Origin of the sequence: Pantoea sp. Morm (genome assembly GCF_016643525.1) — a bacterium.
GTDB lineage: Bacteria > Pseudomonadota > Gammaproteobacteria > Enterobacterales > Enterobacteriaceae > Pantoea > Pantoea dispersa.
Genome location: NZ_VOQX01000027.1, coordinates 1 through 57,377, shown reverse-complemented (window position 1 = coordinate 57,377; position 57,377 = coordinate 1). Strand labels below are relative to the sequence as shown.

Genomic DNA, 57,377 nt, shown 5'->3' with positions numbered 1-57,377 from the left:
CCGGTGCGTGCCGGAATGTTGTAGAGAAACAGCGGGACGTCGAGGGCGTCGGCCACGGCGCGGTAGTGATCAATTAGCTCTTCCTGTTTAAGCGGGACAAAGTAAGGGGTGATCACCGAGACGGCATCCACGCCCAGCTTTGCCACCTGCCTGCCCAGCCGGATAGTCTCACGCGTCGAGATCTCGCCAATGTGCGCCACCACCGGTGCAGTGCCGTTTACTTCGTCGACGCAGGTCTCGGTCACCGCCAGCTTTTCCTGCTCGTTCAGCACGAAAAACTCCCCGTTGGTGCCGCCGCAGAAAATACCGTTGCCAGCGCTCAGCTGACGCTGAATCTGTTCACGCTGCGCGGCAGGATTGTAGGCTCCGTCGCGATCAAAAGTGGTGACGATGGCGGTCAGTACGCCCTGAATGGTGTTGCTCATGATTTCCCCGCTCATGCTGAGTGATTTAACGCCGGAAACAGCGTCAGGTAGACGTTGCGCACATCGTCGGCGCTGACTTTCATCGGTACATTCTTCATCAGGCGCTGCACGTCCAGCGCGGCTTCGACCAGATACGGCAGATGATCCGGCCCGATACCCAGCGCTTCCAGGCTGGCCGGCAGTTTAAGGCGCTGCACCAGCGCGGCGAAATAGGCCACCAGTGCGTGCGATTTGGCCTCTTCATCCAGTGCGCTATCGGCATCCGGCAGCAGATCGTAGGCCTGCGCGAACTTGCTCACCGCCGCCGGACGCACAAACTGCATGCACGGCGCCAGCAGAATGGCGTTGGCCACGCCGTGCGGCAGATGATACTTGCCGCCCAGCGGATAGGACATGGCGTGCACCAGGTGCGTCCCGGCATGGGCGATCGCCGCTCCGCCGTAGTAGGACGCCCACAACATATTCAGCCGTGCTTCCAGGTTGTCCGGTGCGGCAAGGGTCTTTTCGAAGCTGGCGAACAGCTTTTTCATGCCGATCAGCGCATAGTTATCACTCACCGGATTGGCCACGGTGGCGGTGAAGCACTCAATCAGGTGGCACAGCGCATCAATTCCGGTCGACGAGGCGATGTGCGCCGGCATGCTGGTGGTCAGTTCCGGAATCAGCGCCACGTAGTCCGGCAGCATCACCGGCGAAATAATACCGACCTTGGTCTCTTTCTCCGGAATGGCAAGGATGGCGTTGGGCGTGGCTTCCGAGCCGGTGCCGGCCGTGGTCGGGATCAGTAAAGAAGCAGTACGCGTGTGCGGCTTCTCACCGGCCAGCAGCGCCGTCAGGGTTGGCGCATCGGCCACGCACAGCACTGAAAGCAGCTTCGCCACATCCAGCACGCTGCCGCCGCCAATGCCGATCACCAGATCGACGTCGCCGTGCGGCAGCGCCGCAACAATCGCCGCCACATCATGCTGGCTCGGCTCGGGCGGCACCGTATCAACCAGGCTCAGGCTGGCGATCTGCTGCTGCAGCCGGGCGATAAGCGCCTGCACCGCCGGAATACCCAGAATGTTTTTATCCGTGACCAGCAACGCCTTCTGCTTATCCTGCAGTAAATAGCTGAGATCGTTCAGAGCCTGATAGCCACTGATCACGGTGCTGTTGATATTCATGTCATGCCCTTATAACGGTTTTGCACATTATGATTAGGTTTGCTCAATGCTGTGCGGGGTGTATCCCTTTCTGAGGCTAAATTTATAGGCGATATCGATTTCAATTAATTTGATCTTGCTCACATATAATCAATCATGATTGAATATAATCAAATGCAGCACGGCAAGGGGCCGTGACAGGAGAGAGAATGACTTCATCGCCATGGAAAACGCCCGTTCTGGTGATTGCCGACGATTTTACCGGCGCCAATGACGCAGGCAGCGGCTTCGCGCTGGCTGGCGCGCGCGTCCACGTGCTGTTCAATAACCTGACACCCCCGGATGCCGGCGCAGCGGATGTGCTGGTGATCAGCACCGATAGCCGTGCGGTCAGCGCAGCGGAAGCCGCCAGCCGCACGCATGCCGCCATGCAGCCGCATCAGCAGATAGCGCAACACGGCTGGCTGTTTAAGAAGATTGACTCAACGCTGCGCGGCAATCCAGGCGCTGAGGTGGCGGCCGCGCTGCAGGTTAGCGCGAAACGGCTGGCGCTGGTGGTGCCGGCGGTGCCTAAGCTGGGCCGCATCACGCGCGGCGGGGAAGTGTGGATCCATCAACAGCGCCTGACTGACACCGAATTTGCCAGCGATCCTAAAACCCCGGTGACCAGCAGTAACGTGCTGACGCGCCTGCAGATGCAATGCGATCTGCCGGGCGAGCAGATCGATCTTGCCACGGTACGCAGCGGCATGCTGGCCGCACGGCTGGCGACCAGTCAGGGCCTGCTGGTACTGGACGCGGAACTGCAGGCGGATATCGACACTATTATCGCGGCGGCCGCGACGCTGCCGGAACGTCCGCTGCTGGTCGGCGCGTCCGGGTTAAGCGATGCGCTGGGTGCGCATCTTGCTGCGCGGCCCTCTCGCCCGGTGCTGGCGATAGTCGGTTCGATGAGCGCCATGGCGCAGCAGCAAATCGCCCGGCTCGCCAGCCAGCGTGACATTCGCTTGATTGATATTGATATTTGCCAGCTGTTTGCCACACCGGCATGGCCGCAGGCGGCGGCCTGGCAGCAGGCGATGGTCCAGGCGCTGCGCGAGGGCGTGCACTGTGTGGTGCGCACTACGCAACAGGCTGACCAGCGCCACGCGATTGCGCAGCTGTGTCAGCAGCAGCAGATTACGCGCCAGCAACTCGGTGAGCGCATCTGCCAGTTTCTGGCACAGCTGACGCGCGCCGTCTGCGCGCACATTCAGCCTGCCGGCCTGTTTCTTTCCGGCGGTGACGTGGCCATCGCGGTGGCGCAGGCGCTCGGGGCCAGCGGCTTTCAGATTCAGGGCCAGGTGGCGGGCTGTGTGCCGCACGGGGTTCTGCTTAACAGTGAATTACACCTGCCGGTGATGACCAAAGCGGGTGGCTTTGGTGATGAAAACACCCTGGCGGAAGCCATTCGTTTTATTGAGGAGAAGTCGAGTGAATAACACTATTGCTGTGACCATGGGCGATCCGGCGGGCATCAGCCCGGAAATCATCATTAAAGCGCTGGCTGAAGGGGAGCTGGCGGGCATTCCGGCGGTGGTGGTCGGCTGTGCCGCGACACTGCGGCGGGTGCTGGCATTGAATATTACGCCGCACGCCGAGCTGCGCGTGCTGGACAGCGTGCAGGATGCGCATTTCGCACCGGGCATCATTAACGTCATCGATGAGCCGCTGGCCGATCCTGACGCGCTGCAGCCGGGCAAGGTACAGAAGCAGGCCGGCGATCTGGCCTGGCGCTGCGTGAAGCGCGCCACCGAACTGGCGCTGGCGGGCGACGTGCAGGCGATTGCTACCGCCCCGCTGAACAAAGAGGCGCTGCACGCGGCGGGCCACCTTTATCCCGGTCACACTGAACTGCTGGCACAGCTGACCCAGACCAAAAATTACGCCATGGTGCTGTATACCGACCATCTGAAAGTGATCCACGTGACCACGCACATCGCGCTGCGTAAGTTCCTCGACACGCTGAACGGCGCACGTATTCAGACGGTGATCGGCATGGCTGACAGCTTCCTGCGCCGCGTGGGCTATGACCAACCGCGCATCGCGGTCGCCGGGGTCAATCCGCACGCGGGCGAGAATGGCCTGTTTGGTGATGAAGAGATCACCACGGTGACGCCAGCCATCCAGGCAATGAAGCAGCAGGGCATTGATGTCCATGGCCCGTGCCCGCCGGATACGGTGTTTTTACAGTGCCAGCAGGGGCAGTACGATATGGTAGTGGCGATGTACCACGATCAGGGACATATCCCGTTGAAACTTCTTGGCTTTTACGATGGCGTCAACATTACGGCGGGACTGCCGTTTATCCGCACTTCCGCCGACCACGGCACGGCATTTGATATCGCCTGGACAGGTAAAGCGAACTCTGCGAGCATGGCGATCTCGATAAAACTCGCGATGCAGCTTGCATAGGGAAATATGAAGGGACAAAGCCGTCTCGACCAGATTATGGACTATCTCAAAAGTCATAATCTGGTCACTGTTGAACAGCTGGTGAGCGCCATTTCTGCTTCGCCAGCCACCATTCGCCGCGATCTGATTAAGCTGGACAAGGAAGGGGTGATTAGCCGCAGCCACGGCGGCGTCACGCTGAACCGCTTTATCCCGACGCAGCCGACCACGCTGGAGAAGATGCAGCGTAACCTGGCGGAGAAGCAGGCCATCGCGCAGTTCGCCGCCAGCTATGTGCAGTCCGGCGATGCGGTGGTGCTGGATGCCGGCACCACCATGCTGGAACTGGCACGACAGCTGACTCATTTGCAGCTGCGGGTGATCACCGCCGATCTGCACATTGCGCTGTTTTTGTCGGAGTTTAAACAGATTGAGACCACCATCATCGGCGGCCGCATCGACGACTCCAGCCAGTCATGCATTGGTGAGCACGGCCGGCGCCTGCTGCGCAGTATCAATCCGGACATCGCGTTTGTCAGCTGTAACTCATGGAGTATTGAGCGCGGTATTACCACGCCGACGGAAGACAAAGCCGGGCTGAAGATGGATCTGCTGGCCAACGCGCGCCGGCGCATTCTGCTGGCCGACAGCAGTAAATATGGCTCATGGTCGCTGTACTGCGCGGCACCGATTGATAGCCTGACCGATGTGGTGACCGATTCCCGCCTTGATGAAGCGGTATGCCGTGATTTGCGCGAGCGCGGCATTGGCCTGCAGCTGACCACGTAAATGTGCCGCCCGCATCAGCGGGTGAATGACGTGCGCTGCGCTACCGCGGCGCAGCCTTCACCCACTGCTGGCGCTGAGTTATAACAACTTCAATCCCGTCGCCGGGATATTGCGTCCGTAGTAAATCTCACGCATCTCCTTCCACAGCAGATTGGTAATGCGCTTGTGTTCCTGCGGGCTCAGCTCTTCAGGTTTGGTGTTGAACAGGTAATACTTCAGATCAAATTCTTTCAGCAACATCTTGGTATGAAAGATGTTTTCCTGATAAACGTTGACGTCCACCATGTCGTACATCGCTTTCATATCCTCGGACATGAAGTTCTGAATGGAATTGATCTCATGGTCGATGAAATGCTTCACGCCATTGACGTCGCGGGTGAAGCCGCGCACGCGGTAATCCACGGTCACGATATCCGACTCCAGCTGGTGGATGAGATAATTCAGCGCCTTCAGGGGCGAAATCACGCCGCAGGTCGAGACTTCAATGTCGGCGCGGAAGGTACATAAACCGCCTTCCGGGTGACTCTCCGGATAGGTGTGCACGCAGATGTGACTTTTGTCGAGGTGCGCCACCACCGAATTGGGCAGCGGACCGGGATGCTCGGAGTTATCGATATCCTGCGGATTGATCGGCTCTTCGCTGACCAGAATCGTCACGCTGGCACCCTGCGGCTCATAATCCTGGCGCGCGATATTCAGCACGTTAGCACCGATAATCGAGCAGGTCTCGGTGAGGATTTCCGTCAGGCGGTTGGCGTTATATTGCTCATCAATATAGGCGATATAGCCATCACGTTCGGCTTCGCTATTGGCATAGCAAATGTCGTAGATACAAAAACTCAGGCTTTTGGTCAGATTATTGAAGCCATGTAGTTTTAGCTTTTGCAATTGGGTTCACCTCCTGAGGTCAGCTGAGCGCGTTTAAAAGATATTGCGGCAGGGCAAAGCTGCCGATGTGCAGCTGTGGCGTGTAGTAACGGCAGGGCAGTCCGGCCGCGGCAAAACGTGACTGCAGCGTCGCAAGGTCCGGCTGGCGCAGCGCCGGATTGTCGCTCGCCCAGGCGAAGGTCATGATGCCGCCGTAGTAGGTCGGAATCGCCGCCTGATAAAAGCTGACGTCAGCGAAATAGTGGCTGAGTTTGCGGTGGCTGTTGACCGCTTCATCCTGCTGCAGGAAGCAGACGCCGTTCTGCGCGACAAACACGCCACCGGGATTGAGCGCCTGTTTGCAGCCGGCATAAAACGCCGAGGTGAACAGACTCTCGCCGGGACCGATTGGATCGGTACAGTCGGAGATGATCACATCAAACCGTTCCTGCGTCTGGCTGACGAAGTTAACGCCATTGTCGATCACCAGATGCAGACGCGGATCGTCGTAAGCGCCGGCGCTGTGGTTAGGCAGATAGGTTTGACAGAAATTCACCACGCCGGCATCAATTTCCACCATGGTGATGTGCTCAACGCGCTGATGCCGGGCGACCTCGCGCAGCATCGCGCCGTCACCGCCGCCGATAATCAATACGCGCCGGGCATTGCCGTGCGCCAGAATCGGCACGTGCGTCATCATTTCGTGATAAATAAACTCATCGCGCTCGGTGGTTTGCACCACGCCGTCCAGCGCCATCACGCGGCCAAACGCGGCGTTCTCAAAGATCACCAGATCCTGATGCGCGGTTTTATCGCGGTATAGCAGATTGTCTACGCTGAAATATTGGCCAAAGCCGCTATGCAGCGTCTCATGCCAGGTCTCTTTGTCGGCCATGCCGGAGCGCTCCTTATGCTGTTAACGCGCAATAATGCCAGAAAAAAGCATAACGAATTATGACCGTGCTTGCACGGTCAGGGCGTTAACAGCAGCGCAGGGCGGAGGATTATTTCACGTAGGCAAGCAGGCTGAGGGAATCGCGCGCCAGCGACTTACACTTTTTGTCGTTGGTGATGGCGATACCGCTCAAATCTTTGTAGCTCTCTTCACCGAGGGATTTCATGTTGTAAGCGCTGTAATTGCTCAGATCCCAGCGGTTTTGCTGGGCAAAAAACACCAGTGCTTTACGAATCTGCGCGTCGGGCAGATCCTGATAGCCGCAATCATTTTTCAGATAGACAAACACGGCGGTGAGGTCAGCCAGATCTTCTGCTTCGGATTCGCTCAGGGCAAAACTGGTGGAGGAGAAGCCAAGGAGTCCCGCCAGCAGCAGGATCTTGATGCTTTTCGTCATAATCGTTCTCAACAAGGGACAATTTAATGACGTTAGCACAGTTATTGCCGGGATTCCGCTAAATTTGGCTAAATGGGCCACTGGCGCGTTTTTTATCCCGGCGGGCGCTTTCATCGCTTGACCCTCCCGCAGGGGAAAGGTTTACGCTGTGCCCCTATTCACGATAAGGATATGAATATGCAACGTCGTCATTTTCTCAAGCTGACTGCCGCCCTCAGTGCAGCCGGCGCGCTGCCCTTCTGGAGCCGCTCGCTGATGGCCGCTACGCGCCCGCTGTTGCACATCCCGTCGCTGCTGGAGCCCGATGCACACGGCCAGTACACGCTGACCGCCATGACCGGCAGCAGCCAGTGGAACGGCAAATCCGTCCCAACCTGGGGTTACAACGGTAGCCTGCTCGGCCCGGCGCTGCGGCTGCAGCGTGAGAAAAGCGTCACCGTCAATATTCATAATCGCCTGCCGGAAGCCACCACGCTGCACTGGCACGGGCTGGAAATTCCCGGCGTGGTGGATGGCGGTCCGCAGGCGCTGATTGCGCCCGGCGCCACGCGTCAGGTGAGTTTTACCCCCGATCAACCGGCGGCGACCTGCTGGTTCCATCCGCATCAGCACGGCAAAACCGGCTATCAGGTGGCGCAGGGGCTGGCGGGGCTGGTACTGCTGGAAGATGAGGCGTCCGGCAAGCTGCGGCTGCCGATGCAGTGGGGCGAAGATGATGTGCCGCTGATTTTCCAGGATAAGCAGCTCACTCAGGACGGTACGCGTATCGATTATCAGCTGGATATCATGCGCGCCGCCGTGGGCTGGTTTGGCGATTTGATGCTGACCAACGGCGTGCCGTATCCGCAGCACGCGGTGCCGCGCGGCTGGCTGCGGCTGCGCCTGCTCAACGGCTGCAACGCGCGCTCGCTGCACATCGCCGCCAGCGATAAACGTCCGCTGTACGTGGTGGCGAGCGACGGTGGCCTGCTGGCTGAACCGGTGAAGGTGGAGAGCCTGCCGCTGCTGCCGGGCGAGCGCTTTGAAGTGCTGGTGGATACTTCAGACGGCAAAACCTTCGATATCGTAACGCTGCCGGTCACGCAGATGGGCATGACGCTGGCGCCGTTCGATCAGCCGCTGCCGCTGGTGCAGATTCTGCCGCTGCGCGTGATGGCCAGCGGTACGCTGCCGGACCAGCTGGTGGATGTGCCGCCGCTGCCGGCAACGGAAGGGCTGCAGAGCCGCTGGCTACAGCTGATGATGGATCCGCAGCTGGATCAGCAGGGCATGCAGGCGCTGCAGCAGCGCTACGGTGCCAAAGCGATGGGCAGCCAGCACGGCGCGGGCAAAGCGATGGATCATGGCAGCATGAACATGGACCATGGCGCGATGGATCATGGCAACATGGATCACGGCGATATGGCGATGGATCAGGGCAACCCTGCCAGCAGCGCCGCATATGATTTCCACAACGGCAACAAAATCAACGGCCAGGCCTTTAACATGGAAAAGCCCATGTTTGCCGTGCCGCTGGGCAAATATGAAAAATGGACCATCTCCGGCGAAGGCGACGCCATGCTGCATCCGTTCCACATTCACGGCACGCAGTTCCGCATTCTGACCGAGAACGGCAAGCCGCCTGCGGCGCATCGTGCCGGCTGGAAAGACATGGTCAGCGTCAACGGCTGGCGCAGTGAAGTGCTGGTGCGCTTCAACTACGTCGCCGATAGCGAAAATGCCTATATGGCGCACTGCCATCTGCTGGAGCATGAGGATACCGGCATGATGCTGGGCTTTACGGTGAGCTGACGGCTGCTTCCAGCGCCAGGCGGATATCCTCAATCAAATCATCGGCATGTTCGATGCCGATCGACAGGCGCACCGTCGCGTCGGTGATGCCAATGCGCTCCCGCACCTCCTGCGGTACGCCGGAATGGGTGGTGCTGGCGGGATGGCTGGCGAGCGACTCGGTGCCGCCGAGGCTCACCGCCAGTTTGAACAGCGCCAGCGCGTTGAGAAAGCGGAATGCCGCAGCCTGGCCGCCCTCGATATCAAAGGAGAAGGTGGAACCGGCGCCACTGCACTGGCGCTGCCAGGTTTCTCCTGCCGGACTGCTGGCGTCGAGATAGGGCAACCAGTGCAGTTTCGCCACCTGCGCGTGATCGCGTAAAAATGCCGCGACCTGTTCCGCATTGCTGGCGGCTTTCTCCATGCGCAGCGATAGCGTTTCCAGTGAGCGGCCAATCATCCAGCTGGAGTGCGGATCGAGCTGGGTGCCAATCGCGCTGCGCAGCGAACGCACTTTGTTTATTAACGCCCGGCTGCCCAGCGCGGCGCCGGCAATCAAATCGGAATGACCGCCGACATATTTGGTCAGCGAATAGAGCGAGATATCCGCGCCGTGCTGCAGCGGACGCTGAAACAGCGGGCCGAGTAGGGTGTTGTCGCAGGCGAGAATCGGCCGGGAGCCCTGCTGCTGGGTGATCACCTCTGCCACCTGACGCATCAGTTGGATATCTACCAGACTGTTGGTGGGGTTGGCCGGCGTTTCAATCAGAATCATCGCGACGCGCCCGCGCTGCCACGCCAGCTTCGCGGCCTCATACACTTTATCTTCGTCGTTGCCGTCGCTGAACCCCACCGCTTTGATCTCCAGATCGTGCAGCGTTTTGCTCAGCAGCGTTTCGGTGCCGCCGTACAGCGGCTGCGAGTGCAGGATCACTTCGCCGGGACGGGCAAAGGTCAGCAGCGTGGTGGCAATCGCCGACATGCCGGAAGAGAACAGCGCGGCGCTTTCGGCACCTTCATAAATGGCCAGCCGATCTTCGACGATCTCGCTGTTAGGATGGTTGAAGCGGGAATAGACCAGCCCGCCGCTTTTGCCCGCCGGCGGTTGCTGGCGGCCGGCAACGAAATCGAAAAATTCTTTGCCCTCTTCGGCGCTGTTAAACACAAAGGTTGACGTCAGAAACACCGGCGGCTTCACCGCACCTTCTGACAGGCGCGGATCGTAACCGTAGTTGAGCATCTGCGTTTCCGGATGCAGTTCACGCGTGCCGATCTGCGTTTTTTTACCTGATGAAGCGGCCATAGGGATCTCCAGAGAGAGCGGGCAGGATGCTTACAGTTAACGCCAGCGCAATAAATTTCGCCACGATAACGTTTGCGTTCTGTGCGCGGCGTTAGCCTGTGCGTCGACTATGATAGAATGCGCGGCTTTCTGAAAACCTTCTTAGGCGAATGCAATGAAACACACCGTCGACGTGATGATCTCTGAGCAGGAGATCGCAACCCGTATTGCCGAACTGGGCAAGCAGATCAGCGAGCACTACCGCAACAGCGGCAGCGAAATGGTGCTGGTCGGCCTGCTGCGCGGCTCCTTCATGTTTATGGCTGACCTGTGCCGCGCCATTGATGTCGCGCACGAAGTCGACTTCATGACCGCCTCCAGCTACGGCAGCGGCATGTCCTCTACGCGCGACGTGAAAATCCTCAAAGATCTCGATGAAGACATTCGCGGCAAAGATGTGTTAATCGTCGAGGACATCATCGACTCCGGTAACACCCTGAGCAAAGTGCGTGAAATTCTGCAGCTGCGTGAGCCAAAATCGCTGGCGATCTGCACGCTGCTGGATAAGCCGGAGCGTCGTGAAGTTGAGGTGCCGGTCGAGTTTGTCGGCTTTACCATTCCGGATGAGTTCGTGGTCGGCTTCGGTATTGATTACGCACAGCGCTACCGCCATTTGCCGTATATTGGCAAAGTTACGCTGCTGGACGAATAACCGCACAATCTTCCAAGGCTGATTCCCTCCGCCTGCGATAAGATGCGCAGCCCGTAACTCAATGACTTACGGGCTCGGCACGCGTTTTCCTGCGGCACGCAGAGTGGTAGAGTGTGGTGGGTTATCACTCTGCGCAATTCCTTTGATTTCACAACCGTTATCGCTGAATAACCCCGCACGCTCGACGCGAGCGCACTATCATTTCATATGGCTATGATGTCACTACAACAGGGTACGGACTCGCAATGACTTATGCACTGGAACTTTCCGGGCTGACCAAGACCTATCCCGGCGGCGTACAGGCGCTGAAAGGCCTCGATCTCAACGTGGAAGCAGGCGATTTTTATGCCTTACTGGGCCCTAACGGTGCCGGTAAGTCCACCACCATTGGCATTATCAGCTCGCTGGTGAACAAATCCAGCGGCAGCGTGCGCGTGTTTGGCTACGACCTGCAGAAAGATGTGGTCAACGCCAAGCGGCAGCTTGGGCTGGTGCCACAGGAATTCAACTTTAACCCGTTTGAAACCGTGATGCAGATTGTGGTTAATCAGGCCGGTTATTACGGCGTGGAACGTGCCGAAGCGAACAAGCGCGCGGAAAAATACCTTAATCAGCTCGACCTGTGGGGCAAGCGTAACGAACGGGCGCGCATGTTGTCCGGCGGGATGAAGCGCCGGCTGATGATTGCCCGGGCGCTGATGCATGAACCGAAACTGCTGATTCTTGATGAGCCGACGGCTGGTGTAGATATCGAACTGCGCCGCTCAATGTGGGTGTTCCTGAAAGAGCTGAACGCCAAAGGCACCACCATCATCCTGACCACCCACTATCTGGAAGAGGCGGAAATGCTGTGCCGTAACATCGGCATCATCCAGAGCGGCGAGCTGGTGGAGAACACCTCAATGAAAGGGCTGCTGTCCAAGCTGCAGTCGGAAACCTTTATCCTCGACCTGGCGCCGCGCAGCCCGCTGCCGCAACTGGAGGGCTTCCAGTATCGTCTGGTTGATACCTCAACGCTGGAAGTGGAAGTGATGCGTGAACAGGGGCTGAATAGCGTATTCAGCCAGCTGAGCGCGCAGGGCGTGCAGGTGCTCAGCATGCGCAATAAAGCGAATCGTCTGGAAGAGCTGTTCGTCAGCCTGACGCAGGGAAAAACAGGAGTAACCGCATGACGCATCTGTACTGGGTGGCGCTCAAGAGTATCTGGAGCAAAGAGATCAACCGTTTTGCCCGCATCTGGATTCAGACGCTGGTGCCGCCGGTGATCACCATGACGCTGTACTTCATTATCTTTGGCAATCTGATCGGCTCACGCATCGGCGATATGCACGGCTTCAGCTATATGCAGTTTATCGTGCCGGGCCTGATTATGATGGCGGTGATCACCAACGCTTACGCCAACGTCGCCTCGTCATTCTTCAGCGCCAAGTTCCAGCGCAACATTGAAGAGCTGCTGGTGGCGCCGGTGCCGACGCACATCATTATCGCCGGTTATGTCGGCGGCGGCGTAGCGCGCGGCGTGTGCGTGGGCGTGCTGGTGACGGCGGTGTCGCTGTTTTTCGTGCCGTTCCACGTATTCTCGTGGCCGATGGTGGCGATCACGCTGCTGCTGACAGCGATTCTGTTCTCGCTGGCGGGCCTGCTGAATGCGGTGTTTGCGCGCACCTTTGACGATATCAGCCTGATCCCGACCTTCGTGCTGACGCCGTTAACTTACCTCGGCGGCGTATTCTACTCGCTGGCGCTGCTGCCGCCGTTCTGGCAGGCGGTGTCGAAGCTCAATCCGGTGGTGTACATGATCAGCGGGTTCCGCTATGGCTTCCTTGGCATCAACGATGTTCCGCTGGTGTTGACGCTGTCAGTGCTGGTGGCGTTTATCGTGGTGTTTTACGTGCTGGTGTATGCGCTGATTCAGCGCGGACGCGGCTTGCGCACCTGAGGCGCAGCTCCGAATAAGAAGCCGCTGCCGGCGTCGTCCGGCGGCGGCTTTTTTTTACCCACTCTTCGCAATTCCAGACGCGTCTTGTGCTTTCAGTCTGTGGCTTTCCCCATAGTGGCCGCTGACCAAAAAAGCAGCGGGGAAGCGAAGAGTGAATCGGGTATCATGGATTGATAATTTACGCGGCATGAGCATTCTGGCGGTGATTTTTTTGCACTGCATGATTGCAGTGAACCAGCAGGCCGGGCACTTCACTGCCTTTAACGAGCTGGTGAATCAGCTGCTGGCGCCGGTGCGTATGGGGCTGATGTGCTTCGTCTCCGGTCTGTTCGTCGCCAGCGGTTTACGCCACGGGCAGGCGCGCTATCTGCGAAACAAAGTCAGCAGCATTCTCTATCCGTTTGCCGTCTGGGCGCTGATCTACGGCGGGCTGAAGTGGACCTTCAGCGCGATGGCCAATCACCCACAGTCGCCGCTGGCCATCGCGCTCGGCCATCTGAGCGGCGGCGATATCACCTGGTTTCTGCACTCGCTGTTTCTGTTCTTTGTGCTGATTATCCCGGCGCGCCGCCTGCCTGCGGCGCTGGTGCTGACACTGTGCATTGCCGGTGCGGTGCTGCTGCCGCCGGTGCCGCCTCACTCGCTGTTTGCCAGTTTCGATAACCTGCATCTGAACAAGTCGCTGGTGCTGTTTGCCTTCTTCTACAGCGCCGACTGGCTGGTGCGAAAGGATGTTGATATTGCCGCGTTCGCACAGCGTCGTACGCCGCTGCTGCTGTCGCTGATCGCCTTTATGCTGCTCGCGGCGTTCAGCCTGTGGGGCGGGCTGCGTCAGCATTCGCCGTGGCTGCTGCCGCTGGCGCTGCCCTCAATCCCGCTGTTCGTTGCGCTGGCCTGCCGTATCAATCTGCGGGCGATTAACTACGTTGGCCGCCATTCGATTGTGTTTTATCTGTCGCACTATCTGGCGATTCAGGTGTGCAGTAAATTGCTGCGCCACGACGGCCACTCTGCGTGGCTGGCTGACCTGCATTTTGTGCTGGCGTTCAGCGTCGCGCTGGCGTTGCCAACGGCGCTGTGCGTACTGCGGGCAAAAGGATGGTTTGACTGGTTGTTTACGCTGAAGCGCAAAGGGCAGCCGCAGCTGGCGGGCGTATAAGGGAAAGGCGCGCTGTCAGTACAGCGCGCGGGATGATCAGGCGACCTGTACCGGCAGCGCTTTAGCGATACGTTTCATCTCGTTATCGCCGTCGAAGTAGGCCACTTTGGGCTGCCAGCTGCGCGCCACTTCATCTTCCACCTGCACATAAGAACAGATGATCAGCAGATCGCCCTGACAGGCGCAGCGCGCGGCCGCACCGTTGACCGAAATGATTTTCGAGCCACGCTCGGCGGCAATGGCATAGGTAGAGAAGCGCTGGCCGTTGGTGACGTTATAGATGTCGATGGCTTCGTATTGCAGAATGCCGGAGGCATCAAGAAAATCCTGATCGATGGCGCAGGAGCCTTCATAATGCAAATCCGCCTGCGTCACTTTTACGCGGTGCAGTTTGCCTTGTAATACGGTACGAATCATAGCGTGATACCTTTGTTATACCCGTGCGCGGCCGGTTTCTACCGCGCAGTGTGTAGCGGGTACATGCTGCCCATAAACGACGGCGTTAAACCGTCAGATCCACTTGCTGATTATCAATCAAACGCGCATTACCGAGCCAGGCGGCCATCAGAATCACTGCGCGCTGGCTGTCGACCGTCAGCGGCTGCAGCGTATCGGCATCGCAGATGGCCAGGCCGTCGGGGCGCAGGCCCTGATCGCGCAGCGTCTGTTCGGCGTGCTCAATAATCTCATCCACGTGCCGCTCGCCGTTGCTGAGGCGCTGCGCCATGCTGTTCATCACCTGGCTGAGCACCGGCGCCAGCTTGCGTTCATCGGCAGTAAGATAGCCGTTACGTGAGCTGAGCGCGAGACCGTCTTTGGCGCGCACCGTCGGCACGCCAACGATGTCAATGTCAAAGCCCATGTCCGCCACCATCTTGCGGATGATCGCCAACTGCTGAAAATCCTTCTCGCCAAAACAGGCGATATCCGGCTGCACCAGATTAAACAGCTTGCTGACGATGGTGGCCACGCCGCGGAAATGACCGGGACGGCTGGCGCCCTCCAGCAGCGAGGAGAGGCCCGGGACTTCAACGAACGTCTGGCTGTCGAGACCCTGCGGATAGACATCGGCCGGCGCCGGGGCAAAGACCAGGTCGACGCTGTGGCGATTGAGTTTTTCACAATCGTCCTGCAGCGTGCGCGGATAGCGCGCCAGGTCGTCGGCGCGATCAAACTGCATCGGGTTAACGAAGATCGATACCACCACGATATCTGCGCGCTGGCGTGCTTCATCCACCAGCGTCAGATGCCCCTCATGCAGGTTGCCCATAGTGGGCACCAGCGCGATGCGTTTACCTGCCTGGCGCCAGCGTCGAATCTCACGGCGCAGCAGCGGCAGCGTTTCAATGATCAGCACTGCAAATCTCCTGATTTACTGGAAACTGTGTTCGGCAGCAGGGTAGGTGCCTGCCTCAACGTCGGCCATATACTGGCGAATTGCCGCACGAATGTCGCCGGTTTCCGCAAGGAAATTTTTAGCAAATTTTGGAATGTGGCCGCCGGTAATACCAAACGCGTCGTGCATCACCAGAATCTGGCCGTCGGTGACGTTACCGGCACCAATGCCGATCACCGGTACCGACAACGCTTTTGTGACGCGCTCAGCCAGCGCGACCGGCACGCACTCCAGCACCAGCAGCTGCATACCGGCCGCTTCCAGCGCCAGCGCATCCGCCAGCAGGCGCTCGGCTGCCGCTTCATCGCGCCCCTGCACCTTGTAGCCACCGAAGATATTAACTGACTGCGGCGTCAATCCCAGATGACCACACACCGGCACGGCGCGCTCGGTCAGCATGCGCACGGTCTCTGCCAGCCAGGCGCCGCCTTCCAGTTTTACCAGGTTGGCGCCGGCGCGCATCAGCTGCGCGGCACTGTCAAAGGTTTGCTGCGGCGTGGCGTAACTCATAAACGGCAGGTCGGCCATCACCAGCGCGTCAGGCGCACCGCGCCGCACAGCGGCGGTGTGATAAGCAATATCGTCGACCGTCACCGGCAGCGTGGAATCATGGCCCTGCACGGTCATGCCGAGCGAATCGCCAATCAGCAGCAGCGGAATGCCCTGGTCGGCAAACAGGCGCGCGAAGCTGAAATCGTAGGCGGTCAGCGTGGCGAACTTGCGGCCGCTGGCTTTCAGCTGGCGTAAGTGAGAGAGGGTGGTGGGTTTCATCGCAATCTCCAGCATTTTCTGATGCGCGCAGTGTACTGGATTGATTGCAAAGGCGATACGACGGGCGTGCGATTCTGCCGCGTCAGGCGGACCACAAGCGAATGCTGCTGCGGTCCAGCGTCGCCAGAATGCCGGCCAGCGGCTGGCCGTTCGGCAGGCGCAGCGCTGGCGCGATTTCCAGCAGCGGCACCAGCATGAAGGCGCGGTTGTGCATATCGTAGTGCGGCACCGTCAGGCGCGGCGTGTGGATCACTGCATTGCCGAACAGCATGATATCGAGGTCCAGCGTGCGCGGTCCCCAGCGTTCGGCTTTGCGCACCCGGCCATGCTCCAGCTCAATGCGCTGGGTGTGATCGAGCAGCGTTTCCGCGGCCAGTGTGGTCTCCAGCGCCACCACGGCGTTGAGGTAATCCGGCTGATCCGGCGGGCCGTACGGTGGCGTGCGATAAAACGCGGAGGTGGCTACGCGGTGGGTATCGGGAATGGCATCCAGCGCGGCCAGCGCTGCATCAACCTGATGCAGCGGATCGGCGAGATTACTGCCTAAGGCGAGATAGACCCGCGTCATGACGCGCTGTGGTTGCTGTCGCGGCGCGGGCCAGCAGGACGACGGCGTGGACGGCGTGGTTTACGGCGCGGGGCCGGATCGTCACCCAAAGTATTGAGCATGGTCTTCTGCTGTGTCGGCACCGCCGACTGGAACTCGCCCCACCACTGGCTGAGGCGCAGCAGCTCGGCGTTGTTCTCGACTTCCGCACGCAGCGCCAGCAGGTCGTAGGCGGCGCGGAATTTAGGATGCTCCATCAGCTTCCATGCGCGCTTACCGTGACGGCGGGACATGCGCAGCTGCAACTGCCAGATATCGCGAATCAGCGTGGTGATACGTTTCGGAATCGCCAGCGCACGGCAGGCTTCATCCAGCGTTTCGTTCATGGACAGCGCAAACGCATCGAAATAGGTCAGGCCGCTCTCCTGCGCAATCTGCTCCGCTGACTCCAGCTGCGGATACCAGAACATCGCCGCAAACAGGAACGCCGGATTCACGCGCATATCGTTGTGCAGGCGGGTATCGGTGTTTTTCAGCACCTGGGCCAGCATGCGCTCCATCGGGCTGTCGCCCTGTTCGGTGAAGTTGCGCGCCAGCGTCGGGAACAGCGGCTGGAACAGCTGGTATTCGCGCATCATCAGATAGGTGCGATAACCGTAACCGGCCTGCAGCAGCTTCAGCGACTCCTCAAACAGGCGCGCCGGCGGAATGTCATTCAGCAGCGTGGCCAGGCGGGGAATTGGCTCGGCGGTTTCCGCCGCAATGCTCATGTCCAGCTTCGCGGCGAAGCGCACCACGCGCAGCATACGCACCGGATCTTCGCGGTAGCGCGTTTCCGGATCGCCAATCATGCGGATGATGCCTTCCTGCAGATCCTGCAGGCCACCGACGTAATCGCGTACGGTGAAATCAGCCACGCTGTAATAGAGGCTGTTGATGGTTAAATCGCGGCGCTGCGCATCATCTTCAATGTTGCCAAAAATGTTGTCGCGCAGCAGCATGCCGTTCTGACCGCGCTGCGAACCGTTGCGATCGTCGACGCTCTCTTCCTGATGGTGGCCGCGGAACGTAGCGACTTCAATCACTTCCGGACCGAACATCACATGCGCCAGACGGAAGCGACGCCCGACCAGGCGGCAGTTGCGGAATAGCTTACGCATCTGCTCCGGCGTGGCGTTGGTGGTCACGTCAAAGTCCTTCGGCTTTTTACCCAGCAGCAAATCGCGCACGCCGCCGCCAACCAGATAAGCCTCGTATCCGGCTTTATTCAGGCGATACAGCACTTTGAGAGCGTTTTCGCTGATATCTTTGCGTGAGATATTGTGGCTTTCCCGGGGGATAACGGTCATCAGACTTACGGTTTCCACCTCTTCAGGGGCCTCCTCATCACGCTTGAGGACTCTCCGGCAAAAATTAGCGACTCGGGTAAAAATGGGACACCTCGACAGTGAGAAAATGGGTGTGAATAAAATCAGCGGCTAATCATAGCCTGTTGCGAACCATTTAGGAATGGCGTTGTCGCCTCATCCGGTTGTTGCGCATCATGCCGCGGAATCGATGCGCTATCCCAGTGTGTAACGGCATGGTCCAGCAGCGCCTCCAGCCCATGGTCCTGCCAGCCCGGCAAAACCGACTGCCCCAGGAAGCTCAGCGCCTGCACCAGCACCGGTCGCGGATCGCCGTCCGGTAAGGCCGGCGCGTGGTTCTGCTTCGACAATTTATTACCGTCCGGGTTAATTGCCAGCGGCAGATGCAGATAAGCCGGCACCGGCCAGCCAAACTGCTGATACAGCGCAATCTGGCGCACCGTTGGCTCAATCAAATCCGCACCGCGCACAATCTCCGTCACGCCCTGAAAATGGTCATCGACCACCACCGCAAGGTTATAGGCGAACAGTCCATCACGACGGTGAATAATAAAGTCTTCCTGCGCCAGACGCGGCTCCGCCTGCAGATGGCCACGCAGGCGATCGTCAAAACCGTACACCGGCGCATGCTGACGCAGACGCAGCGCGGCGCCGTCCGGCGGCAGATGTAAATCGCGGCAGTGACCGTCGTAAAAGCCGCCCAGCTGCTGAATGCGGCTGCGCGGGCAGGTACAAAAGTAGCTTTGACGGTGTTCGCGCAGCCAGCTCAGCGCCGCGCGATAGGCCTCGTGGCGCTGCGACTGCCACAGCACGTCGCCGTCCCAGTGCAGCCCATAATGCGTCAGCTGATGCAGGATGCGCGTTGCGGCACCGGCGACTTCACGCGGCGGATCAATATCTTCAATGCGCACCAGCCAGCGGCCCTGCTGCGCGCGCGCGCTCAGGTAGCTGCCTAATGCGGCTATCAGCGAACCGAAATGAAGATCACCGGAAGGAGAGGGGGCGAAACGCCCGATGCAGGGAAGCGTGGCGGACATCATGCTGTGGTACACCGCACGGCGGGAAAACAGTGGTTTTCCCGGCTGTGCGGCGACAGTCTGTTAACGGCCATTAGCCTGCCATCTGCTTCTCGCGGATTTCTGCCAGCGTTTTGCAGTCAATGCAGAGATCGGCGGTCGGACGCGCTTCGAGACGGCGGATACCAATTTCGACTCCACAGGATTCGCAGTAGCCAAAGTCGTCGTCTTCCACTTTCTTGAGCGTTTTCTCAATCTTTTTAATGAGTTTGCGCTCACGATCGCGGTTACGCAGCTCCAGGCTGAACTCCTCTTCCTGGGCGGCACGGTCAACCGGATCCGGGAAGTTGGCAGCTTCGTCCTGCATATGCGACACAGTACGGTCTACTTCATCCCTGAGTTGGTTGCGCCAGGCTTCCAGAATCTTGCGGAAATGGCTCAGCTGGGCGTCATTCATATACTCTTCGCCCGGTTTCTCCTGATACGGCTCCACCCCAGCGATGGCGAGGATACTCAGGGACGATGTTTTACGGTTTTGCCCTTCTTGCATGTTGTTTCTCCTGGATAACACGCACTACCCGTTCTGTTTCAGATTGCGAAAGCCTTTGCCTGCAACCCGACGCATGCGGGGCATATCGATTCCCATCAGGGAAAAAAACAGGCCGCTATAAATAGCAGAAGCAATCAAGGTTGGCAATTATTCATGAACGCACCTTGACAAGCCTGTGAGGAACAGCGTATTTAGCGCACCGCTCAGAACATTCTTATCACAGCAAATAACGTTAAATATTACAACTGTGCGTTAATCGTTACCGTTAACGGCCGGGTAAGTAACATTTCTGCCGGTGAAATCTGAGCCTGATACGCCAACACTTCCACACCGCAGCGCTGCGCCTGTACCAGTAGTTCTGCGTATTGCGCATCGATATGGTGCGCCGGGGAAACGTCCTCAATCCCCGTGTGCAGAACAGCAAACAACAAAACGGCCCGGTGGCCTTCTGCCGCGATAGTGCTTAATTCGCGCAGATGTTTCTGTCCACGAGCCGTCACCGCATCCGGAAAATAGCCTTTACCATTTTGTAAAAGGGTGACGGACTTGACTTCAATATAGCAGTTGGCTTTGCCCTCCGCTTGCAACAGGAAGTCAATTCGGCTTTTTTCCGTGCCGTATTTCACCTCAGCCTGGCAGTGGCTATAAGCGGATAATTCCGGAATTGCGTCGCGCAGCAGCGCCTCGCGCACCAGTTGGTTAGCGCGCAGAGTATTGACGCAAATCCAGTGGCCCTGCGCGGTTTGCGTTATTTCCCAGCTATGCGGATATTTGCGCGTCGCGCTGGCCGAGGTGGAGTACCACACGGTGTCGCCTGGTGTGGCGCAGCCGGTCATCGCACCGGTATTGGCGCAGTGCAGGGTAAAGGTGTCACCTTCAGGCGTAATGACATCGGCTAAAAAACGTTTATAGCGGGTGATTAAGCGGGCTGATTGTAACGGCGGATCGAACTGCATTTATGCTCCTGCGGCAGATAACAGTGGCCAGCGCGCCAGCCGGCGATAGCGCGTGCGTCCCTGCGTGAAGCTGGACGCAAACAGCGCGAAATGACTCACCTCAACGCGCCAGTGAAAACCGCGCGGCGGCAGCGCCACGGCCTGCGCAGCGTGGCGCAGCAGGGTGATGTGGGGATGGAACGGCTGCGTACTCTGCGCACAGCCATGGCGCGCGGCCTGGGCGCGCAGCAGGTTGGCCAGCTGCAGTAAACCGCGCGGCGCGCGCTGGCAGCCAAGCCACACCACGCCGGGACGCGGCCAGTGACCGGCGTCATCGAGATCCAGCGTAAAGCCCGGCTGGCGGATGCGTGCCGCCAGCTGCTGCAGCTGATCCGCCGTTTCCGTGCTGACCTCACCGAGAAACGCCAGCGTCAGGTGCAGATTCGCCGCCGCCACCGGTTTACCCGCGTCTGCGGCGAAGCAATCGGCCCGCCATTGCACCAGCTGTTGCTGGAGGGCATCAGGCAATTCGAGGGCAAAAAACAGTCGTTGCGTGGCCATGCTGAACTCCGGTAATCGGCGCCGGGTGGTGTACAATGCGCGCCATCTTAGCACAGGCAGAGTGGGAGTTGAGTGTGAGTGAGTTACCGGTAAGCGAGGTACTGCCTGCATTGCTGGCCGCGCTGGCGCAGTCGCCACAGGTGCTGCTGGCGGCCCCGACCGGCGCCGGGAAATCCACCTGGCTGCCGCTACAGCTGCTGCAACAGGCGCAGCTGCCGGGGCAAATCATCATGCTGGAGCCGCGCCGGCTGGCGGCACGCAACGTGGCACAGCGGCTGGCGGAACAGCTGGGCGAACAGCCGGGCGGGACGGTAGGTTATCGGCTGCGCGGGGAAAACTGCAGCAGCGCAGCGACGCGTCTGCTGGTGGTCACCGAAGGCATTCTGACGCGCATGCTGCAGCGCGATCCGCTGCTGGAGGGCGTATCGCTGGTGATCCTCGACGAATTCCATGAGCGCAGCCTGCAGGCTGACCTGGCGCTGGCGCTGCTGCTTGATGTGCAGCAGGGATTGCGCGACGACCTGAAAATTCTGCTGATGTCGGCAACGCTGGATAATCAGCAGCTACGCAAGCTATTGCCCGACGCGCCGTTTATTGCGTCACAGGGGCGCAGCTTTCCGGTGATCCGACGTTACGCTTCGCTCAATCCGCAGCAGCGGTTTGAAGAGGCAGTGGCGCGCGAGGTGGCACAGTTGCTGCGGGATGAGCCCGGTTCGCTGCTGCTGTTTCTGCCCGGCGTGGCAGAGATTGAACGGGTGAAGCGTGAACTGGCGTCGCGCGTCAGTGATGAGGTGGATTTATCTCCTTTATATGGTGCGCTGTCGCTGGAGGCGCAGCGGCGGGCCATCCTGCCGGCCGCGCCGGGCCGGCGTAAAGTGGTGCTCGCCACCAATATCGCCGAGACCAGCCTGACGATTGAAGGCATCCGCCTGGTGATGGACAGCGCGCTGGAGCGCGCGGCGCAGTTTGACGTGCGCAGCGGCGTGACGCGTTTGCTGACCCAGCGCATCAGCCAGGCATCGATGACGCAGCGCGCTGGCCGCGCCGGTCGCCTGGCGCCGGGGATCTGCCTGCATCTGCTGCCGCAGGAGCAGGCGCTCCGTGCGGCGGCGCAGAGTGAGCCGGAGATACTCACCAGCGATCTGGCCTCGCTGCAGCTGGATTTACTGCAGTGGGGCTGTCAGGACGCGGCTCAGCTGCAATGGCTGGATAGTCCACCGGCGCGCAGCCTGCAGGCGGCACGTCAACAGCTGCAGCGGCTCGGCGCGCTGGATAGCGAAGGGCGGCTCAGCGCGCGCGGTCGTAAAATGGCGCAGCTCGGCAGCGATCCGCGTCTCACGGCGATGCTGTGCGCCGCCGGCGATGATGTGCACGCCATCGCCAGCGCGGCGCTGCTGGTGGCGATTCTGGAGGATCCGCCGCGCAGCGGCAGTGTCGATCTGCGTGATGCGCTCAACCAGCCACAGCCGCAGTGGCTGCGGCGCGCGCGCCACTGGCAGCAGCGCCTGAATGCAGGTCAGGGGCGCGTTGACGCCGATCGCTTCCCGGCGCTGCTGGCCGCCGGGTTTGCTGACCGGCTGGCGCAGCGTCGCGGTCACAGCGCGCGCTATCAGCTCGCCAATGGTATCGGCGCGATGCTGGATGAGCACGACGGCCTGAGCCGCTATGAGTGGCTGATTGCCCCGAGCCTGCTGCAGGGGGCCAGCAGCGCCGATGCGCGCATGCTGCTGGCGCTGCCGGTAGAGATGGATGCGCTGCGCCAGCAGTGCCCGCAGCTGGTGGAGCAGCGCACCGATGTGGACTGGGATGAAGACAAAGGCACGCTGCGCGCGTGGAAGCGGGAAGCGATTGGCGCGCTGATCCTGCGGGCCCAGCCGCAGGCGCGGCCCGAGCCGGAGATCCTGCATCCGGCGATGCTGCGCTGGATCCGCGAAAAAGGGCTGGCGGTGCTCGGCTGGACGCCAGAGGCAGAGCAGCTGCGTGTGCGCTTGCAGTGCGCCGCGCAGTGGCTGCCGGAAGAGGCGTGGCCGACGCTGGATGATGACACGCTGCTGGCCTCGCTGGAGCACTGGCTGCTGCCGGAGATGGGCGCAGTACGCGATTTGAAAGGGCTGCAGAGCGTTAATCTTGTCAGCGCTTTATTACATTTGCTGACATGGCCACAGCGGCAGCGGCTGGATACTGTGCTGCCAACTCATTACACTGTGCCGACCGGAAGTCGCCTGCCGATTCGCTACGATGCGGAAAAGCCCCCCGCGCTGGCGGTGCGTATGCAGGAGATGTTTGGCGAGGCGCAGAACCCGGCGGTTGCCGATGGGCGCGTTCCGCTGGTGCTGGAGCTGCTTTCGCCGGCGCACCGTCCGCTGCAGATCACCCGTGACCTCGCGGCGTTCTGGCGCGGTGCGTATCCTGAAGTGCAGAAAGAGATGAAAGGGCGCTATCCCAAACATCCGTGGCCGGACGATCCGGCCAGCGCCTTGCCGACGAGGCGCACCAAAAAATATTCCTCGTAGCCCGCAGTGGATCGAATTCAGAGGGTTCTGCCATGCGCGGCACGAGAAAGCAGTTAGAGTAGCGGCGCTGCCGTAGCTATGCCTGGAGAAAACAAAGCATGTCTGGGAACGATCGCGAACCTATTGGGCGCAAAGGAAAAGCGCCAAAGCCGCCGCGTAACGTTACGCGCCGGGGTCGCCGCAGGGAGCCTGAAGATGATATCGATCAGGACGATTTTGACGAAGATGATGAGGAGAGTGCGCCGGTGCCACCCAAAGGTAAAGGAAAACGACCCGCGCGTGGCAAACGCCGCTGGTTAGGCTGGTTGATTAAACTCTTCCTGGTGTTTGTCGTGGTGATGGCCGCCTGGGGCGTCTATCTCGATTCGGAAATCCGCAGCCGCATTGACGGTAAAGTGTGGCAGCTGCCGGCGGCCGTATACGGGCGCATGGTTAGCCTCGAACCGGGCATGGCTTACGACAAGAAAGAGATGATTGCGCTGCTGGAAGGCACGCAGTATCGCGAAGTGTCGCGCATTACCCGTCCGGGTGAGTTCAGCGTGAAAGGCAACACCATCGACCTGCTGCGCCGTCCGTTTGATTTTCCGGACAGCAAAGAGGGCCAGATTAACGCGCGTCTCACCTTCAGCAACAACGAGCTGAGCGAGATTAAAAACCTCGATACCGGACGCGACTTTGGCTTCTTCCGCCTCGATCCGCGGCTGATCACCATGTTGCAGTCGCCAAACGGCGAGCAGCGTCTGTTTGTGCCGCGCGCCGGGTTCCCGGATCTGCTGGTCGATACGCTGATCGCCACCGAAGACCGCCACTTCTACGAGCATGACGGCATCAGCCCGTACTCGATTGGTCGCGCCTTCCTCGCCAATATCACCGCCGGTAAAGCGGTGCAGGGCGGCAGTACGCTGACGCAGCAACTGGTGAAAAACCTGTTCCTCACCAACGAACGCTCGCTGTGGCGTAAAGCGCGTGAAGCCTATATGGCGGTGATCATGGATGCGCGCTACAGCAAAGATCGCATTCTTGAGCTCTACCTGAACGAGGTGTATCTCGGCCAGGCGGGCAACGACCAAATCCGCGGTTTCCCGCTGGCCAGCCTGTACTACTTTGGCCGCCCGGTGGACGAACTGAGCCTTGATCAGCAGGCGATGCTGGTCGGCATGGTTAAAGGTGCGTCACTGTACAATCCGTGGCGCAATCCGCAGCTGGCGCTGGAGCGTCGTAACCTGGTGCTGCGTCTGCTGCAACAGCAGAAAGTGATCGATCAGGAGCTGTACGACATGCTGTCGGCGCGGCCGCTTGGCGTCCAGCCGAAAGGCGGGGTGATCACGCCGCAGCCGGCGTTTATGCAAATGGTGCGTAATGAGCTGCAGGCGAAGCTGGGTGATAAGGTCAAAGACCTCTCCGGCGTGAAGATCTTCACCACGCTCGATCCGATTTCGCAGGATGCCGCGGAAAAAGCGGTTGAAGACGGCATTCCCACGCTGAAGAAACAGCGCGGGCTGAAAGATCTGGAAACCGCGATGGTGGTGGTCGACCGCTTCAGTGGTGAAGTGCGCGCCATGGTCGGCGGTGCCGATCCGCAGTTTGCCGGCTATAACCGCGCGCTGCAGGCGCGTCGCTCGATTGGCTCACTGGCAAAACCGGCGACCTATCTGACCGCCCTCAGCCAGCCAAACAGCTATCGCCTGAACAGCTGGATCGCCGACGAGCCGATTGCGCTGAAACAGCCAAACGGTTCGGTGTGGAAGCCGATGAACGACGATCGTCGCTTCAGCGGTAAAGTGATGCTGGTGGATGCACTGACTAACTCGATGAACGTGCCAACCGTTAACCTCGGTATGACGCTGGGACTCGACGCGGTAGTGGATACCTGGACCAAACTGGGCGTGCCAAAAGATCAGCTGCATCCGGTACCGGCCATGCTGCTGGGGGCGCTTAACCTGACGCCGATTGAAGTGGCGCAGGCGTTCCAGTCAATTGCCAGCGGCGGTAACCGCGCTGCGCTGTCGGCGGTGCGCTCGGTGATCGCGGAAGATGGTACGGTGCTGTATCAGAGCTTCCCGCAGGCGCAGCGCGTTGAGCCGGCGCAGGCGGCGTATCTGACGCTGTATACCATGCAGCAGGTGGCCGATCACGGTACGGCGCGGGCGCTGGGCGCACGCTTCCCGGGTGCGCATCTGGCGGCGAAAACCGGTACCACCAATGACCTAATCGACAGCTGGTTTGCCGGTATTGATGGCAAAGAAGTGGCGATCACCTGGGTTGGCCGCGACAACAACCAGACCTCGAAGCTGTACGGTGCCAGTGGTGCGATGCAGATCTATCGTCGCTACCTCGACAACCAGGCGCCGATGCCACTGGTCCTGACGCCACCGGAAGATATCACTCAGATGAATATCGATTCGGCCGGTAACTTTGTCTGCGGCAGCGGCAGCAGCACATGGCGTTCGCTGCCGGTGTGGGCGCTGGATCCGAACGCGCTGTGCCAGCAGCAACAGCAGCAGATTCAGCAGCAGCAACAGCAAGAGCAGCAACAGCAGCAACAGCAACAGCCGCAGGGCGAGCAGAAGGACTCTGACGGCGTCGCGGGCTGGATTAAAGATATGTTTGGCAGTAAATAAGCCATCCGGCACTGCACCGGCTTTATACCTTCAGAGCCTGTGCAGTGCCGGCGTTTTACCACCACGTGGCGGTGCCCGATACATGGCGGCGCTCCAGCCTGAGTCTTGCATAAAAGCTGAATTTAACTCCCTCTGGCGCTGCGGCGCCTTTTTCTTTGCCCGCCATTTTTTTAGCCGCGATCATGGATATGTGCGATCCGCTGGCAAACTCACCGCCATCAGGCATTACATCTTGCGGTGCTTGCAGGGTTTCGCCTAAAATCCGTGCGTCTAATAATCATTCTCGTTTCCATTCGCCTGCATTGTTCTATTTTCATGAGATCCCACTATGAATGCGCGAAACACTTTTCCTTGTTCTCTGCGCGCGGTGACCACCCGTCGACCGCTCGCGTTATTGATTTCCCTGACTCTGGGCACACTCAGCATGCAGGCGCTGGCCGAAGATACCGTGGTGGTGACGGCTGATGGCGGCAGCGGCGTCGCGCAGGAGAGCGCATGGGGACCGTCGCCGACCATCGCCGCTAAACACAGCGCGACCGGCACCAAAACCGATACGCCAATCGAGAAGAATCCGCAGTCGGTGTCGGTGGTGACGCAGGAAGAGATGTCAATGCATGCGGTGACCAGCGTCAAAGGTGCGTTCAATTACACGCCAGGCGTGCTGACCGGTAACCGCGGCAGCTCGGACGTTATCGATGCGCTGTCGATTCGCGGCTTCAGCGAAACCAACACCAATCAGTATCTGGATGGCCTGAAGCTGCAGGGTGACAACTACTCCGAATTCGCTATCGATCCTTACTTCCTTGAGCGCGCGGAGCTGCTGCGCGGTCCGGTTTCGGTGCTGTACGGTAAGAGCAACCCGGGCGGTGTGGTGTCACTGGTGAGCAAGCGGCCGACCCAGGAGACGCTGCGTGAAGTCCAGTTCCAGATGGGCACCGACAACCTGTTCTCCACCGGCTTCGATTTTGGCGGCTCACTGGATGATGACGGCGTTTACAGCTATCGCCTGACCGGCCTGGCGCGCAGCGCTGATGCGCAACAGGAGATGAACAAAGAGAAGCGCTATACCCTTGCGCCTTCGTTCAGCTGGCGTCCCGATGCCAATACCCGCTTCGACCTGCTGACCTACTTCCAGAACGAACCGGAAACCGGCTATTACGGCTGGCTGCCGCGCGAAGGCACCGTGGTGGGCATCACCCGGCCGGACGGCAGCAGCTATAAGCTGCCCACCAATTTCGATGAAGGCGAAGACAGCAATAAGATCTCGCGCAACACCAAAATGGTTGGCTACAACTTTGAGCACAGCTTTAACGATACCTGGACGGTGCGCCAGAATCTGCGCTATGCCGAAATGCAGACCGATTATCGCAGTATTTATGGCCGAACTTTTAATCCAGCAACGCTGGAAATCAATAGGATGTATGCTGGTTCGAAAGAGAAACTTAACCAGTTTGCTGTTGATACTCAGGCGCAGGCAAAATTTGCCACTGGCGCTGTTGAACATACTGTTTTAGTAGGTGTTGATTACCAGCGTACCCGAAATGATATTGATGCAATATTTACGGGCGCAACGCCAATAAGCATAGTCAATCCACAGTACGGTAACGATAGTCTGGTTGGTGCACCTTACTTATATCAATATCTGAATAAACAGGAACAGACTGGCTTATACACGCAGGATCAAATGGAGTGGAATAGGTGGGTCCTGACGCTGGGAGGCCGCTATGACTACGCAATGACATCAGCGTTAAATCGTAACGGTGATGTCGAGGATAAGAATCACGATCAGGCATTTACCTGGCGTGGTGGTCTGAACTATGTGTTTGATAATGGTATTGCACCTTATTTCAGTTACAGCGAGTCCTTTATTCCAACGTCCGGAACGACCTCAACCGGTAAGGCTTTCGATCCTTCCCGCGCTAAGCAGTATGAAGCTGGCGTAAAATACGTACCTAAAGATCGGCCAATTGTCATTACTGCTTCGGTTTATCAAATCACCAAGGATAAGAATTTAACTGTCGATCCGTCTAATTCGTCATTTAGCGTGCAGAGCGGTGAAATTCGATCGCGTGGTATTGAATTCGAAGCGAAAGCGGCGGTCAACGCGAATGTTAATGTGACAGCTGCATATGCGTACACAGATGCAGAATATACGCATGATACGACTTTAAAAGGCAGAACACCGGTTCAGGTGCCGAAGCATATGGCATCGCTTTGGACAGATTATACCTTCCATGAAACGGCGCTGTCTGGATTTACCATCGGTGCTGGTGTTCGCTATACCGGTGAAAGCAAAGGATTGTATGAAGAGTCAATCCAGAACGGAGCGAAATCCAACCAGAACTTTGACGTCGCCGCCTACACCACTGTAGATGCCGCACTGAAATATGATCTGGGCCGCTTCGGCTTGCCGGGCTCAACCGTCGGCGTCAACATCAACAACCTGTTCGATCGCGAATACGTTGCCAGCTGCTACCGCGACTACGCCTGCTACTGGGGCGCAGAGCGCCAGATCGTCGGTACCGCCACCTTCCGCTTCTGATACTGAACACAGGGCGCTGTGGCGCCCGTTAACCAGGGATTATCATGCAGCATCCGCACCACGCAGAAACCACCTTTTCACTGGAAAACGTCAGCTTCCGTGTGCCCGGCCGCACGCTGCTGCATCCGCTGTCGCTGACTTTCGCTCCGGGCAAAGTCACCGCGCTGATCGGGCATAACGGTTCCGGTAAATCCACGCTGCTGAAGATGCTCGGCCGTCACCATGCCGCCAGCGAAGGGCGCGTGATGCTCAACGGTGAGGCGGTTGATACCTGGAGCAGTAAAGCTTTTGCACGACAGGTGGCCTATCTGCCGCAGCAGCTGCCTGCGGCGGAGGGCATGACGGTGCGCGAGCTGGTGGCGATTGGGCGCTATCCGTGGCACGGTGCGCTGGGGCGCTACGGCCAGGAAGATCGCGATCGGGTAGACGAGGCGATTGCGCTGGTTGGACTGAAACCCTTCGCCGGGCGGCTGGTGGACAGCCTGTCCGGCGGCGAGCGGCAGCGTGCGTGGCTGGCGATGCTGGTGGCGCAGAACAGCCGCTGTCTGCTGCTGGATGAACCCACCTCGGCGCTGGATATCGCCCATCAGGTTGATGTGCTGGCGCTGATTCAGCGCCTCAGCCACGAACGCGGCCTGACGGTGATAGCGGTACTGCACGATCTCAACATGGCGGCTCGCTACTGTGACCAGCTGGTGGCGCTGCGCGCGGGCGAAGTGATCGCCGAAGGCGGACCGGAAGCGATTATGCAGGCCGGGGTGCTGGGTGATATTTATGGCATTCCGATGGGCATTCTGCCGCATCCGCAGGGCGGCGCGCCCGTCAGCTTTGTCTACTGAGGCCTCGTGATGTTCGACATTTCCCGTCGCCGTCTGCTGACCGTGCTGGCGCTCTCACCGCTGATGAACCTTGCACCGCTGCGCGCCGCGCCGCCGGACAGCCAGCGCATCCTGGCGCTGGAGTGGCTGCCGGTAGAGCTGCTGATGGCGCTCGGCGTCGCCCCGCTCGGCGTGGCCGATCTGCATAACTACGCCATCTGGGTGGGTGACCCGGTCTTGCCGGCCGGCACCCTCGATCTCGGCTTACGCACCGAACCCAATCTGGAACTGATGACCCAGCTGGCACCGTCGTTGATCCTGCACTCCAACGGTTACGGCCCGGCGGTCGACAAGCTGGAGCGCATTGCGCCGACGATGGGCTTTGACCTCAACAGCGGCGATGGCAAACCGTTCACCACCGCGCGCACATCGCTGCATGCGCTGGGTGCCCGGCTTGGCCTTGAAGCGCAGGCTCAGGCCCATTTGCACTGGGTGGATGGTGAAGTGGCGGCCGCGCGTGAGCGGTTACGTCCATGGGCGCAGCGTCCGCTGCTGCTGATGTCGCTGATGGATCCGCGTCACGCCATTACCTTCGGTAAAGGCAGCCTGTTCCTCGAGGTGATGGAGCAGCTTGGCCTGCGCAATGCCTGGCAGGGCGAAACCAACTTCTGGGGCAGTGCGGTGGTCGGGCTGGAGCGGCTGGCGGAGGTCGGTGACGTTGAGGTGATCTGCTTCGATCACGATAACGAACGCGATATGCAGCAGGTGACGCAAAGCGCACTGTGGCAGGCGCTGCCGTTTGTCCGTTCCGGCCGTTTCCGGCGGGTGCCGGCGGTGTGGTACTACGGCGCCACTTACTCAGCCATCAAATTTATTCGCGTGCTGGAACGCGCGCTGGAGTCGCACTGATGCGCAACCGTCTGTTTCCCGTCGCGCTGCTCAGCGTGCTCAGTTTACTGGCGCTGGCGCTCACGTTTATCAACCTGCGCCAGGCGCTGCCGCTGGCGCAGTGGCAGCAGGCGATGTTTGCGCCGGATATCGATAACATCCGTCAGGTGGTGTTCCACTACAGCCTGCTGTCGCGGCTGGCGCTGGCGCTGCTGGTCGGGGCCGGACTTGGCCTCGCGGGCCTGCTGTTCCAGCAGGTGCTGCGCAATCCGCTGGCGGAGCCGACCACGCTGGGCATCTCTTCCGGCGCGCAGCTTGGCCTGACCGTCGCCACCCTGTGGCAGCTGCCGGGCGGGGAGCTGACGCAGCAGTTTGCCGCAATGGGCGGGGCGGTGCTGGTCGGCGTGCTGGTGTTTGGCATCGCCTGGGGCAAGCGTCTGTCGCCGGTGACGCTGATCCTGGCCGGTCTGGTACTGAGCCTGTATGCCGGCGCGGTTAATCAAATCTTTGCCATCTTCAATCACGATCAGCTGCAAAACATGTTTCTGTGGAGCACCGGCGCGCTGAACCAGCTCGACGGCCGCAACGTGGCGCTGCTGTGGCCGCGCCTGCTGCTGGCGTTCGCACTGGCGCTGGCGCTGTTGCGTCCGCTGACGTTGATGGGGCTGGATGATGGCGTGGCAAAAAACCTCGGTCTGGCGCTGTCGGCGGCGCGCATTGCCGCGCTGGCGCTGGCGATCCTGCTCAGTGCGCAGCTGGTTAACGTCGCCGGCATCATCGGCTTTATCGGGCTGTTCGCGCCGCTGCTGGCGAAGATGCTGGGGGCGCGTCGTCTGCTTAGCCGCTTGCTGCTGGCGCCGCTGATTGGCGCACTGCTGCTGTGGCTGGCCGATCAGTGCGTGCTGTGGCTGACCGCGCACTGGCGTGAAGTGTCAACCGGAACGGCTACCGCGCTGATTGGCGTGCCGATTCTGCTGTGGCTGCTGCCGCGTCTGCGCACGGGCTCGCTGCCGCCGGCGATGAATGCCGGCGACACAGTGCCGCAGGAGCGGCAGGCCGTGCTGCGCTGGTGCCTGGCGGGCGTGATGATTCTGGCGCTGTGCAGTCTGGCAGGCATTGCGTTTGGACGCGACGCACACGGCTGGACGTGGGTCAGCGGCGATATGCTGCAACAGCTGCTGCCGTGGCGCGTGCCGCGCGTGCTGGCGGCGTTGGTGGTCGGCACGATGCTGGGCGTCGCCGGGGTGCTGATTCAGCGCCTGACCGGTAATCCAATGGCCAGTCCGGAAGTGCTGGGCATCAGCTCCGGAGCGGCCTGCGGGGTGGTGGTTATGCTGTTCTTTGTGCCCGGCAACGCGGTCGCCTGGCTGCTGCCTGCCGGCGTGCTGGGCGCCGCGCTGACGCTGCTGGTGATTATGCTGGTGGCCAGCCGCGGCGGTTTTGCACCGGAACGCATGCTGCTGGCCGGAATGGCGCTGAACAGTGCGTTCGTCACGTTACTGATGGTGTTGCTGGCGAGCGGCGATCCGCGCATGGCCGGGCTGCTGAGCTGGATTTCCGGTTCGACGTACAACATCTCAATGACGCAGGCGCTGCAGAGTGCTGTTGTGGGCATGATACTGGTGGCGCTGGCACCGCTGGCCAGCCGCTGGCTGACGCTGCTGCCGCTCGGCAGTGCCACGGCGCGCTCAGCCGGCATGGCGCTGAACCGATCGCGCTTCAGCCTGCTGTTGCTGGCGGCTGCGCTGACCGCCACCGCGACGCTCACTATCGGTCCGCTGAGTTTTATTGGCCTGATGGCACCACATATTGTGCGCATGCTCGGCTTCCGTCGCGCGCTGCCGCAATTGCTGATGGCTGGCCTGCTCGGCGGGTGCCTGCTGGTGTTCGCCGACTGGTGCGGCCGCATGCTGGCGTTCCCGGATCAAATCCCGGCGGGCCTGATGGCGACCTTCTTCGGCGCGCCGTATTTTATCTGGCTGCTAAGGCGCGCTTAGTGAAGCGGGGCGCTATGAATGGCGCCCCGGCAGGTTTACAGCTGCGCGAAGCAGCGGCGGGCGGCATCGACGGTGCGCTGAATATCTTCCTGGCTGTGCGCCAGGGACATAAAGCCGGCCTCATAGGCCGATGGCGCGAGGTAAACACCTTCCTGCAGCATCAGATGGAAGAAACGCTTAAAGCGCTCCACATCGCACTTTGTCACGTCGGCGTAGCAGGTCACGCTGTCGGCGTCGGTGAAGAAAATACCGAACATGCCACCGACGTGGTTCACCACCAGCGGGATATTTTCCGCCTCTGCCGCCGCCAGCAGACCAGCACACAGCTGGTCGGTGAGCGCGGTTAAGGTCGCATGGGTGCCAGGCTGCGCAATCTGCGACAGGCAGGCAAAACCGGCGGCCATGGCAATCGGGTTGCCGGACAGCGTACCCGCCTGATACACCGGGCCGGTGGGAGCCAGCGCGGCCATCACTTCGCGGCGACCGCCAAAGGCACCAACCGGCATACCGCCGCCGATGATCTTGCCAAGACAGGTCAGGTCTGGCGTAACGTCGTAATACGCCTGGGCACCGCCCAGCGCCACGCGGAAGCCGGTCATCACTTCATCGATAATCAGCAGCGCGCCAAACTCATCGCACAGCGCACGCAGGCCCGGCAGGAATTCCGGCTGCGGCGGGATGCAGTTCATGTTGCCCGCCACCGGTTCGACGATAATACAGGCGATCTCTTGCGGATACTGCTCAAACGCCGCGCGCACCGAGTCGAGATCGTTATAGGTGCAGGTCAGGGTGTGACGGGCGAAATCCGCCGGCACGCCCGGCGAGTTGGGCTGGCCGAGCGTCAGCGCACCGGAACCGGCTTTCACCAGCAGGCAGTCAGCGTGGCCGTGGTAGCAGCCTTCAAATTTGATGATCTTGTCACGCTGGGTGAAACCGCGCGCCAGGCGGATGGCGCTCATGGTGGCTTCGGTGCCGGAGTTAACCATACGCACCATGTCCATGCTCGGCACCAGCTCGCACACCAGCTCGGCCATCTTCACTTCCATCTCGGTCGGCGCGCCAAAACTCAGGCCGCGCGCGGCGGCTTCGATCACCGCATTGCGAATGGTGGCGTTATTGTGGCCCAGCACCATCGGTCCCCAGGAGCCGACGTAATCGATATAGGCTTTGCCATCGGCATCATACAGATAGGCACCGTCGGCGCGTTCGATGAACAGCGGCACGCCGCCCACGCCGGTAAAGGCACGCACCGGAGAGTTCACGCCGCCCGGGATCAGGCGTTGTGCTTCGGCATACAGGTTTTCTGACTTACTCATGGTTCGGCTCCTGCTGTTCTGGAAAAAATCTGGCGCCATTCTACGGAAGAGCGGCCGGTGAAGAAAGGCGCGCGGCCGCTTGCGCCTGCGACATTGCTATACTTTATGCCATAACTGGCGGCACACAGTGTCAAGGGCGCTACTTGATTGCACTGGACGGCTGGCAGATAATAGCGAAATTGAGGTCGTTTTATGACCTGGACGTTTACCCGGAGTAAAAGATGAGTGACGACGTAGCCGCGCTGCCTCTGCAGTTCACCGATGCAGCAGCGAAAAAAGTAAAAAACCTGATAGCGGATGAAGAGAATCCGGCGCTGAAACTGCGCGTATATATCACCGGCGGGGGCTGCAGTGGCTTCCAGTATGGTTTTACTTTTGACGATCAAATGAATGACGGCGACATGACCATCGAGAAGCAGGGTGTGGCGCTGGTGGTTGACCCGATGAGCCTGCAGTATCTGGTGGGTGGATCGGTTGACTACACCGAAGGTCTGGAAGGTTCCCGCTTTATCGTGACCAATCCCAACGCCAAAACCACCTGCGGCTGCGGCTCCTCTTTCAGCATCTGATGCTGGGCTGGCTGCCGTTCTGGCAGCCATGATCTACCACTCAATCGTCACTAAGCGAGCCGTTTCACGGCGCATCGCATCGCGGTTCAATACGCTTTGTGTCACGCGCGGCTGCGCGCTGAAATGCCGGCCGCAGTCAACAGACGGCAGCGTCTGCTCACTCGGGCGTGAGATATCGCAGCGGGAGAAGATCGTCAGCGAGACGGCGATAGAGCCCGTGGTGGTTGCCGCACCGATCGGTGCAGCCACGATCAGCCCTATGGCCAGCAGCAGCGCTCTGGTCATGGTGAAATCCTGGTGATGTCAAAAGTGCGCTACGCGCTAAAAGGGCACAGAGCATACGTGGCCGCTGTGCCTTGTCATTTGATTTTCGACATGAATCGTCGAATCTTTAGTCTGGTAATGCTTTATTTTTCGTCGGATGTAAAGCTTCGCACAATTGTTTTGCCGCCAGCAGCAGGCGCGGACCCGGCCGGCTCAGCCAGTCATCGTTAAGCGCAATCACCGGCACGTTAAGCTGCGGCTGCCAGAAGCGCGCGACGCTGGCGGCGCGGCTGGCATCACCGCCAGTGACAATCGCCTGCGGGTGCCGCGTCAGCACCTGCTCCCGGCTCACCTGAGGCCAGCTTACGCTGCTGTCAGCAAAGATATTGCGACCGCCGCACAGGGTAATGACCTCATTCTGCAGCGTGCTGCGCGCGGCGGTAAACAGCGGCTGCTGGCCTAACTGCAGAAACAGCGGCACCGGCGTTTGCTGCTGATAGCGCTGACGCAGCGTCTGCAGCTGCTGGTGTAACGCCTGTGCGGCCGCGGTGGCCCGCTGGGGCTGTGGGCTCCAGCGCTGCAGCGCCGCCAGCGCATCAATCATCTGGTCGAGTGATTGCGGATCGATCCATTCCACATGGATGCCCAGACGCTGCAGCTGCTCAACCTGCCGCAGTGGATTGCCGCCGCGCCAGGCCAGCACCACATCCGGTCTGAGCTGCACAATGCGTTCAACGCGAATGCCCTGCCAGTTCGCCACCTGCTCCAGCTGGCGAGCGGCGGCGGGATAGTCTGACCAGGCGCTCACCGCCACTGGCGTGATGCCGGCGGCAAATGCCAGTTCAGTGAGATGCGGCGACAGGGTAATGACGCGCGGTGCGGCCAGCAGGCTGTGGCACAGCAGCCACAGCCCGAGCAGCAGATATTTAGCCACGCGCCAGCTGAGCCAGCAGGTTTTCCACCATCAGCGACGACTGTTTAGCCGCCACGCTGAGGAACTCTTCGAAACTCAGATGCGACGCTTTATCGGCCACGTCAGAAATAGCGCGTACCACCACGAACGGCACCTTAAACTGATGGCAAACGTGACCAATCGCCGTGGCTTCCATCTCTACCGCAATCGCCTGCGGGAAGGTGCTGCGGATACGCTCCAGCGGCGCGGCGCCATTGATAAAGGCGTCACCACTGACCACCAGACCGCGCACCGCGTTGAGATCCAGCTGTTTGATCACCTGCTCTGCGGCGGCAATCAGCGCGCTGTCTGCGACAAACGCCGCCGGGCAGCCCGCCATCTGACCAGGCTCATAGCCAAAAGCGGTGACATCGGCATCGTGATAACGCACTTCATCGGACACCACGATATCGCCCACCTGCAGGGTTGGCGCCAGACCGCCTGCGGAACCGGTGTTGATCACCAGATCCGGTTTGCACAGCTCCAGCAGCAGCGTGGTACCGAGCGCCGCCGCGGTTTTGCCGATGCCCGATTTCAGCAGAGCCACCTCAACGCCGTTGAGCGTACCGGTGTAAATTTCGCAGCCGGCCAGCGTCAGCGTCTGACGGTTTTCAATTTTGTCACGCAGCAGTGTGACTTCCTGCTCCATCGCGCCAATAATGCCTGCTTTCATAAAGAATCTCGCTGTAGTTATGGATGTATAAGGCTAAAGTGAGGCATAGTCTAACATGGCTCAATGGGGATCAATTCAGGAAAAAATAAGGGGTAACAATGGCGACGATCAATTTCAGGAAGAAGATCAGTTTCACCCGCCCTTATACCAGCCGCAAAGATCCCGAAGGCGAATACTTTATTACCCGCCACTTTGAAAGCGATCGTGGACGCATTATTAATTCTGCCGCGATTCGCCGTCTGCAACAAAAAACCCAGGTGTTTCCGCTGGAGCGGAATGCGGCCGTGCGCTCGCGCCTGACCCATTCGCTTGAGGTGCAGCAAACCGGGCGTTACATCACCAAAGAGATTCTGCATACGCTGAAAACTCAGGGCGGCGGGCTGGCAACTTACGGCCTCGATGGCTTTGAGGGCGCGGTCGAGAGCCTGGTGGAGATGGCCTGCCTGCTGCACGACGTCGGCAACCCGCCGTTTGGCCATTTTGGTGAAGCGGCGATCAATGACTGGTTTGATGACAACCTGCCGGCCGAACTGGTGGACCCGCTGGTGGCGGGCGTGGCGGATGACGCGCAGCGTGCCGATTTCGACCGGTTAAATGCAATGATTCGTCAGGATTTATGCCATTTCGAAGGGAATGCGCAGGCCATTCGGCTGGTGCATACCCTGCTGCAGCTAAATCTTAGCTATGCGCAGGTCGCGTGTATTTTAAAATACACCGCGCCGGCGTGGTGGCAGGGCGATAAGCCGGCGGAGTTCAGCGTGTTAATGAAAAAGCCGGGTTTCTATTTATCCGAACGTGAATATGTGGCCGATCTCCGCGCGGCAACGGATATACCTGAGCACCACCGTTATCCGCTGACCTGGATAATGGAAGCGGCTGACGATATCTCCTATTGTATTGCCGACCTCGATGACGCCGTAGAAAAAGACATCTTCACCGTCGATACGCTCTATCATTCTTTGCTCAACGCCTGGGGCCCGGTGAAACCCGGCGACGCGTTCAGCCGCACCATTAATGAAGCGTGGAAAGAGGCTAATCAGAAAAAGCGTCGCAGTATTAGCGATCAATTTTTCATGTCGCTGCGGGTTAACGTCCAGAGCGTGCTGGTCAGCCATGCGGTGCGCCGCTTTGTTGATAATTTACCTGCCATTTTTGCCGGCAACTTTAACCATGCGCTGCTGGAAGACGACGGTGATGAAGGGCGCCTGTTAAAATTATTTAAAACCGTGGCGCGCCAGCAGGTGTTTAATCACCCTGAAGTTGAGCAGCTGGAATTACAGGGGTATCGGGTCATTAAAGGATTACTGGAAATTTATCAGTCGCTGATGCAGCTCGATTATGAACAGTTTACCACGTTAATGAATGAGGATTTTCTCGCGAAACATCCGATCGAAACCCGACTGTTTCATAAACTTTCCGGTAAACATCGCAAAGCTTATCAGCAACAGATGCGTAACCTGGTGGTGCAGCATAAATATCAGCGATTGTTATGGGAACGTTATTACCGCTCGCGGCTGATTCAGGACTATATCAGCGGGATGACGGACAATTACGCCTGGGATGAGTATCGTCGGTTGATGGCGGTGGAATAAGCGCAGTTTTGTAAAGACGAAGAATAAATTTTTACCTTTGCCCAATACTTTATCAGGAACTTCGCGCTAAAAACTTAATCTCATCATCACGACCACAGCAATGGTCTGCACGTTAATTTCAGAGAGACACAGACGAATGAAAAAAAGCACATTAATGTTAAGTGCGCTGGCGCTTAGTCTGGGCATGGCGTTAAGCCCTGTCAGTGTTTTCGCGGCGGAGACAGCGTCTTCCTCCAGTCAGCAACTGCCCAGCCTGGCACCCATGCTGGAAAAAGTGATGCCTTCCGTGGTCAGTATCAGCGTGGAAGGCAGCACCACGGTGAAAACCCCGCGCATGCCGCAGCAGTTCCAGCAATTCTTTGGCGATAATTCCCCGTTCTGTCAGGACGGATCGCCGTTCCAGGGTTCACCCATGTGCCAGGGCGGCGGCGGTGACGGTAGCGACGATGGCGCCAACGCGCAGAAGCAGCAGTTCCGCGCGCTCGGTTCTGGGGTAATCATCAACGCCGACAAAGGCTATGTGGTGACCAACAACCACGTGGTGGATAACGCCACCAAAATTCAGGTACAGCTGAGCGATGGCCGTCGCTACGATGCTAAGGTCATCGGCAAAGATCCGCAGTCTGACATCGCGCTGATCCAGCTGCAGGATGCGAAAAACCTGACGGCAATTAAGATCGCAGACTCCGACAATCTGCGCGTCGGTGATTACACCGTGGCCATCGGTAACCCGTACGGCCTGGGCGAAACGGTCACGTCCGGCATCGTCTCGGCGCTGGGGCGCAGCGGCCTTAACGTCGAAAATTACGAAAACTTTATCCAGACTGATGCCGCCATCAACCGCGGCAACTCCGGCGGTGCGCTGGTTAACCTGAACGGGGAGCTGATCGGTATTAACACCGCGATCCTCGCACCGGACGGCGGCAACATCGGTATCGGCTTTGCCATCCCGAGTTCCATGGTGAAAAACCTGACTGCGCAGATGGTGGAGTATGGCCAGGTGAAACGCGGCGAGCTGGGCATTATGGGCACCGAACTTAACTCCGAGCTGGCTAAAGCGATGAAAGTGGATGCGCAGCGCGGCGCGTTTGTCAGCCAGGTGCTGCCAAACTCAGCGGCGGCGAAAGCCGGTGTGAAAGCGGGCGATGTGGTGGTCTCTATGAACGGTAAAGCGCTGACCAGCTTTGCGGCGCTGCGTGCGGAAGTCGGCTCGCTGCCGGTCGGCACCAAACTGCAGCTGGGCCTGCTGCGCGACGGCAAACCGGTTAACGTGACGGTTGAGCTGCAGCAGAGCTCACAGGATAAAGTGCAGTCCGCGACGATTTACACCGGCATTGAAGGCGCCGATCTCAGCAACGTCGACAGCAACGGCCAGAAGGGCGTGCGCGTTGACAGCGTGAAAGCCGGCAGCGCTGCGGCACGTATCGGCCTGAAGAAAGGCGATGTGATCCTCGGTGTGAACCAGCAGGCGGTAAGCAACCTTGGCGAGCTGCGTAAAATCCTCGACACCAAACCGTCGGTGCTGGCGCTCAACGTCAAGCGCGGCGACAGCAGCCTCTATCTGCTGATGCAGTAATCCTTTTATTGGTCTCTCAGGCGAGCTTCGGCTCGCCTTTTTTATTGCCTGTATGCTGCTGCGCCCCAGTCATCTGTGCCTTCCCAGTGTGACCGCTGCCGCAATTCCGGTAATCGCCCTGCGGCTATGTGCAGTTGCACAATGCCAGGGGCAATCGGGATGCGTATTCTGTCGGTTCGTCCCGAATTCCGGAGTGTTTGATGGCCACCTATCATCTTGATGCGCGACTGGCTCAGGATATCGTTGCCCGCACCATGAAAATTATCGATAGCAATGTCAATGTGATGGATGCGCGCGGCCGCATTATTGGCAGTGGCGATCGCGAGCGTATTGGCGAATTGCACGAGGGCGCGCTGCTGGTGCTGTCACAGGGCAGGGTGGTTGATATTGACGAAGCGGTAGCTAAACACCTGCACGGCGTGCGGCCGGGCATCAATTTGCCGCTGCGTATTGATGGCGACATCGTCGGCGTGATTGGCCTCACCGGCCAGCCCAGCACGTTACGCCACTACGGCGAGCTGGTGTGCATGACGGCAGAGATGATGCTGGAACAGGCGCGCCTGCTGCATATGCTGGCGCAGGACAGCCGCCTGCGTGAGGAGCTGGTGCTGAACCTGATCCGCAGCGATACGCTGTCGCCAGCGCTGAACGAATGGGCGCAGCGACTGGGCATCGATCTCAATCAGCCGCGCGTGGTGGCGGTGGTGGAAGTGGACAGCGGACAGCTGGGAGTCGACAGCGCGATGTCGGAGCTGCAGCAATTACAGACGCTGCTGACCACGCCCGATCGTGACAACCTGATCGCCATTGTTTCGCTCACCGAAATGGTGGTGCTGAAGCCAGCGCTGAATGCTCATGGCCGTTACGATCAGGACGATCATCGCCGCCGCGTCGATCAACTGCTGCAGCGCATGAAAGAGAGCGGTCAGGTGCGGATGCGTATCGCGCTCGGCAATTTCTTTACCGGGCCCGGCAGCATTGCGCGCTCTTACCGCACCGCCCGCACCACCATGATGGTGGGCAAACAGCGCATGCCGCAGCAGCGGAGCTTCTTCTATCAGGATCTGGTGCTGCCAGTGCTGCTGGATAGCCTGCGCGGCGGCTGGCAGGCCAGCGAGCTGGCACGTCCGCTGGCAAAGCTGAAGAGCATGGACAATAACGGTTTGCTGCGGCGCACGCTGGTTGCGTGGTTCAGCCATAACGTGCAGCCGAGCGCCACGGCGCGCGCGCTGTTTATTCATCGCAATACGCTGGAGTACCGCCTGAACCGCATCTCGGAACTGACCGGCCTTAACCTGGCGAACTTTGACGATCGGCTGCTGCTGTATGTGGCGCTGCAGCTTGATGAGCAGGCATAAAAAAGGCCAGCAGCGGCTGGCCTGAGAAGCGGCGGGAATTAGCGACCGTTGCGGGTCAGCTGATCGAGATCGGATTCGATTTCCGCGATTTTGTTCGACACCACGTTCTCCAGATGGCGCAGATCGGCGAGGATTTTGCGCTTCAGATCCACCTCTACCTGATCGCGCTGGCAGATCTGATCCAGTTCGTCGATCACGTAACGCAGGTTAGGGCTGATTTCCTGAATCTCTTTATAACCCTGGGTGGTGTGATCGGCCACCACGGTTTTGCGCTGACGCGGGTATTTAAACTTCACGCTTTTGGCGAAGAACTCGCCCTTGTCTTTGCGGAAGTAGATTTTCAGGATGTCGTTGTTGGCTTCCTGACGCAGGCTGTAGCGGTCAATGTCTTCAGGATTGCTGATACCTAAGCTTTTCAGGTTGTCGTACATAGCGTTTATATTCCATCTGAGAGTGAGTGAGCGCGCAGGATTATCATCATCATTCGGCTGCGTAATAAGCGCAACGAACCGAACGCTTACGGCATACTTAATCAACTGTAGACACAAAAACCGGGATGAACAGTGCGCGACCGGAGTTAACTGGCGCGGATTATGACCTGTTTGAAAAACAAACGCACCTGTTAATTCGCGGCGCGAAACAGGTAATAGCGGCAGGAGTGTAAAGAAAAAATGACGGGCCTGAATACAGGCCCGTGGGCATAAAAATAGGCGGGAAGAAAAAACTTAATCGATGGTACGCAGCAGTTCGTTGATGCCGGTTTTTGCCAGCGTTTTCGCGTCGACTTTCTTCACGATCACCGCACAGTACAGGCTGTAGCTGCCATCTTTAGACGGCAGATTACCGGAAACCACCACCGAACCTGCCGGTACGCGACCGTAGTGCACTTCACCGGTCTCACGGTCATAAATTTTGGTGCTCTGGCCGATGTAAACGCCCATAGAGATCACTGAGCCTTCTTCGACGATCACGCCTTCAACGATCTCGGAACGGGCACCGATAAAGCAGTTATCTTCGATGATGGTTGGATTAGCCTGCAGTGGTTCCAGTACGCCGCCGATGCCGACGCCGCCGGACAGGTGCACGTTTTTACCAATCTGCGCACAGGAGCCGACGGTGGCCCAGGTGTCTACCATGGTGCCTTCATCGACATACGCGCCGATGTTGACATAGGACGGCATCAGCACGGTGTTGCGCGCGATGAATGCACCCTGACGCACTGCGGCCGGTGGCACGACGCGGAAGCCGGCGCTTTTAAAGCGCGCTTCATCCCAGCCGGCAAATTTCATCGGCACTTTGTCGTAGAAGCGGGTTTCTGCCCCGTCGATCACCTGGTTGTCGTTGATACGGAACGACAGCAGTACCGCTTTTTTCAGCCACTGATGCGTTACCCATTCGCCGTTGATCTTTTCTGACACGCGCAGTTCACCGCTGTCCAGCAGGCCAATCACCTGGTTGATCGCTTCACGGGTGGCGCTGTCTACGCTGGTCGGCGTAATGTCGGCGCGGCGTTCAAAGGCAGATTCGATAACGCTCTGTAACTGTTGCATATTTAATTCCTGAGTCTGTCATTGCGGATGCACGCCAGCTGGCGTGCAGAGTAAAATTATCGGGCAAACATCCTTCATGCTGCAGAACGGTGGCGCGCCTATCGGAGCGAGATCCACGGATGGGCCGGGTCACCAGGCCAATGCATCGGCAACGTGAAGAATGGAAGCCGGGTCACATTTTATCGTTTGGATTAAGTACCTCTGTCAACCGTTGTTGCAGCACGGAGCGCATTTCTCCATCCAGCGCACGTCGTTCGCTGTTGGCAAGGATGAACAAATCCTCCACCCGTTCGCCGATGGTGCTGATGCGGGCGCCGTGCAGCGAAACGCCGAGGTCAGCAAACACTTCGCCGACGCGCGCCAGCAAACCCGGCTGGTCCAGCGCCACCAGCTCCAGATAGCTGCGGCGGTCGGTATGGGTGGGCAAAAAGTTGACTTCGGTATCGACGCTGAAGTGTTTCAGACGTGACGACGGCCGGCGCGTACGCGGTGGCACCCACTGCGTTTGGGTGATCGCCTGCTCCAGCGCCTGAATAATCAGCGGATGGCGATCCGCTGCCAGCGGACTGCCGTCCGGCTCCAGCACAATAAAGGTGTCCATGGCCATGCCGTCGCGGCTGGTAAAGATCTGCGCATCGTGCACGCTCAGATTACGGCGGTCGAGCTCTCCGGCTACGGCGGCAAACAGGTAAGGGCGATCCGGGCTCCAGATGAAGATCTCGGTGCCGCCGCGCGTGGCTTGCGGGCTTACCAGCACCAGCGGTTTGCTGAGGTCATGGTTGATCAGATGCCGCGCGTGCCACGCCAGCTGGTTGGGCGTATGGCGCAGGAAGTAGTCGGCGCGGCAGCGGCTCCAGATATGGTGCAGGCGCTCTTCATTGAGATTTTCCATGCGCAGCAGCGCCAGCGCCTGCAGCCGGTGATGACGCACGCGCTCGCGCAGATCCGGGCTGTTCTCCATACCGCGGCGCAGCTGTTTTTCGGTGGCGAAGAACAACTCACGTAGCAGGCTCTGTTTCCAGCTGTTCCACAGGCTTTCATTGGTGGCACAGATGTCGGCAACCGTCAGGCAGGCCAGATAGCGCAGCCGGTTTTCATTTTGCATCACTTCAGCAAACTGCTGAATCACTGTAGGATCCTGAATGTCGCGACGCTGAGCAGTCACCGACATCAGCAGGTGATGACGCACCAGCCACGCCACCAGCTGCATTTCGCGCGAATTGAAGCCGTGCAGCTCAGCAAAGTCCAGCGCGTCCTGCGCGCCAAGAATCGAGTGGTCGCCACCGCGCCCTTTGGCGATATCGTGCAGCAGCGCGGCCATCAGCAGCAGCTCCGGCTGCGGCAGGCGCGGCCACAGCTCGACGCACAGCGGGTGCATCGGGCGCGTGGCTTCGTCGGCAAAACTTTCCAGCTTCTGCAACACGCGGATGGTGTGCTCATCCACGGTGTAGGCGTGGAACAGGTCGAACTGCATCTGGCCGACAATGTTGCCCCACAGCGGCGTATACGCCCACAGTACGCTGTGGCGATGCATTGGCAGCAGCGCGCGCTTTACCGCGCCTGGATGGCGCAGAATCGCCATAAAGGTGCGGCGCGCTTCGGGGATCTGACACAGCGGCTGTTGCAGATGACGGCGGGCGTAGCGCAGCTGGCGCAGCGTGGTGGAATAGATGCCGGTGATGGTTTCGTTACGCACCATCACGTAAAACATGCGCAGAATCGCCTGCGGCTCGCGCTCAAACAGCGTGGGATCGCGCAGGTCGATCAGATTACCGCGCAGCTGAAAATCCTCATCGATGCTGCGCGGCTTCTCGGTGGTCGACAGCGCCAGAATGGCTTCGTCAAACAGCTGCAGCAGCATCTGGTTCAGCTCGCCGATACGGCGCGTGACGCGATAGAAATCTTTCATCATGCGCTCAACCGGCTCATTGCCTTCGCCGCCATAGTTGAGGCGCTGTGCCACGTTGAGCTGGCGATCGAACAGTAGGCGGTTATCGTAGCGCGGCAGCGTCAGGTGCAGCGCGAAACGGATGCGCCAGAGAAATTCCTGGCACTCATTGATTTCATTGCGTTCGGCTTCAGTGAGAAAGCCAAAGCCGACCATCTCATCCATGGTGGTGGCGCCAAAGTGGCGGCGCGCGACCCACTGCAGAGTATGAATGTCGCGCAGCCCGCCCGGGCTGCTTTTGATATCCGGTTCGAGGTTGTAGCTGGTGCCGTGATAGCGCTGATGGCGTTCCAGCTGCTCCTCAATTTTGGCGGCGAAGAAGCGTGACGACGGCCAGAAACCGTCGCTGAAGATATTCTTTTGCAGTTCGAGAAACAGCGCCACGTCGCCGGTCAGCATGCGCGACTCAATCAGGTTGGTGGCGACGGTGAGATCCGACAAGCCCTCCAGCAGACACTCTTCCAGCGTGCGTACGCTGTGGCCGACCTCCAGCTTGAGATCCCACATCAGCGTCAGCAGTTCTGACGTGCGCTGCGCGGCAGCTTCGTCCAGTGGCTGACGGCTCAGGATCAGCACGTCGATGTCCGACAGCGGATGCAGCTCGCCGCGGCCATAGCCGCCCACCGCCACCAGCGCGATCTCTTTCATCTGGTCAAAGCCAAACAGCCGCCACAGCCGGCGCAGCAGGCGATCGATAAACAGCGTGCGCGCATCAATCAGCGATTCGATATCGCTGCCTGCGTCAAAAGCGCTGCCCAGATGCTGCTGGAACTGTTCAAGATACTGTTTGAGTTTGTCGCGCGTCAGCGCGTCGTCTGGCCAGCTGGCGGGGGAATCGGTCAGGCCTTTGTGTACTGCTTCGGTCACGCTACCACTCATCAACATGCCTCTTCTGCGCCATAAAAAGCGGGCTTAACGCCGTGATGCCGTTCAGTTAGCCACCGTCCGTGACATCACCGCAGTAGCGGCGCGGGTTAACGCGCAACTGATGGCGCCGCTACGGGAGGTGCAGGGATGGTGAACCTAAACTGACAGGCGTTCGTTTTGAGCCGGCCTGTTATCCTGATGACGAGCGTTACGCGTTGTTTTCCAGCACCGCTGGAATAGTGTCGTCGGCGCGCAGCGTCAGGATCTCACAGCCGTTTTCCGTCACCACAATAGTATGCTCGTACTGTGCGGACAAGCTGCGATCTTTGGTTTTCACCGTCCAGCCATCTTTCATGGTGCGGATGCGATAATCACCGGCGTTAACCATCGGTTCGACGGTAAACGTCATGCCAGCCTGCAGCACCACGCCGCTGTCGTCGGCATCGTAATGCAGCACCTGCGGCTCTTCATGGAAGCCTTTACCGATGCCGTGTCCGCAATACTCGCGAACCACGGAAAAATCCTGTGCTTCCACGTATTTCTGAATCGCCCGGCCCAGTTCACGCAGGCGAATGCCCGGCTTCACCAGACGCAGCGCAATGTACAGGCTCTCCTGCGTAACCCGGCACAGGCGCTCACCCTGAATCGTCGGTTTGCCGACGATGAACATCTTTGACGTATCACCATGGTATTCATCTTTGATCACCGTGACGTCGACGTTAACGATATCCCCGTCTTTCAGCACGCGATCGTCGCTGGGAATACCGTGACATACCACTTCGTTGACCGAAATACACACCGATTTTGGGAAGCCGTGGTAGCCGAGACAGGCTGAAATGGCCTGCTGCTTTTCGGTGATGTGCTGGTGGCACAGACGGTCAAGCTCGCCGGTGGTGACGCCCGGCACGACGTGTGGAGCGATCATCTCCAGCACTTCTGCAGCCAGACGGCCCGCCACGCGCATTTTTTCGATTTCTTCTGGGGTTTTGATTGAAATGGCCATTAAATAATCCGCAATCGCCGCAATTTTCGACAATAATGAGTTCTGTGGCAGTCATGTTAGCAGTCAGCAAATGGGCTGCCAAATCGGGATTACAGCCTGCCGCTCATGCTAACAACTGTTGGCGTATTCCTGCGCATTGTGGTATAAAGCGCGCCGACGATTCTCTGTCACCTCGTATGAGAGGGCAGGAAACGCATAAATCTCATTATGTGTACTAAAACACACATGTATCGACACGTACGCCGGGGTGCCTCGTAAGAGGTCGGTTGTATGGGATACATGGAGGCCCAACCCCAAACAAACTTTTAGAGGTAATCATGGCAACTGTTTCCATGCGCGACATGCTCAAGGCTGGTGTTCACTTCGGTCACCAGACCCGTTACTGGAACCCAAAAATGAAGCCATTCATTTTCGGTGCGCGTAACAAAGTTCACATCATCAACCTTGAGAAAACCGTACCAATGTTCAACGAAGCCCTGGCTGAGCTGAACAAGATCTCTTCCCGTAAAGGTAAGATCCTGTTTGTTGGTACCAAGCGCGCTGCTGCCGAAGCGGTAAAAGAGTCTGCACTGAGCTGCGACCAGTTCTTCGTTAACCACCGCTGGCTGGGTGGTATGCTGACCAACTGGAAAACCGTTCGTCAGTCAATCAAACGCCTGAAAGATCTGGAAACTCAGTCTCAGGACGGTACTTTCGACAAACTGACCAAGAAAGAAGCACTGATGCGTGCTCGTGAGCTGGCCAAGCTGGAAAACAGCCTGGGCGGTATCAAAGATATGGGCGGTCTGCCGGATGCACTGTTCGTTGTTGACGCTGACCACGAACACATCGCAATCAAAGAAGCAAACAACCTGGGTATCCCGGTATTTGCTATCGTTGATACTAACTCTGATCCAGACGGCGTTGATTTCGTTATCCCAGGTAACGACGATGCGATCCGTGCTGTAAGCCTGTACCTGACTGCCGTTGCCACTACCGTGCGCGAAGGCCGTTCACAGGACCTGGCTGAGCAGGCTGAAGAAGCTGCTGAAGCTTAATAAGGTTCGCTCTTTCTGAGAGCCCTTAGACATCAGATGTGATCTGTTAAGGGGCCGTGAAGGCCCCTTTATTTATCTCACTTAGTCACGCACCCTGTTCGGGCTGGCGGGGCAAGTAAATTTTCCGCAACAAGTTTCTGACAGTGTGAAAGCACTGCGAGACGAATCGAGGATTCTGGAATGGCTGAAATTACCGCTGCACTGGTAAAAGAACTGCGCGAGCGTACTGGCGCAGGCATGATGGACTGCAAAAAAGCGCTGACCGAAGCGAACGGCGACATTGAGCTGGCGATCGAGAACATGCGTAAGTCTGGTGCGATCAAAGCTGCTAAGAAAGCAGGCAACGTGGCTGCTGACGGCGTGATCAAAACCAAAATCGCTGGCGACTATGGCGTGATTCTGGAAGTGAACTGCCAGACTGACTTCGTGGCAAAAGATGCCGGTTTCCAGGCCTTTGCTGACAAAGTGCTGGACGCTGCTGCTGCCGGTAAAGTGACTGATGTGGAAGTTCTGAAAGCGCAGTTCGAAGAAGAGCGCGTGGCACTGGTTGCGAAAATCGGTGAGAACATCAACATCCGTCGTGTTGCTGTCCTCGAAGGCGCAGAGCTGGGTAGCTACCTGCACGGCGCGCGCATCGGCGTTCTGGTTTCAGCGAAAGGCGCTAACGAAGATCTGATCAAACAGATCGCGATGCACGTTGCAGCGAGCAAGCCTGAATTCGTTAAACCAGAAGACGTTTCTGCTGACGTGGTTGAGAAAGAGTACCAGGTTCAGCTGGACATCGCGATGCAGTCTGGCAAGCCAAAAGAGATCGCAGAGAAGATGGTTGAAGGCCGCATGAAGAAATTCACCGGCGAAGTCTCTCTGACCGGTCAGGCTTTCGTTATCGACCCAAGCAAAACTGTTGGCCAGGCGCTGAAAGAGCAGGGCGCTGACGTGATCAACTTCATCCGCTTCGAAGTGGGCGAAGGCATTGAGAAAGTCGAATCTGACTTTGCAGCCGAAGTTGCTGCCATGTCCAAACAGTCTTAATGGTTTGCAGGAACCGCCGAGAGGCGGTTCTTTTTTGTCTGCGTTTTGGCGCAGCAATTTTCAGTCTCATCCCAATAGCTTTTCTCACGCGCTAAGCGGATGATCGATCAGATTTAACTTCTCATTCATCTTATCTTCCAGGAAGAATTGACCATGGCGACCAACGCAAAACCTGTATATCAACGTATCTTACTGAAACTGAGCGGCGAAGCACTGCAGGGTGCCGAAGGTTTTGGTATCGACGCGAGCGTGCTTGACCGTATGGCGCAAGAGGTGAAAGAGCTGGTTGAGCTAGGCATTCAGGTGGGTGTGGTAATTGGTGGCGGTAACCTGTTCCGTGGCGCGGGTCTGGCGCAGGCAGGTATGAACCGCGTGGTCGGCGACCACATGGGGATGCTGGCGACCGTGATGAACGGCCTGGCAATGCGTGACGCACTGCATCGTGCGTACGTCAACGCGCGCCTGATGTCGGCGATTCCGCTGAACGGCGTGTGTGATAACTACAGCTGGGCAGAAGCCATCAGCCTGCTGCGCAATAACCGCGTGGTGATCTTCTCTGCCGGTACCGGCAACCCGTTCTTTACCACCGACTCAGCGGCCTGCCTGCGCGGCATCGAAATCGAAGCGGACGTGGTACTGAAAGCCACCAAGGTCGACGGCGTCTACTCAGCCGACCCGGTGAAAAATCCGGATGCCACGCTGTACGAACAGCTGACCTACGGTGAAGTGCTGGAAAAAGAGCTGAAAGTGATGGATCTGGCCGCCTTTACGCTGGCGCGCGACCATCAACTGCCGATCCGCGTCTTCAATATGAACAAGCCTGGCGCGCTGCGTCGCGTGGTGATGGGTGAAAAAGAAGGCACCCTGATTACGCATTAATACCCGACGCAGGATAAAATAAGGTATATTCTGTTGGCGCGCTGCACTGCTGTCGCGCAGCATTCAGGATGATCGATGTTTATCGATACCGTTTCCGTTCCGCTGCGTCCGGAAGTGGCCAGGTCAAACCGAATCCAAGGGTTTCAACGTGATTAACGATATTAAAAAAGATGCTGAAACGCGCATGGACAAATGCGTGGAAGCATTCAAAAACACCATCAGCAAAGTGCGCACCGGTCGTGCTTCGCCTTCACTGCTCGACGGCATCGTTGTGGAATATTACGGTACGCCAACGCCGCTGCGTCAGCTGGCCAGCGTCACCGTTGAAGATTCACGCACGCTGAAAATCAACGTGTTCGATCGCTCAATGGGTCCGGCAGTCGAGAAAGCTATCATGGCTTCTGACCTCGGCCTCAACCCAAGCTCAGCCGGTAGCGACATTCGTGTTCCACTGCCTGCGCTGACCGAAGAGCGTCGTAAAGATCTGATCAAGGTTGTGCGTGGCGAAGCCGAGCAGGGCCGTGTTTCCGTGCGCAACGTGCGCCGTGACGCGAACGACAAGATCAAGGCGCTGCTGAAAGACAAAGAGATCAGCGAAGACGACGAACGTCGCTCGCAGGACGAGATCCAGAAAATGACCGACGTTCGCATCAAGCACGTTGATGCGGCGCTGGCCGAGAAAGAGAAGGAACTGATGGAATTCTGATTCCGTCATTTGCCTGACAAAACGCCGTTCAGAGACGTAGTACGACTCTGGCGGCGTTTTACATTGTGCCCGGCGTACGCGCGGGCGCGCACCACGACTTCACAGGGACAGCACCATGAAGCGATTAACTCTGCTGGGTTCGACCGGCTCAATTGGCACCAGCACGCTGGCGGTAGTGGCGGCGCATCCTGAGCGCTATCAGGTGACTGCGCTGGTGGCAGGTCAGAATGTGGCGCTGATGGCCGAACAGTGTCAGCAATTTAAACCGCGCTACGCGGCGATGTCCGATGACGCTTCCGCTGCGGCGCTGCGTGAACGACTGAAAGCACTCAACATAGATACGGAAGTGCTCTCCGGCGTTCAGGCCGCCTGCGAACTGGCCGCGCTGGATGAGGTCGATCAGGTGATGGCCGCCATTGTGGGCGCTTCCGGTTTACAACCGACGCTGGCCGCCATTCGCGCCGGCAAAACCGTCCTGCTTGCCAATAAAGAATCGCTTGTCACATGCGGCCGTTTGTTTATGGAGGCGGTGCGCCAGCATCAGGCGCAGTTGCTGCCGGTTGACAGCGAGCACAACGCCATTTTTCAGAGTTTGCCCGCTTCCATACAGCATCAGTTGGGGTACGCTGATCTGCGGGAGAATGGCATCGAGTCGATTCTCCTTACGGGATCGGGTGGTCCTTTTCGTGACACGCCATTAGCCGAGCTGGCCGCTATGTCGCCAGATCAGGCCTGTGCGCATCCGAACTGGTCAATGGGGCGTAAAATCTCCGTTGATTCGGCCACCATGATGAATAAAGGTCTTGAATACATTGAAGCCCGCTGGCTGTTTAACGCCACCGACGCACAAATGGAGGTCATCCTGCATCCGCAGTCGGTGATTCACTCCATGGTGCGATACTGCGACGGTAGCGTGCTGGCGCAACTGGGTTCACCCGATATGCGCACGCCAATCGCCCACAGCATGGCCTGGCCGGCACGTATTACCGCAGGCGTAACGCCGCTTGATTTCACCCGAATGAAGGCGCTGACGTTTGCTGAGCCGGACTACGAACGCTATCCCTGCCTGAAGCTGGCAATTGATGCATGCGCAACCGGACAGGCGGCCACCACCACGCTGAACGCAGCCAATGAAGTCGCGGTAGCGGCATTTCTGCAGCATCAGATTCGCTTTACCGATATCGCGGCCATCAACAGTGAAGTGCTGGCAACCCTGCAGTGTCAGGAGCCGGGCAGCGTGGATGACGTGATGGAGATTGATCGTATTGCACGCGTGCGGGCCACGGCGTTGCTGCCGCGCTTTCGTTTAGCCGGTTGATGGTGGCGCTATTTGTTCGCTCAGGGTGAAAATGGTATAGTCGCTCGCTCGCGTTTTACGGCCCGACATTGTTTCGATGTCATCCGGTGAAGTTTCCGGCGTTTGCCGCAGGCGCAATGTATTCAGAAACCACAGCATTTCTGATGAAAGGAATTATTACGCGTTATGTCGTCCAACAATCACAATACAATCGATGACGGGTCGTACTGCACGCCACGTCACGTGGCCATCATTATGGATGGTAATGGTCGCTGGGCAAAAAATCAGGGCAAACTGCGTATTTCAGGCCACAAAGCCGGGGTAAAATCAGTACGCCGGGCCGTCAGCTTTGCGGTCAGCAACAAGCTGGAAGCGCTCACGCTCTATGCGTTCAGCAGTGAAAACTGGAGCCGACCGGTACAGGAAGTGACGGCCTTAATGGAATTGTTTGTCTGGGCGCTCGACAGCGAAGTCAAAAGCCTGCACAAGCACAATGTGCGTCTGCGCATTATTGGTGATATCAGCCGTTTCAATAACCGCATTCAGGAACGCATTCGCCGCGCCGAGGAACTGACTCAGCAAAATGATGGACTCACCCTCAACATTGCTGCCAACTATGGCGGCCGTTGGGATATTATCCAGGGTGTAAAAAAACTGGCTGAACAGGTTCAGGAAGGACTGCTACGTCCTGACCAGATAACTGAAGAAAGTCTGGCTCCGCATCTGTGTATGCAGGAGCAAGCGCCGGTGGATTTAGTGATAAGGACCGGGGGAGAGCATCGGATCAGCAACTTCCTGCTGTGGCAGATCGCCTATGCTGAGTTTTGGTTTACCGATGTTCTCTGGCCTGATTTTGATGAACACGTTTTTGAAGGTGCACTGAATGCATTCTCTCTGCGGGAGCGACGCTATGGCGGCGCTGCACCAGGCGGCGCCTGAGCAACCTGGGGGTAACCTTTGCTGAAGTCTCGTCTGATCACCGCGTTTATTCTGATTCCGCTGGTGATCGCTGCTCTGTTTTGGTTGCCGCTGTCCGGTTTTGCGATTACCACCATCATCATCTGCATGCTTGCCGCCTGGGAGTGGGGGCAGCTGGCGGGGATGGCAACGCGTCAGCAGCGTATCTGGCTGGCGGTGCTATGCGGCCTGCTGCTGGCGGTGATGCTGTTCACCCTGCAACCCTATCAACGTAATCTGCACCAGTTCCAGATGGAGAGCTCGCTCTGGGCCTCGCTGGGCTGGTGGATTGTCGCGCTGTTTCTCGTGCTGTTTTATCCGGCCTCCGCTGCGCTGTGGCGCGCATCGCGTCCGCTGCGCCTGCTGTTTGGCGTGCTGACCGTGGTGCCGTTCTTCTGGGGCATGATGGCGCTGCGCCAGTATCACTATGACACCGACCATTTCGCCGGCGCCTGGTGGCTGCTGTTCGTGATGTTCCTCGTCTGGGGCGCGGATTCCGGTGCTTACATGTTTGGTCGTCTGTTCGGCAAGCATAAGCTGGCACCGAAAGTCTCACCGGGCAAAACCTGGGAAGGCTTCTTTGGCGGACTGCTGTCATCGGCGATTATCGCCTGGCTGTTTGCGCTGCTGGCCCCGCTATCGGTGGCGCCGGGCACGCTGATTATCTGCGCCGTGATTGCCACGCTGGCCTCCGTGCTGGGCGATCTCACGGAAAGTATGTTCAAACGTGAAGCCGGTATCAAAGACAGCGGTAACCTGATTCCGGGGCACGGTGGTATCCTCGATCGCATTGATAGCCTGACAGCCGCGGTGCCGGTATTTGCCTGCCTGCTGCTGCTGGTGTTCCGCACCCTCTGAGGATAAGCGACGATGTTGAGCATACTCTGGAGTTTTGTCGCCTTTATCGTGGCGCTCGGCGTGCTGATTACGGTGCACGAGTTCGGCCACTTCTGGGTGGCGCGTCGCTGCGGTGTCAAAGTAGAACGCTTCTCGATCGGTTTCGGCAAAGCCCTGTGGCGTCGCACTGACCGCCAGGGCACGGAATACGTGATCGCGCTGATTCCGCTCGGTGGCTACGTCAAAATGCTCGACGAGCGCGTAGAGAGCGTGCCCGCTGAGCTGCGTCATCAGGCCTTCAACAATAAAACCGTGCTGCAGCGTGCCTCAATCATTGCCGCCGGTCCCATCGCAAATTTCATTTTTGCCGTGTTTGCCTACTGGGTGGTGTTCATCCATGGGGTGCCGGGTGTTCGCCCGGTGGTCGGCGAAATTATGAGCGGTTCCGTCGCGGCAGAAGCGCAAATTACCTCCGGCATGGAACTTAAAGCGGTTGACGGTATCGAAACGCCTGACTGGGATGCTGTGCGCCTGGCGCTGATCGGTAAAATCGGCGACAGCAGCGCCACGCTGACCGTGTCACAGTTTGGTCAGCAGGCGACGCAGCAGAAACAGCTCAATCTGCGTGACTGGCAATTTGAACCGGACAAACAGGACCCGGTGGTCGCTTTAGGTATTCGACCGCGCGGGCCGCAAATCGAAACCACGCTGGCAGAAGTGCAGGCGCGTTCACCGGCAAGTGCTGCCGGTTTGCAAGCCGGCGACAGGATCGTTAAAGTCGATGGTCAGCCATTAACGCAATGGCAGGTTTTTGCGGCTCAGGTTCGGGATAATCCCGGCAAAAACATGGCGCTGGAGGTTGAGCGTAACGGTGAACCGTTAACGCTGACGCTAACGCCGGAAGCGAAACCGGGCAACGCAGCGGAAGGTTTTGCCGGGGTGATCCCGCGTGTGATCCCGCTGCCGGATGAGTACAAAACGGTAAAACAGTACGGACCTTTCGCCGCGATTGGTGAAGCCGGTGTCAAAACCTGGCAACTGATGAAGCTGACGGTTTCGATGCTGGGCAAGTTGATAACCGGGGACGTCAAGCTGAATAACCTGAGCGGGCCAATTTCGATTGCGCAGGGTGCCGGATTATCAGCTGAATATGGGGTGATTTATTACCTGATGTTCCTCGCGCTGATTAGCGTCAACTTAGGGATCATCAATCTGTTCCCTCTGCCGGTTTTAGATGGTGGACATCTGCTCTTTCTGGCGATCGAAAAGATCAAAGGTGGACCGGTGTCCGAGCGAGTTCAGGACTTCAGTTATCGCATCGGCTCAATTTTGCTGGTGCTTTTAATGGGGCTTGCACTTTTCAATGATTTCTCTCGCCTGTAATCGCTGGAACGCAGACAGGCGCGGGATGTGTTAGGAAAACGCATAACAACGATGGCGATGAAAAAGTTGCTCATAGCGTCGCTGCTGTTTAGCAGCGCCACCGTTTACGGTGCAGACGATTTCGTAGTGAAGGACATTCATTTCGAAGGTCTACAGCGAGTCGCCGTCGGCGCGGCTCTGCTCAGCATGCCGGTACGCGTCGGTGATACGGTGAATGATGATGACATCAGAAACACCATTCGCTCACTGTTCGCTACCGGTAACTTTGAAGATGTCCAGGTTCTGCGTGACGGCACCACCCTGATTGTTCAGGTGAAGGAACGTCCGACCATTGCCAGCATCACCTTCTCCGGTAACAAAGCGGTGAAAGAGGATCAGCTGAAGGAGAACCTTGAGGCCTCCGGTGTGCGCGTTGGCGAAGCGCTTGACCGCACCACGCTCTCTTCCATCGAGAAGGGGCTGGAGGACTTTTACTACAGCGTCGGTAAATATACCGCCAGCGTCAAAGCCATCGCGACGCCGCTGCCGCGTAACCGTGTCGATCTGAAATTCGTCTTCCAGGAAGGCGTCTCGGCCAAGATCCAGCAGATCAACATTGTCGGCAACAAAGCGTTCAGCTCAGACGAACTGATCTCCCGCTTCCAGCTGCGCGATGAAGTGCCGTGGTGGAACGTGGTGGGCGATCGTAAATACCAGAAGCAGAAACTGGCGGGCGATCTCGAAACCCTGCGCAGCTTCTATCTGGATCGCGGTTATGCGCGTTTCAATATTGATTCCACGCAGGTGAGCCTGACGCCGGACAAGAAAGGCATCTACATCACCGTCAACATCACCGAAGGCGATCAGTACAAGATTGCCGGCGTGATCGTCAACGGCAGCATGGCGGGCCACTCGGCGGAAATTGAGCACCTGACGCAGATTCCTAACGGTGAGCTATATAACGGCACCAAAGTCACCCAGATGGAAGATGACATTAAGAAGCTGCTGGGCCGTTATGGCTACGCCTATCCACGCGTGGTGACGCAGCCGGAAATCAACGATGCGGATAAAACCGTTAAGCTGCACATCAACGTTGATGCCGGTAACCGTTACTACGTGCGTAAAGTGCGTTTTGAAGGTAACGACACCTCGAAAGATGCCGTACTGCGCCGCGAAATGCGTCAGATGGAAGGCGCATGGCTGGGCAGCGACCTCGTCGATCAGGGCAAAGAGCGCCTGAACCGTACCGGTTACTTCGAAACCGTGGACGTTGATACCCAGCGCGTTCCGGGCTCGCCAGACCAGGTTGACGTGGTTTACAAAGTTAAAGAGCGTAACACCGGTACCTTCAACTTTGGTGTGGGTTACGGTACGGAGAGTGGCGTCAGCTTCCAGGTCGGCGTGACCCAGGAGAACTGGCTCGGCACCGGTAATACCGTCGGCATCAGCGGTACCAAGAACGACTACCAGACTTACGCAGAATTCTCACTCACCGATCCGTACTTCACGGTGGACGGTGTGAGCCTCGGCGGCCGCCTCTTCTACAACGACTTTAAAGCGGATGATGCTGACCTCTCCGACTACACCAACAAAAGTTACGGTGTGGACGGTACGCTCGGCTTCCCGGTTAACGAAAACAACACGCTGCGCATTGGCTTAGGTTATGTGCACAACGACCTGTCCAACATGCGTCCGCAGGTGGCGATGTGGCGTTACCTTGACTCGGTGGGTCGTCATCAGGGGCTGAATGATGACGGTGATTTCTCTGCGGATGACTTCACCTTCAACTACGGCTGGACGTACAACACGCTCGATCGTGGTTTCTTCCCGACGCGCGGTAACCGTACCAACCTGAACGGTAAAGTGACCATTCCGGGCTCTGATAACTCGTTCTATAAAGCGACGCTGGACACCCAGCAGTACGTGCCGCTGAACCGTGATGGTACCTGGGTGGTGCTGGGTCGTGGCCGTGTTGGCTACGGTGACGGACTCGGTGGCAAAGAGATGCCGTTCTATGAGAACTTCTACGCCGGTGGTTCCAGCACTGTGCGTGGCTTCCAGTCCAACACCATTGGTCCGAAAGCTGCTTACCTGAACGATCGTTCGTCGAGCTGTAATCTGACCGATCCGGACGGCATCTGTAAGTCTGACGATGCGGTGGGCGGTAACGCCATGGCGATCGCCAGCCTTGAGCTGATTACGCCAACGCCGTTCCTGAGCGAAAAATATGCAAACTCAGTACGTACCTCGGTATTTATGGATGCCGGTACCGTCTGGGATACCAAGTGGCAGAACACCGCGGAAACCCGCGCGGCGGGCATTCCGGACTACAGCGACCCGAACAACATTCGCGTCTCTGCCGGTCTTGCGCTGCAGTGGATGTCGCCACTTGGACCACTGGTGTTCTCCTACGCACAGCCAGTGAAGAAAGTCGAGGGAGACAAAGCAGAACAGTTCCAGTTTAACATTGGTAAAACCTGGTAAGGTTCTGAGCACGGAAGCAGAGTCGTAGTACGGCATCGCGCCGGCGCCAGACGGGAGCCGGACGATGCCAACACTGTGTCGCTGACACAAACGTTGATGGTAAGGAGTTTATAGTGAAAAAGTTGTTGTGTGCCGCAGGTCTGGGGCTTGCTTTAGCGGTTTCCGCGGGCGTTCAGGCTGCTGACAAAATTGCAGTGGTAAACGTGTCCAGCATTTTCCAACAGTTACCGCAACGTGCGACCGTTGCTAAACAGCTGGAAAACGAATTCAAGGGCCGTGCTACTGAGCTGCAGAGCCAGGAGCGCGATCTGCAGACTAAAATGCAGAAACTGCAGCGTGATGGTTCAACCATGAAGGCCAGCGACCGCAGCCGCATGGAAAAAGACATCATGTCACAGCGCGAAGCATTCTCGACGAAAGCGCAGGCTTTCGATCAGGATAACCGCCGTCGTCAGATGGAAGAGCGTAACAAACTGCTGAGCCGTATTCAGGACGCAGTGAAGAAAGTGGCGGACAGCGAAGGGTATGACGTGGTAATCGACGCCAATGCCGTTGCCTATGCTTCTAACGCGAAAGACATTACTGCTGACGTGCTGAAACAGGTTAAATAATCGATGTCATCAATTCGACTGGCTGATTTAGCCCAGCAGTTGGATGCAGAATTGCACGGAGATGGCGATATCGCCATCTCCGGCATTGCTTCTATGCAATCCGCCACCCCTG

Annotated in this window: 52 protein-coding genes and 1 pseudogene (1 of these 53 running past the window's edge); 29 read left to right on the top strand and 24 right to left on the bottom strand. The window is 58.5% G+C overall.

Annotated features, from left to right (window positions below; translation table 11 throughout):
• Nucleotides 1-425, bottom strand: the 5' end (the start) of a protein-coding gene (locus tag FT726_RS11855) for a dihydrodipicolinate synthase family protein (protein ID WP_104094014.1). The gene continues 460 nt to the left of window position 1, outside the view; the window shows 425 of its 885 coding nt (coding positions 1-425); it begins with the start codon at nt 423-425; the stop codon falls past the left edge of the window.
• Nucleotides 426-436: 11 nt separating this feature from the next.
• Nucleotides 437-1,591, bottom strand: a complete 1,155-nt coding sequence (locus tag FT726_RS11850) for an iron-containing alcohol dehydrogenase (RefSeq protein ID WP_288423354.1) — start codon at nt 1,589-1,591, stop codon at nt 437-439.
• A 188-nt stretch (nt 1,592-1,779) separates the two neighbouring features.
• Between FT726_RS11850 and dtnK the strand changes: the two genes are divergently transcribed.
• Genes dtnK through FT726_RS11835 form a run of 3 tightly spaced genes read left to right on the top strand, consistent with a single transcriptional unit; the run spans nt 1,780 to nt 4,792 of the window.
• Nucleotides 1,780-3,051, top strand: coding sequence for a D-threonate kinase (gene dtnK / locus FT726_RS11845; protein ID WP_346302829.1), 1,272 nt, complete (start codon nt 1,780-1,782; stop codon nt 3,049-3,051).
• On the top strand, nt 2,996-4,024 hold the full coding sequence (locus FT726_RS11840) for a D-threonate 4-phosphate dehydrogenase (protein WP_407075066.1): 1,029 nt from the start codon (nt 2,996-2,998) through the stop codon (nt 4,022-4,024). Before dtnK ends, FT726_RS11840 begins: the two co-directional genes overlap by 56 nt.
• A gap of 6 nt (nt 4,025-4,030) precedes the next feature.
• Nucleotides 4,031-4,792 carry a DeoR/GlpR family DNA-binding transcription regulator gene (locus FT726_RS11835; RefSeq protein ID WP_132466676.1) on the top strand — a complete coding sequence of 254 codons (762 nt, stop codon included), beginning with the start codon at nt 4,031-4,033 and terminating at the stop codon, nt 4,790-4,792.
• Between the two features lie 78 nt (nt 4,793-4,870).
• Here FT726_RS11835 and speD read toward each other — a convergent pair whose 3' ends face one another.
• The 3 genes from speD to FT726_RS11820 all read right to left on the bottom strand — a co-directional run bounded on the left by speD (nt 4,871) and on the right by FT726_RS11820 (nt 7,011).
• Nucleotides 4,871-5,680: an adenosylmethionine decarboxylase gene (gene speD / locus FT726_RS11830; protein WP_058770602.1), complete on the bottom strand. Its 810-nt coding sequence runs from the start codon at nt 5,678-5,680 to the stop codon at nt 4,871-4,873.
• Nucleotides 5,681-5,699: 19 nt separating this feature from the next.
• Nucleotides 5,700-6,554, bottom strand: coding sequence for a polyamine aminopropyltransferase (gene speE / locus FT726_RS11825; protein ID WP_288423362.1), 855 nt, complete (start codon nt 6,552-6,554; stop codon nt 5,700-5,702).
• Between the two features lie 109 nt (nt 6,555-6,663).
• Nucleotides 6,664-7,011, bottom strand: coding sequence for a YacC family pilotin-like protein (locus FT726_RS11820; RefSeq protein ID WP_021507525.1), 348 nt, complete (start codon nt 7,009-7,011; stop codon nt 6,664-6,666).
• Between the two features lie 177 nt (nt 7,012-7,188).
• Here FT726_RS11820 and cueO point away from each other — a divergent pair, with 177 nt between their 5' ends.
• Nucleotides 7,189-8,802, top strand: a complete 1,614-nt coding sequence (gene cueO / locus FT726_RS11815) for a multicopper oxidase CueO (RefSeq protein ID WP_288423364.1) — start codon at nt 7,189-7,191, stop codon at nt 8,800-8,802.
• Here cueO and FT726_RS11810 read toward each other — a convergent pair.
• Entirely contained in the window at nt 8,789-10,084 is a 1,296-nt protein-coding gene (locus FT726_RS11810; RefSeq protein ID WP_282996066.1) for a cystathionine gamma-synthase family protein, read from the bottom strand. The genes cueO and FT726_RS11810 overlap by 14 nt on opposite strands.
• Before the next feature lie 154 nt (nt 10,085-10,238).
• On the opposite strand from FT726_RS11810, the gene hpt reads away from it, so the two are divergent.
• The 4 genes from hpt (at nt 10,239) to FT726_RS11790 (ending at nt 13,873) form a co-directional block, all read left to right on the top strand.
• On the top strand, nt 10,239-10,775 hold the full coding sequence (gene hpt / locus FT726_RS11805) for a hypoxanthine phosphoribosyltransferase (protein WP_021507522.1): 537 nt from the start codon (nt 10,239-10,241) through the stop codon (nt 10,773-10,775).
• Between the two features lie 245 nt (nt 10,776-11,020).
• A complete protein-coding gene (locus FT726_RS11800) occupies nt 11,021-11,947 on the top strand; it encodes an ABC transporter ATP-binding protein (protein ID WP_021507521.1) in 927 nt (308 codons plus the stop codon).
• Nucleotides 11,944-12,714 carry an ABC transporter permease gene (locus FT726_RS11795; RefSeq protein WP_021507520.1) on the top strand — a complete coding sequence of 257 codons (771 nt, stop codon included), beginning with the start codon at nt 11,944-11,946 and terminating at the stop codon, nt 12,712-12,714. Before FT726_RS11800 ends, FT726_RS11795 begins: the two co-directional genes overlap by 4 nt.
• Nucleotides 12,715-12,865: 151 nt before the next feature.
• Nucleotides 12,866-13,873, top strand: a complete 1,008-nt coding sequence (locus FT726_RS11790) for an acyltransferase (protein WP_346302827.1) — start codon at nt 12,866-12,868, stop codon at nt 13,871-13,873.
• Nucleotides 13,874-13,909: 36 nt separating this feature from the next.
• On the opposite strand, the gene panD is transcribed toward FT726_RS11790, so the two are convergent.
• The 9 genes from panD to thpR all read right to left on the bottom strand — a co-directional run bounded on the left by panD (nt 13,910) and on the right by thpR (nt 21,016).
• Nucleotides 13,910-14,290, bottom strand: a complete 381-nt coding sequence (panD, locus tag FT726_RS11785) for an aspartate 1-decarboxylase (RefSeq protein ID WP_021507518.1) — start codon at nt 14,288-14,290, stop codon at nt 13,910-13,912.
• An 85-nt stretch (nt 14,291-14,375) separates the two neighbouring features.
• Nucleotides 14,376-15,230: a pantoate--beta-alanine ligase gene (gene panC, locus FT726_RS11780; RefSeq protein ID WP_021507517.1), complete on the bottom strand. Its 855-nt coding sequence runs from the start codon at nt 15,228-15,230 to the stop codon at nt 14,376-14,378.
• 15 nt (nt 15,231-15,245) lie between these two features.
• Complete coding sequence (gene panB / locus FT726_RS11775; protein WP_058780480.1) at nt 15,246-16,040, bottom strand: 3-methyl-2-oxobutanoate hydroxymethyltransferase; 795 nt, start codon at nt 16,038-16,040, stop codon at nt 15,246-15,248.
• Nucleotides 16,041-16,122: 82 nt separating this feature from the next.
• Complete coding sequence (gene folK / locus FT726_RS11770) at nt 16,123-16,608, bottom strand: 2-amino-4-hydroxy-6-hydroxymethyldihydropteridine diphosphokinase (RefSeq protein ID WP_021507515.1); 486 nt, start codon at nt 16,606-16,608, stop codon at nt 16,123-16,125.
• Nucleotides 16,605-18,020, bottom strand: a complete 1,416-nt coding sequence (pcnB, locus tag FT726_RS11765) for a polynucleotide adenylyltransferase PcnB (RefSeq protein ID WP_206099480.1) — start codon at nt 18,018-18,020, stop codon at nt 16,605-16,607. The genes folK and pcnB overlap by 4 nt, the downstream gene beginning before the upstream one ends.
• Nucleotides 18,021-18,058: 38 nt before the next feature.
• Complete coding sequence (gene gluQRS / locus FT726_RS11760; protein WP_407075065.1) at nt 18,059-18,994, bottom strand: tRNA glutamyl-Q(34) synthetase GluQRS; 936 nt, start codon at nt 18,992-18,994, stop codon at nt 18,059-18,061.
• A gap of 70 nt (nt 18,995-19,064) precedes the next feature.
• Nucleotides 19,065-19,520, bottom strand: a complete 456-nt coding sequence (dksA, locus tag FT726_RS11755) for an RNA polymerase-binding protein DksA (RefSeq protein WP_021507512.1) — start codon at nt 19,518-19,520, stop codon at nt 19,065-19,067.
• A 239-nt stretch (nt 19,521-19,759) separates the two neighbouring features.
• A complete protein-coding gene (gene sfsA, locus FT726_RS11750; protein WP_021507511.1) occupies nt 19,760-20,476 on the bottom strand; it encodes a DNA/RNA nuclease SfsA in 717 nt (238 codons plus the stop codon).
• A complete protein-coding gene (gene thpR, locus FT726_RS11745; RefSeq protein ID WP_346302826.1) occupies nt 20,477-21,016 on the bottom strand; it encodes an RNA 2',3'-cyclic phosphodiesterase in 540 nt (179 codons plus the stop codon).
• Nucleotides 21,017-21,051: 35 nt separating this feature from the next.
• Here thpR and hrpB point away from each other — a divergent pair, with 35 nt between their 5' ends.
• Together hrpB and mrcB are read left to right on the top strand one after the other, a co-directional pair.
• Entirely contained in the window at nt 21,052-23,529 is a 2,478-nt protein-coding gene (gene hrpB, locus FT726_RS11740) for an ATP-dependent helicase HrpB (protein ID WP_346302825.1), read from the top strand.
• A gap of 98 nt (nt 23,530-23,627) precedes the next feature.
• On the top strand, nt 23,628-26,150 hold the full coding sequence (gene mrcB, locus FT726_RS11735; RefSeq protein ID WP_150360714.1) for a bifunctional glycosyl transferase/transpeptidase: 2,523 nt from the start codon (nt 23,628-23,630) through the stop codon (nt 26,148-26,150).
• Nucleotides 26,151-26,205: 55 nt separating this feature from the next.
• Here the strand turns inward: mrcB and FT726_RS11730 are convergent, their stop codons facing one another.
• Entirely contained in the window at nt 26,206-26,376 is a 171-nt protein-coding gene (locus tag FT726_RS11730; RefSeq protein ID WP_282996354.1) for a hypothetical protein, read from the bottom strand.
• A gap of 102 nt (nt 26,377-26,478) precedes the next feature.
• On the opposite strand from FT726_RS11730, the gene fhuA reads away from it, so the two are divergent.
• Genes fhuA through fhuB form a run of 4 tightly spaced genes read left to right on the top strand, consistent with a single transcriptional unit; the run spans nt 26,479 to nt 32,395 of the window.
• Nucleotides 26,479-28,692: a ferrichrome porin FhuA gene (gene fhuA, locus FT726_RS11725; protein ID WP_222951267.1), complete on the top strand. Its 2,214-nt coding sequence runs from the start codon at nt 26,479-26,481 to the stop codon at nt 28,690-28,692.
• Between the two features lie 44 nt (nt 28,693-28,736).
• Complete coding sequence (gene fhuC / locus FT726_RS11720) at nt 28,737-29,531, top strand: Fe3+-hydroxamate ABC transporter ATP-binding protein FhuC (protein ID WP_058759520.1); 795 nt, start codon at nt 28,737-28,739, stop codon at nt 29,529-29,531.
• A 9-nt stretch (nt 29,532-29,540) separates the two neighbouring features.
• Nucleotides 29,541-30,419 carry a Fe(3+)-hydroxamate ABC transporter substrate-binding protein FhuD gene (gene fhuD, locus FT726_RS11715; RefSeq protein ID WP_238561169.1) on the top strand — a complete coding sequence of 293 codons (879 nt, stop codon included), beginning with the start codon at nt 29,541-29,543 and terminating at the stop codon, nt 30,417-30,419.
• Nucleotides 30,419-32,395, top strand: a complete 1,977-nt coding sequence (fhuB, locus tag FT726_RS11710) for a Fe(3+)-hydroxamate ABC transporter permease FhuB (RefSeq protein WP_346302824.1) — start codon at nt 30,419-30,421, stop codon at nt 32,393-32,395. The genes fhuD and fhuB overlap by 1 nt, the downstream gene beginning before the upstream one ends.
• 35 nt (nt 32,396-32,430) lie before the next feature.
• On the opposite strand, the gene hemL is transcribed toward fhuB, so the two are convergent.
• Nucleotides 32,431-33,711 carry a glutamate-1-semialdehyde 2,1-aminomutase gene (gene hemL / locus FT726_RS11705; protein ID WP_021507502.1) on the bottom strand — a complete coding sequence of 427 codons (1,281 nt, stop codon included), beginning with the start codon at nt 33,709-33,711 and terminating at the stop codon, nt 32,431-32,433.
• 221 nt (nt 33,712-33,932) lie between these two features.
• Here hemL and erpA point away from each other — a divergent pair, with 221 nt between their 5' ends.
• The gene (gene erpA, locus FT726_RS11700; RefSeq protein WP_021507501.1) at nt 33,933-34,280 is read left to right on the top strand and encodes an iron-sulfur cluster insertion protein ErpA; all 348 of its coding nucleotides are present in this window, start codon (nt 33,933-33,935) and stop codon (nt 34,278-34,280) included.
• A gap of 33 nt (nt 34,281-34,313) precedes the next feature.
• Here the strand turns inward: erpA and FT726_RS11695 are convergent, their stop codons facing one another.
• The 3 genes from FT726_RS11695 to mtnN form a co-directional block, all read right to left on the bottom strand.
• Nucleotides 34,314-34,565 (bottom strand): hypothetical protein, encoded by a 252-nt coding sequence (locus FT726_RS11695; RefSeq protein WP_058780468.1) that lies wholly within the window; start codon nt 34,563-34,565, stop codon nt 34,314-34,316.
• 106 nt (nt 34,566-34,671) lie between these two features.
• The gene (gene btuF / locus FT726_RS11690) at nt 34,672-35,478 is read right to left on the bottom strand and encodes a vitamin B12 ABC transporter substrate-binding protein BtuF (protein WP_288423376.1); all 807 of its coding nucleotides are present in this window, start codon (nt 35,476-35,478) and stop codon (nt 34,672-34,674) included.
• Entirely contained in the window at nt 35,471-36,169 is a 699-nt protein-coding gene (gene mtnN / locus FT726_RS11685) for a 5'-methylthioadenosine/S-adenosylhomocysteine nucleosidase (protein WP_021507498.1), read from the bottom strand. The genes btuF and mtnN overlap by 8 nt, the downstream gene beginning before the upstream one ends.
• A gap of 98 nt (nt 36,170-36,267) precedes the next feature.
• Here mtnN and dgt point away from each other — a divergent pair, with 98 nt between their 5' ends.
• The 3 genes from dgt (at nt 36,268) to FT726_RS11670 (ending at nt 40,695) form a co-directional block, all read left to right on the top strand.
• Nucleotides 36,268-37,761 (top strand): dGTPase, encoded by a 1,494-nt coding sequence (gene dgt, locus FT726_RS11680; RefSeq protein ID WP_288423378.1) that lies wholly within the window; start codon nt 36,268-36,270, stop codon nt 37,759-37,761.
• A gap of 136 nt (nt 37,762-37,897) precedes the next feature.
• Nucleotides 37,898-39,337, top strand: a complete 1,440-nt coding sequence (gene degP / locus FT726_RS11675) for a serine endoprotease DegP (RefSeq protein WP_262256393.1) — start codon at nt 37,898-37,900, stop codon at nt 39,335-39,337.
• A gap of 200 nt (nt 39,338-39,537) precedes the next feature.
• Nucleotides 39,538-40,695 carry a CdaR family transcriptional regulator gene (locus FT726_RS11670; RefSeq protein ID WP_021507495.1) on the top strand — a complete coding sequence of 386 codons (1,158 nt, stop codon included), beginning with the start codon at nt 39,538-39,540 and terminating at the stop codon, nt 40,693-40,695.
• Between the two features lie 38 nt (nt 40,696-40,733).
• Here FT726_RS11670 and FT726_RS11665 read toward each other — a convergent pair whose 3' ends face one another.
• The 4 genes from FT726_RS11665 to map all read right to left on the bottom strand — a co-directional run bounded on the left by FT726_RS11665 (nt 40,734) and on the right by map (nt 46,063).
• A complete protein-coding gene (locus FT726_RS11665) occupies nt 40,734-41,126 on the bottom strand; it encodes a DUF3461 family protein (protein WP_010616197.1) in 393 nt (130 codons plus the stop codon).
• Nucleotides 41,127-41,420: 294 nt separating this feature from the next.
• Nucleotides 41,421-42,245: a 2,3,4,5-tetrahydropyridine-2,6-dicarboxylate N-succinyltransferase gene (gene dapD, locus FT726_RS11660; RefSeq protein ID WP_021507493.1), complete on the bottom strand. Its 825-nt coding sequence runs from the start codon at nt 42,243-42,245 to the stop codon at nt 41,421-41,423.
• A 172-nt stretch (nt 42,246-42,417) separates the two neighbouring features.
• Nucleotides 42,418-45,072: a bifunctional uridylyltransferase/uridylyl-removing protein GlnD gene (gene glnD / locus FT726_RS11655; RefSeq protein WP_282996721.1), complete on the bottom strand. Its 2,655-nt coding sequence runs from the start codon at nt 45,070-45,072 to the stop codon at nt 42,418-42,420.
• Nucleotides 45,073-45,268: 196 nt separating this feature from the next.
• Nucleotides 45,269-46,063 (bottom strand): type I methionyl aminopeptidase, encoded by a 795-nt coding sequence (gene map, locus FT726_RS11650; protein WP_021507491.1) that lies wholly within the window; start codon nt 46,061-46,063, stop codon nt 45,269-45,271.
• Nucleotides 46,064-46,380: 317 nt separating this feature from the next.
• On the opposite strand from map, the gene rpsB reads away from it, so the two are divergent.
• The 11 genes and pseudogenes from rpsB to lpxD form a co-directional block, all read left to right on the top strand.
• Nucleotides 46,381-47,100, top strand: a complete 720-nt coding sequence (rpsB, locus tag FT726_RS11645; RefSeq protein WP_031279692.1) for a 30S ribosomal protein S2 — start codon at nt 46,381-46,383, stop codon at nt 47,098-47,100.
• A gap of 180 nt (nt 47,101-47,280) precedes the next feature.
• Nucleotides 47,281-48,132: a translation elongation factor Ts gene (gene tsf, locus FT726_RS11640; protein ID WP_021507489.1), complete on the top strand. Its 852-nt coding sequence runs from the start codon at nt 47,281-47,283 to the stop codon at nt 48,130-48,132.
• A gap of 153 nt (nt 48,133-48,285) precedes the next feature.
• On the top strand, nt 48,286-49,011 hold the full coding sequence (gene pyrH / locus FT726_RS11635; RefSeq protein WP_010616191.1) for a UMP kinase: 726 nt from the start codon (nt 48,286-48,288) through the stop codon (nt 49,009-49,011).
• Between the two features lie 148 nt (nt 49,012-49,159).
• Complete coding sequence (frr, locus tag FT726_RS11630; protein ID WP_021507488.1) at nt 49,160-49,717, top strand: ribosome recycling factor; 558 nt, start codon at nt 49,160-49,162, stop codon at nt 49,715-49,717.
• A 115-nt stretch (nt 49,718-49,832) separates the two neighbouring features.
• Complete coding sequence (gene ispC, locus FT726_RS11625) at nt 49,833-51,035, top strand: 1-deoxy-D-xylulose-5-phosphate reductoisomerase (protein ID WP_346302823.1); 1,203 nt, start codon at nt 49,833-49,835, stop codon at nt 51,033-51,035.
• Nucleotides 51,036-51,200: 165 nt separating this feature from the next.
• A complete protein-coding gene (ispU, locus tag FT726_RS11620; RefSeq protein ID WP_021507486.1) occupies nt 51,201-51,953 on the top strand; it encodes a (2E,6E)-farnesyl-diphosphate-specific ditrans,polycis-undecaprenyl-diphosphate synthase in 753 nt (250 codons plus the stop codon).
• A gap of 18 nt (nt 51,954-51,971) precedes the next feature.
• Entirely contained in the window at nt 51,972-52,829 is an 858-nt protein-coding gene (cdsA, locus tag FT726_RS11615; protein WP_010616187.1) for a phosphatidate cytidylyltransferase, read from the top strand.
• A gap of 12 nt (nt 52,830-52,841) precedes the next feature.
• Complete coding sequence (gene rseP, locus FT726_RS11610) at nt 52,842-54,191, top strand: sigma E protease regulator RseP (RefSeq protein WP_058759530.1); 1,350 nt, start codon at nt 52,842-52,844, stop codon at nt 54,189-54,191.
• Between the two features lie 51 nt (nt 54,192-54,242).
• Entirely contained in the window at nt 54,243-56,654 is a 2,412-nt protein-coding gene (gene bamA, locus FT726_RS11605) for an outer membrane protein assembly factor BamA (RefSeq protein ID WP_288423419.1), read from the top strand.
• A 113-nt stretch (nt 56,655-56,767) separates the two neighbouring features.
• Nucleotides 56,768-57,265 carry a molecular chaperone Skp gene (skp, locus tag FT726_RS11600; RefSeq protein ID WP_021507482.1) on the top strand — a complete coding sequence of 166 codons (498 nt, stop codon included), beginning with the start codon at nt 56,768-56,770 and terminating at the stop codon, nt 57,263-57,265.
• A 3-nt stretch (nt 57,266-57,268) separates the two neighbouring features.
• Nucleotides 57,269-57,377 (top strand): annotated as a pseudogene (gene lpxD, locus FT726_RS11595) (UDP-3-O-(3-hydroxymyristoyl)glucosamine N-acyltransferase); the annotation flags it as partial.

Bases quoted from the DNA above. Each gene is read 5' to 3' on its own strand.
- FT726_RS11850 (WP_288423354.1), bottom strand. From the start codon at position 1,591: ATGAATATCAACAGCACCGTGATCAGTGGCTATCAGGCTCTGAACGAT.
- dtnK (WP_346302829.1), top strand. From the start codon at position 1,780: ATGACTTCATCGCCATGGAAAACGCCCGTTCTGGTGATTGCCGACGAT.
- FT726_RS11840 (WP_407075066.1), top strand. From the start codon at position 2,996: ATGAAAACACCCTGGCGGAAGCCATTCGTTTTATTGAGGAGAAGTCGA.
- FT726_RS11835 (WP_132466676.1), top strand. From the start codon at position 4,031: ATGAAGGGACAAAGCCGTCTCGACCAGATTATGGACTATCTCAAAAGT.
- speE (WP_288423362.1), bottom strand. From the start codon at position 6,554: ATGGCCGACAAAGAGACCTGGCATGAGACGCTGCATAGCGGCTTTGGC.
- FT726_RS11820 (WP_021507525.1), bottom strand. From the start codon at position 7,011: ATGACGAAAAGCATCAAGATCCTGCTGCTGGCGGGACTCCTTGGCTTC.
- cueO (WP_288423364.1), top strand. From the start codon at position 7,189: ATGCAACGTCGTCATTTTCTCAAGCTGACTGCCGCCCTCAGTGCAGCC.
- FT726_RS11810 (WP_282996066.1), bottom strand. From the start codon at position 10,084: ATGGCCGCTTCATCAGGTAAAAAAACGCAGATCGGCACGCGTGAACTG.
- hpt (WP_021507522.1), top strand. From the start codon at position 10,239: ATGAAACACACCGTCGACGTGATGATCTCTGAGCAGGAGATCGCAACC.
- FT726_RS11800 (WP_021507521.1), top strand. From the start codon at position 11,021: ATGACTTATGCACTGGAACTTTCCGGGCTGACCAAGACCTATCCCGGC.
- FT726_RS11795 (WP_021507520.1), top strand. From the start codon at position 11,944: ATGACGCATCTGTACTGGGTGGCGCTCAAGAGTATCTGGAGCAAAGAG.
- panD (WP_021507518.1), bottom strand. From the start codon at position 14,290: ATGATTCGTACCGTATTACAAGGCAAACTGCACCGCGTAAAAGTGACG.
- panB (WP_058780480.1), bottom strand. From the start codon at position 16,040: ATGAAACCCACCACCCTCTCTCACTTACGCCAGCTGAAAGCCAGCGGC.
- folK (WP_021507515.1), bottom strand. From the start codon at position 16,608: ATGACGCGGGTCTATCTCGCCTTAGGCAGTAATCTCGCCGATCCGCTG.
- gluQRS (WP_407075065.1), bottom strand. From the start codon at position 18,994: ATGATGTCCGCCACGCTTCCCTGCATCGGGCGTTTCGCCCCCTCTCCT.
- dksA (WP_021507512.1), bottom strand. From the start codon at position 19,520: ATGCAAGAAGGGCAAAACCGTAAAACATCGTCCCTGAGTATCCTCGCC.
- sfsA (WP_021507511.1), bottom strand. From the start codon at position 20,476: ATGCAGTTCGATCCGCCGTTACAATCAGCCCGCTTAATCACCCGCTAT.
- thpR (WP_346302826.1), bottom strand. From the start codon at position 21,016: ATGGCCACGCAACGACTGTTTTTTGCCCTCGAATTGCCTGATGCCCTC.
- hrpB (WP_346302825.1), top strand. From the start codon at position 21,052: ATGCGCGCCATCTTAGCACAGGCAGAGTGGGAGTTGAGTGTGAGTGAG.
- mrcB (WP_150360714.1), top strand. From the start codon at position 23,628: ATGTCTGGGAACGATCGCGAACCTATTGGGCGCAAAGGAAAAGCGCCA.
- FT726_RS11730 (WP_282996354.1), bottom strand. From the start codon at position 26,376: ATGCCTGATGGCGGTGAGTTTGCCAGCGGATCGCACATATCCATGATC.
- fhuA (WP_222951267.1), top strand. From the start codon at position 26,479: ATGAATGCGCGAAACACTTTTCCTTGTTCTCTGCGCGCGGTGACCACC.
- fhuC (WP_058759520.1), top strand. From the start codon at position 28,737: ATGCAGCATCCGCACCACGCAGAAACCACCTTTTCACTGGAAAACGTC.
- fhuD (WP_238561169.1), top strand. From the start codon at position 29,541: ATGTTCGACATTTCCCGTCGCCGTCTGCTGACCGTGCTGGCGCTCTCA.
- fhuB (WP_346302824.1), top strand. From the start codon at position 30,419: ATGCGCAACCGTCTGTTTCCCGTCGCGCTGCTCAGCGTGCTCAGTTTA.
- hemL (WP_021507502.1), bottom strand. From the start codon at position 33,711: ATGAGTAAGTCAGAAAACCTGTATGCCGAAGCACAACGCCTGATCCCG.
- erpA (WP_021507501.1), top strand. From the start codon at position 33,933: ATGAGTGACGACGTAGCCGCGCTGCCTCTGCAGTTCACCGATGCAGCA.
- FT726_RS11695 (WP_058780468.1), bottom strand. From the start codon at position 34,565: ATGACCAGAGCGCTGCTGCTGGCCATAGGGCTGATCGTGGCTGCACCG.
- mtnN (WP_021507498.1), bottom strand. From the start codon at position 36,169: ATGAAAGCAGGCATTATTGGCGCGATGGAGCAGGAAGTCACACTGCTG.
- dgt (WP_288423378.1), top strand. From the start codon at position 36,268: ATGGCGACGATCAATTTCAGGAAGAAGATCAGTTTCACCCGCCCTTAT.
- degP (WP_262256393.1), top strand. From the start codon at position 37,898: ATGAAAAAAAGCACATTAATGTTAAGTGCGCTGGCGCTTAGTCTGGGC.
- FT726_RS11670 (WP_021507495.1), top strand. From the start codon at position 39,538: ATGGCCACCTATCATCTTGATGCGCGACTGGCTCAGGATATCGTTGCC.
- FT726_RS11665 (WP_010616197.1), bottom strand. From the start codon at position 41,126: ATGTACGACAACCTGAAAAGCTTAGGTATCAGCAATCCTGAAGACATT.
- dapD (WP_021507493.1), bottom strand. From the start codon at position 42,245: ATGCAACAGTTACAGAGCGTTATCGAATCTGCCTTTGAACGCCGCGCC.
- glnD (WP_282996721.1), bottom strand. From the start codon at position 45,072: ATGAGTGGTAGCGTGACCGAAGCAGTACACAAAGGCCTGACCGATTCC.
- map (WP_021507491.1), bottom strand. From the start codon at position 46,063: ATGGCCATTTCAATCAAAACCCCAGAAGAAATCGAAAAAATGCGCGTG.
- rpsB (WP_031279692.1), top strand. From the start codon at position 46,381: ATGGCAACTGTTTCCATGCGCGACATGCTCAAGGCTGGTGTTCACTTC.
- tsf (WP_021507489.1), top strand. From the start codon at position 47,281: ATGGCTGAAATTACCGCTGCACTGGTAAAAGAACTGCGCGAGCGTACT.
- pyrH (WP_010616191.1), top strand. From the start codon at position 48,286: ATGGCGACCAACGCAAAACCTGTATATCAACGTATCTTACTGAAACTG.
- ispC (WP_346302823.1), top strand. From the start codon at position 49,833: ATGAAGCGATTAACTCTGCTGGGTTCGACCGGCTCAATTGGCACCAGC.
- ispU (WP_021507486.1), top strand. From the start codon at position 51,201: ATGTCGTCCAACAATCACAATACAATCGATGACGGGTCGTACTGCACG.
- rseP (WP_058759530.1), top strand. From the start codon at position 52,842: ATGTTGAGCATACTCTGGAGTTTTGTCGCCTTTATCGTGGCGCTCGGC.
- bamA (WP_288423419.1), top strand. From the start codon at position 54,243: ATGGCGATGAAAAAGTTGCTCATAGCGTCGCTGCTGTTTAGCAGCGCC.